General features: G+C 60.4%; 57 protein-coding genes, 2 tRNA genes and 1 pseudogene (1 of these 60 running past the window's edge). 23 read left to right on the top strand and 37 right to left on the bottom strand.

The window, feature by feature from the left end; genetic code table 11:
- Positions 1 to 175, bottom strand: the start of a protein-coding gene (gene modA / locus ACR0DO_RS17190) for a molybdate ABC transporter substrate-binding protein (RefSeq protein WP_480560613.1). It extends 605 nt beyond the left edge of the window; only the first 175 of its 780 coding nucleotides appear in the window; the start codon lies at positions 173 to 175; the stop codon falls past the left edge of the window.
- Between the two features lie 219 nt (positions 176 to 394).
- Between modA and ACR0DO_RS17185 the strand changes: the two genes are divergently transcribed.
- Together ACR0DO_RS17185 and ACR0DO_RS17180 are read left to right on the top strand one after the other, a co-directional pair.
- Positions 395 to 470: transfer RNA gene (locus tag ACR0DO_RS17185), tRNA-Val, on the top strand.
- A 146-nt stretch (positions 471 to 616) separates the two neighbouring features.
- Positions 617 to 1,615, top strand: a complete 999-nt coding sequence (locus ACR0DO_RS17180) for a LacI family DNA-binding transcriptional regulator (RefSeq protein WP_480560611.1) — start codon at positions 617 to 619, stop codon at positions 1,613 to 1,615.
- Here ACR0DO_RS17180 and ACR0DO_RS17175 read toward each other — a convergent pair whose 3' ends face one another.
- Together ACR0DO_RS17175 and ACR0DO_RS17170 are read right to left on the bottom strand one after the other, a co-directional pair.
- A complete protein-coding gene (locus ACR0DO_RS17175) occupies positions 1,616 to 2,749 on the bottom strand; it encodes a Gfo/Idh/MocA family protein (RefSeq protein ID WP_480560609.1) in 1,134 nt (377 codons plus the stop codon).
- A gap of 36 nt (positions 2,750 to 2,785) precedes the next feature.
- Entirely contained in the window at positions 2,786 to 3,889 is a 1,104-nt protein-coding gene (locus ACR0DO_RS17170; protein ID WP_480560607.1) for a Gfo/Idh/MocA family protein, read from the bottom strand.
- A gap of 112 nt (positions 3,890 to 4,001) precedes the next feature.
- On the opposite strand from ACR0DO_RS17170, the gene iolC reads away from it, so the two are divergent.
- From iolC to ACR0DO_RS17150, 4 genes are all read left to right on the top strand, one after another.
- Entirely contained in the window at positions 4,002 to 4,982 is a 981-nt protein-coding gene (gene iolC / locus ACR0DO_RS17165) for a 5-dehydro-2-deoxygluconokinase (RefSeq protein WP_480560605.1), read from the top strand.
- Between the two features lie 9 nt (positions 4,983 to 4,991).
- A complete protein-coding gene (locus ACR0DO_RS17160; RefSeq protein ID WP_480560603.1) occupies positions 4,992 to 5,828 on the top strand; it encodes a 5-deoxy-glucuronate isomerase in 837 nt (278 codons plus the stop codon).
- Positions 5,825 to 6,664, top strand: coding sequence for a class II fructose-bisphosphate aldolase (locus ACR0DO_RS17155; protein WP_480560601.1), 840 nt, complete (start codon positions 5,825 to 5,827; stop codon positions 6,662 to 6,664). The genes ACR0DO_RS17160 and ACR0DO_RS17155 overlap by 4 nt, the downstream gene beginning before the upstream one ends.
- Positions 6,665 to 6,738: 74 nt before the next feature.
- Positions 6,739 to 7,557 (top strand): M48 family metalloprotease, encoded by an 819-nt coding sequence (locus ACR0DO_RS17150; protein ID WP_480560599.1) that lies wholly within the window; start codon positions 6,739 to 6,741, stop codon positions 7,555 to 7,557.
- A 3-nt stretch (positions 7,558 to 7,560) separates the two neighbouring features.
- Here ACR0DO_RS17150 and ACR0DO_RS17145 read toward each other — a convergent pair whose 3' ends face one another.
- The 12 genes from ACR0DO_RS17145 to ACR0DO_RS17090 all read right to left on the bottom strand — a co-directional run bounded on the left by ACR0DO_RS17145 (position 7,561) and on the right by ACR0DO_RS17090 (position 18,258).
- Positions 7,561 to 8,319, bottom strand: coding sequence for an SDR family NAD(P)-dependent oxidoreductase (locus tag ACR0DO_RS17145; RefSeq protein ID WP_480560597.1), 759 nt, complete (start codon positions 8,317 to 8,319; stop codon positions 7,561 to 7,563).
- Positions 8,316 to 9,122, bottom strand: coding sequence for a 5-deoxy-glucuronate isomerase (gene iolB, locus ACR0DO_RS17140; protein WP_480560595.1), 807 nt, complete (start codon positions 9,120 to 9,122; stop codon positions 8,316 to 8,318). Before iolB ends, ACR0DO_RS17145 begins: the two co-directional genes overlap by 4 nt.
- A gap of 45 nt (positions 9,123 to 9,167) precedes the next feature.
- The gene (locus ACR0DO_RS17135; protein WP_480560593.1) at positions 9,168 to 10,349 is read right to left on the bottom strand and encodes a phytanoyl-CoA dioxygenase family protein; all 1,182 of its coding nucleotides are present in this window, start codon (positions 10,347 to 10,349) and stop codon (positions 9,168 to 9,170) included.
- A 27-nt stretch (positions 10,350 to 10,376) separates the two neighbouring features.
- Entirely contained in the window at positions 10,377 to 11,273 is an 897-nt protein-coding gene (gene iolE / locus ACR0DO_RS17130; RefSeq protein WP_480560591.1) for a myo-inosose-2 dehydratase, read from the bottom strand.
- Positions 11,270 to 13,102, bottom strand: coding sequence for a 3D-(3,5/4)-trihydroxycyclohexane-1,2-dione acylhydrolase (decyclizing) (iolD, locus tag ACR0DO_RS17125; protein ID WP_480560589.1), 1,833 nt, complete (start codon positions 13,100 to 13,102; stop codon positions 11,270 to 11,272). The genes iolE and iolD overlap by 4 nt, the downstream gene beginning before the upstream one ends.
- 88 nt (positions 13,103 to 13,190) lie before the next feature.
- On the bottom strand, positions 13,191 to 14,009 hold the full coding sequence (locus tag ACR0DO_RS17120) for an ATP-binding cassette domain-containing protein (protein ID WP_170673408.1): 819 nt from the start codon (positions 14,007 to 14,009) through the stop codon (positions 13,191 to 13,193).
- 1 nt (position 14,010) lies between these two features.
- On the bottom strand, positions 14,011 to 15,117 hold the full coding sequence (locus tag ACR0DO_RS17115) for an ABC transporter permease (RefSeq protein ID WP_480560587.1): 1,107 nt from the start codon (positions 15,115 to 15,117) through the stop codon (positions 14,011 to 14,013).
- Positions 15,118 to 15,182: 65 nt separating this feature from the next.
- A complete protein-coding gene (locus ACR0DO_RS17110) occupies positions 15,183 to 16,103 on the bottom strand; it encodes a sugar ABC transporter substrate-binding protein (RefSeq protein ID WP_480560585.1) in 921 nt (306 codons plus the stop codon).
- Positions 16,104 to 16,225: 122 nt separating this feature from the next.
- Positions 16,226 to 17,239 carry an inositol 2-dehydrogenase gene (iolG, locus tag ACR0DO_RS17105; protein ID WP_480560583.1) on the bottom strand — a complete coding sequence of 338 codons (1,014 nt, stop codon included), beginning with the start codon at positions 17,237 to 17,239 and terminating at the stop codon, positions 16,226 to 16,228.
- Between the two features lie 130 nt (positions 17,240 to 17,369).
- Positions 17,370 to 17,446 (bottom strand) — tRNA-Arg (locus ACR0DO_RS17100).
- 21 nt (positions 17,447 to 17,467) lie between these two features.
- Positions 17,468 to 17,944 (bottom strand): GNAT family N-acetyltransferase, encoded by a 477-nt coding sequence (locus ACR0DO_RS17095; RefSeq protein ID WP_480560581.1) that lies wholly within the window; start codon positions 17,942 to 17,944, stop codon positions 17,468 to 17,470.
- A 2-nt stretch (positions 17,945 to 17,946) separates the two neighbouring features.
- Complete coding sequence (locus ACR0DO_RS17090; RefSeq protein WP_480560579.1) at positions 17,947 to 18,258, bottom strand: ETC complex I subunit; 312 nt, start codon at positions 18,256 to 18,258, stop codon at positions 17,947 to 17,949.
- A gap of 153 nt (positions 18,259 to 18,411) precedes the next feature.
- On the opposite strand from ACR0DO_RS17090, the gene uvrB reads away from it, so the two are divergent.
- Entirely contained in the window at positions 18,412 to 20,604 is a 2,193-nt protein-coding gene (gene uvrB, locus ACR0DO_RS17085; RefSeq protein ID WP_480560577.1) for an excinuclease ABC subunit UvrB, read from the top strand.
- A 1-nt stretch (position 20,605) separates the two neighbouring features.
- Here the strand turns inward: uvrB and ACR0DO_RS17080 are convergent, their stop codons facing one another.
- Positions 20,606 to 21,163, bottom strand: coding sequence for a lysozyme (locus ACR0DO_RS17080; protein ID WP_480560575.1), 558 nt, complete (start codon positions 21,161 to 21,163; stop codon positions 20,606 to 20,608).
- Between the two features lie 279 nt (positions 21,164 to 21,442).
- Here ACR0DO_RS17080 and ACR0DO_RS17075 point away from each other — a divergent pair, with 279 nt between their 5' ends.
- A complete protein-coding gene (locus ACR0DO_RS17075) occupies positions 21,443 to 22,150 on the top strand; it encodes an ORF6N domain-containing protein (protein WP_480560573.1) in 708 nt (235 codons plus the stop codon).
- Here ACR0DO_RS17075 and ACR0DO_RS17070 read toward each other — a convergent pair.
- From ACR0DO_RS17070 to ACR0DO_RS17060, 3 genes are all read right to left on the bottom strand, one after another.
- A complete protein-coding gene (locus tag ACR0DO_RS17070) occupies positions 22,147 to 22,500 on the bottom strand; it encodes an MmcQ/YjbR family DNA-binding protein (protein ID WP_480560571.1) in 354 nt (117 codons plus the stop codon). The genes ACR0DO_RS17075 and ACR0DO_RS17070 overlap by 4 nt on opposite strands.
- Before the next feature lie 39 nt (positions 22,501 to 22,539).
- Positions 22,540 to 22,833, bottom strand: a complete 294-nt coding sequence (locus tag ACR0DO_RS17065; protein WP_170445934.1) for a hypothetical protein — start codon at positions 22,831 to 22,833, stop codon at positions 22,540 to 22,542.
- Between the two features lie 109 nt (positions 22,834 to 22,942).
- The gene (locus tag ACR0DO_RS17060) at positions 22,943 to 23,365 is read right to left on the bottom strand and encodes an excalibur calcium-binding domain-containing protein (protein WP_480560569.1); all 423 of its coding nucleotides are present in this window, start codon (positions 23,363 to 23,365) and stop codon (positions 22,943 to 22,945) included.
- Positions 23,366 to 23,490: 125 nt separating this feature from the next.
- Between ACR0DO_RS17060 and ACR0DO_RS17055 the strand changes: the two genes are divergently transcribed.
- Positions 23,491 to 23,994, top strand: coding sequence for a HugZ family pyridoxamine 5'-phosphate oxidase (locus ACR0DO_RS17055; RefSeq protein ID WP_480560567.1), 504 nt, complete (start codon positions 23,491 to 23,493; stop codon positions 23,992 to 23,994).
- Here ACR0DO_RS17055 and ACR0DO_RS17050 read toward each other — a convergent pair.
- Positions 23,979 to 24,386, bottom strand: coding sequence for a universal stress protein (locus ACR0DO_RS17050; protein ID WP_170445940.1), 408 nt, complete (start codon positions 24,384 to 24,386; stop codon positions 23,979 to 23,981). The two genes, ACR0DO_RS17055 and ACR0DO_RS17050, sit on opposite strands and share 16 nt — an antisense overlap.
- A gap of 65 nt (positions 24,387 to 24,451) precedes the next feature.
- The gene (locus tag ACR0DO_RS17045) at positions 24,452 to 24,778 is read right to left on the bottom strand and encodes an antibiotic biosynthesis monooxygenase family protein (RefSeq protein ID WP_170327094.1); all 327 of its coding nucleotides are present in this window, start codon (positions 24,776 to 24,778) and stop codon (positions 24,452 to 24,454) included.
- A 124-nt stretch (positions 24,779 to 24,902) separates the two neighbouring features.
- On the opposite strand from ACR0DO_RS17045, the gene ACR0DO_RS17040 reads away from it, so the two are divergent.
- Entirely contained in the window at positions 24,903 to 25,586 is a 684-nt protein-coding gene (locus tag ACR0DO_RS17040; protein WP_480560565.1) for a hypothetical protein, read from the top strand.
- Positions 25,587 to 25,631: 45 nt separating this feature from the next.
- Here ACR0DO_RS17040 and ACR0DO_RS17035 read toward each other — a convergent pair.
- The 5 genes and pseudogenes from ACR0DO_RS17035 to phhA form a co-directional block, all read right to left on the bottom strand.
- Positions 25,632 to 27,920 (bottom strand): annotated as a pseudogene (locus ACR0DO_RS17035) (glycosyl hydrolase family 28-related protein).
- 142 nt (positions 27,921 to 28,062) lie between these two features.
- Positions 28,063 to 28,464, bottom strand: coding sequence for a DUF4864 domain-containing protein (locus tag ACR0DO_RS17030; RefSeq protein ID WP_480560563.1), 402 nt, complete (start codon positions 28,462 to 28,464; stop codon positions 28,063 to 28,065).
- A gap of 48 nt (positions 28,465 to 28,512) precedes the next feature.
- Complete coding sequence (locus tag ACR0DO_RS17025) at positions 28,513 to 30,087, bottom strand: lysine--tRNA ligase (RefSeq protein WP_480560561.1); 1,575 nt, start codon at positions 30,085 to 30,087, stop codon at positions 28,513 to 28,515.
- 120 nt (positions 30,088 to 30,207) lie between these two features.
- On the bottom strand, positions 30,208 to 30,561 hold the full coding sequence (locus ACR0DO_RS17020; RefSeq protein ID WP_170445955.1) for a 4a-hydroxytetrahydrobiopterin dehydratase: 354 nt from the start codon (positions 30,559 to 30,561) through the stop codon (positions 30,208 to 30,210).
- Positions 30,562 to 30,568: 7 nt separating this feature from the next.
- A complete protein-coding gene (gene phhA / locus ACR0DO_RS17015; protein WP_480560559.1) occupies positions 30,569 to 31,369 on the bottom strand; it encodes a phenylalanine 4-monooxygenase in 801 nt (266 codons plus the stop codon).
- A gap of 117 nt (positions 31,370 to 31,486) precedes the next feature.
- Between phhA and ACR0DO_RS17010 the strand changes: the two genes are divergently transcribed.
- Positions 31,487 to 31,945 (top strand): Lrp/AsnC family transcriptional regulator, encoded by a 459-nt coding sequence (locus ACR0DO_RS17010; protein WP_170445959.1) that lies wholly within the window; start codon positions 31,487 to 31,489, stop codon positions 31,943 to 31,945.
- Between the two features lie 80 nt (positions 31,946 to 32,025).
- Complete coding sequence (locus tag ACR0DO_RS17005) at positions 32,026 to 32,448, top strand: tellurite resistance TerB family protein (protein ID WP_170327101.1); 423 nt, start codon at positions 32,026 to 32,028, stop codon at positions 32,446 to 32,448.
- Between the two features lie 2 nt (positions 32,449 to 32,450).
- On the opposite strand, the gene dacB is transcribed toward ACR0DO_RS17005, so the two are convergent.
- From dacB to ACR0DO_RS16990, 3 genes are all read right to left on the bottom strand, one after another.
- Positions 32,451 to 33,929 (bottom strand): D-alanyl-D-alanine carboxypeptidase/D-alanyl-D-alanine endopeptidase, encoded by a 1,479-nt coding sequence (dacB, locus tag ACR0DO_RS17000; protein ID WP_480560557.1) that lies wholly within the window; start codon positions 33,927 to 33,929, stop codon positions 32,451 to 32,453.
- Positions 33,930 to 33,995: 66 nt separating this feature from the next.
- Complete coding sequence (locus ACR0DO_RS16995) at positions 33,996 to 34,616, bottom strand: nicotinate-nucleotide adenylyltransferase (RefSeq protein WP_480560555.1); 621 nt, start codon at positions 34,614 to 34,616, stop codon at positions 33,996 to 33,998.
- A gap of 32 nt (positions 34,617 to 34,648) precedes the next feature.
- Positions 34,649 to 35,146, bottom strand: a complete 498-nt coding sequence (locus ACR0DO_RS16990) for an MOSC domain-containing protein (RefSeq protein WP_480560553.1) — start codon at positions 35,144 to 35,146, stop codon at positions 34,649 to 34,651.
- Positions 35,147 to 35,257: 111 nt separating this feature from the next.
- Between ACR0DO_RS16990 and ettA the strand changes: the two genes are divergently transcribed.
- From ettA to ACR0DO_RS16965, 5 genes are all read left to right on the top strand, one after another.
- Complete coding sequence (gene ettA, locus ACR0DO_RS16985; RefSeq protein WP_480560551.1) at positions 35,258 to 36,925, top strand: energy-dependent translational throttle protein EttA; 1,668 nt, start codon at positions 35,258 to 35,260, stop codon at positions 36,923 to 36,925.
- Positions 36,922 to 37,668 (top strand): hypothetical protein, encoded by a 747-nt coding sequence (locus ACR0DO_RS16980; protein WP_170445971.1) that lies wholly within the window; start codon positions 36,922 to 36,924, stop codon positions 37,666 to 37,668. The genes ettA and ACR0DO_RS16980 overlap by 4 nt, the downstream gene beginning before the upstream one ends.
- A 408-nt stretch (positions 37,669 to 38,076) precedes the next feature.
- On the top strand, positions 38,077 to 38,565 hold the full coding sequence (locus ACR0DO_RS16975; RefSeq protein ID WP_480560549.1) for a hypothetical protein: 489 nt from the start codon (positions 38,077 to 38,079) through the stop codon (positions 38,563 to 38,565).
- 276 nt (positions 38,566 to 38,841) lie between these two features.
- Positions 38,842 to 39,048, top strand: a complete 207-nt coding sequence (locus ACR0DO_RS16970; protein ID WP_170327110.1) for a cold-shock protein — start codon at positions 38,842 to 38,844, stop codon at positions 39,046 to 39,048.
- 190 nt (positions 39,049 to 39,238) lie between these two features.
- Positions 39,239 to 39,799 carry a L,D-transpeptidase gene (locus ACR0DO_RS16965; protein WP_480560547.1) on the top strand — a complete coding sequence of 187 codons (561 nt, stop codon included), beginning with the start codon at positions 39,239 to 39,241 and terminating at the stop codon, positions 39,797 to 39,799.
- Here ACR0DO_RS16965 and ACR0DO_RS16960 read toward each other — a convergent pair whose 3' ends face one another.
- Entirely contained in the window at positions 39,800 to 40,438 is a 639-nt protein-coding gene (locus ACR0DO_RS16960) for an arylesterase (protein ID WP_480560545.1), read from the bottom strand. It lies immediately after the preceding gene.
- Between the two features lie 47 nt (positions 40,439 to 40,485).
- Here ACR0DO_RS16960 and ACR0DO_RS16955 point away from each other — a divergent pair, with 47 nt between their 5' ends.
- Together ACR0DO_RS16955 and ACR0DO_RS16950 are read left to right on the top strand one after the other, a co-directional pair.
- A complete protein-coding gene (locus ACR0DO_RS16955) occupies positions 40,486 to 41,181 on the top strand; it encodes an ABC transporter ATP-binding protein (protein WP_480560543.1) in 696 nt (231 codons plus the stop codon).
- Positions 41,178 to 43,706, top strand: a complete 2,529-nt coding sequence (locus ACR0DO_RS16950; protein WP_480560541.1) for an ABC transporter permease — start codon at positions 41,178 to 41,180, stop codon at positions 43,704 to 43,706. The genes ACR0DO_RS16955 and ACR0DO_RS16950 overlap by 4 nt, the downstream gene beginning before the upstream one ends.
- Positions 43,707 to 43,708: 2 nt before the next feature.
- Here ACR0DO_RS16950 and ACR0DO_RS16945 read toward each other — a convergent pair whose 3' ends face one another.
- Positions 43,709 to 44,155: an Rrf2 family transcriptional regulator gene (locus ACR0DO_RS16945; RefSeq protein ID WP_170445989.1), complete on the bottom strand. Its 447-nt coding sequence runs from the start codon at positions 44,153 to 44,155 to the stop codon at positions 43,709 to 43,711.
- Positions 44,156 to 44,250: 95 nt separating this feature from the next.
- On the opposite strand from ACR0DO_RS16945, the gene ACR0DO_RS16940 reads away from it, so the two are divergent.
- The gene (locus ACR0DO_RS16940; protein WP_480560538.1) at positions 44,251 to 44,820 is read left to right on the top strand and encodes a gamma-glutamylcyclotransferase family protein; all 570 of its coding nucleotides are present in this window, start codon (positions 44,251 to 44,253) and stop codon (positions 44,818 to 44,820) included.
- Positions 44,821 to 44,871: 51 nt separating this feature from the next.
- Here ACR0DO_RS16940 and gltX read toward each other — a convergent pair whose 3' ends face one another.
- The gene (gene gltX, locus ACR0DO_RS16935; RefSeq protein ID WP_480560536.1) at positions 44,872 to 46,197 is read right to left on the bottom strand and encodes a glutamate--tRNA ligase; all 1,326 of its coding nucleotides are present in this window, start codon (positions 46,195 to 46,197) and stop codon (positions 44,872 to 44,874) included.
- 118 nt (positions 46,198 to 46,315) lie between these two features.
- Positions 46,316 to 46,750 (bottom strand): DUF1801 domain-containing protein, encoded by a 435-nt coding sequence (locus tag ACR0DO_RS16930; protein WP_480560534.1) that lies wholly within the window; start codon positions 46,748 to 46,750, stop codon positions 46,316 to 46,318.
- Positions 46,751 to 46,866: 116 nt separating this feature from the next.
- Between ACR0DO_RS16930 and ACR0DO_RS16925 the strand changes: the two genes are divergently transcribed.
- Positions 46,867 to 47,799, top strand: a complete 933-nt coding sequence (locus ACR0DO_RS16925; protein WP_480560532.1) for an MBL fold metallo-hydrolase — start codon at positions 46,867 to 46,869, stop codon at positions 47,797 to 47,799.
- Positions 47,800 to 47,803: 4 nt separating this feature from the next.
- Here ACR0DO_RS16925 and ACR0DO_RS16920 read toward each other — a convergent pair whose 3' ends face one another.
- From ACR0DO_RS16920 to ACR0DO_RS16910, 3 genes are all read right to left on the bottom strand, one after another.
- Positions 47,804 to 49,132 (bottom strand): NAD(P)/FAD-dependent oxidoreductase, encoded by a 1,329-nt coding sequence (locus ACR0DO_RS16920; protein ID WP_480560530.1) that lies wholly within the window; start codon positions 49,130 to 49,132, stop codon positions 47,804 to 47,806.
- A 160-nt stretch (positions 49,133 to 49,292) separates the two neighbouring features.
- On the bottom strand, positions 49,293 to 49,526 hold the full coding sequence (locus ACR0DO_RS16915) for a hypothetical protein (RefSeq protein WP_480560528.1): 234 nt from the start codon (positions 49,524 to 49,526) through the stop codon (positions 49,293 to 49,295).
- Positions 49,527 to 49,842: 316 nt separating this feature from the next.
- Positions 49,843 to 51,501, bottom strand: a complete 1,659-nt coding sequence (locus tag ACR0DO_RS16910) for an NAD+ synthase (protein WP_480560526.1) — start codon at positions 51,499 to 51,501, stop codon at positions 49,843 to 49,845.
- Between the two features lie 146 nt (positions 51,502 to 51,647).
- Here ACR0DO_RS16910 and ACR0DO_RS16905 point away from each other — a divergent pair, with 146 nt between their 5' ends.
- Positions 51,648 to 53,105, top strand: coding sequence for an MORN repeat-containing protein (locus tag ACR0DO_RS16905; RefSeq protein ID WP_480560524.1), 1,458 nt, complete (start codon positions 51,648 to 51,650; stop codon positions 53,103 to 53,105).
- Between the two features lie 11 nt (positions 53,106 to 53,116).
- Here ACR0DO_RS16905 and ACR0DO_RS16900 read toward each other — a convergent pair whose 3' ends face one another.
- The gene (locus ACR0DO_RS16900; protein WP_480560522.1) at positions 53,117 to 53,782 is read right to left on the bottom strand and encodes an SDR family NAD(P)-dependent oxidoreductase; all 666 of its coding nucleotides are present in this window, start codon (positions 53,780 to 53,782) and stop codon (positions 53,117 to 53,119) included.
- Between the two features lie 288 nt (positions 53,783 to 54,070).
- Between ACR0DO_RS16900 and ACR0DO_RS16895 the strand changes: the two genes are divergently transcribed.
- Entirely contained in the window at positions 54,071 to 55,645 is a 1,575-nt protein-coding gene (locus ACR0DO_RS16895; protein WP_480560520.1) for a 2-isopropylmalate synthase, read from the top strand.
- Positions 55,646 to 55,733 lie beyond the last annotated feature (88 nt).

The following is a 55,733-nucleotide window of genomic DNA, read 5'->3' as shown; positions in this document are numbered from 1 at the left end:
TCACCTCATGCCCCGTTTGCTGTTCGAAGATCGGCGCGATCTCATCCAGAGCGTTTTTCAGGCTGGCGGCGGCGAAAACCAAAACCTCTCCCGCTCCGGCCCGGATCGGAGCCAGCGTCAAAGTGCCCAACACCAAGGCCGCGATTGCACATCGGCGGGCAAGGGACAGGATCATGTGGTCTCCCGTCTGGAAGGTTACAGTCCCTTCGGGGATATCTGAGGGCGCATAGGACACGCAAGCGCCTTTCCCATGGCCGAGGGCGCAGCCTGCGGAAAAGGAACGCAATATACGAGGGGCAGGATCAACAAAATCCACCTGACCCGGCATTGCATCAAAGAATTTGTGCCAGACCCTCTTGCGCCCGCGCGCAGGCTTGGCTACATGCACCGTCACGGGTGATTAGCTCAGTTGGTAGAGCGCTTCGTTTACACCGAAGATGTCGGGAGTTCGAGTCTCTCATCACCCACCATCCCCCTTTCAGATCGCGCAAATGTCACGGGCTCGGCGAAATTTGAACCCGACGCTTGCAACCGATTGCAAGTTTTGACCGTTGACGCGTAGTATTTCCACCATGAATTCGCTTGTCAGCCTTTCCCCGATCTGCGGGCGCCAGTCATGAGTGTCACCCTGAAAGACGTCGCCGCCCTGGCGGGCGTGTCGCGCTCGGCCGTTTCGCGCACCTTCACCGAGGGTGCATCGGTATCAGCCAAGACCCGCAACAAGGTTGAAAAAGCCGCGAAAGAACTGGGGTATAGCCCCAATGCGCTGGCCTCGTCGCTGACCACCGGGCGGACCAAGCTGATCGGACTGATCTCGAACAACTTTCACAACCCGATTTTCCTTGAAGTATTCGACCAATTTACCCGCGCCCTGCAGGAACGCGGGCTGCGGCCGTTGATCGTCAACCTGACGGACGAAACCGAACCGGCCAATTCGGTGCGGATGTTGCGGCAGTATTCGGTGGACGCAGCCATCGTTGCCTCATCAACCCTGCCGCCCAGCTTTGCCAAGGCGTTTCACGATGCAGGCGTGCCGGTGGTACACACCTTCGGCCGGTCGGCCACCTCGCCCGAGGTGCATGTGGTGGGAATCGACAACGTGGAATGCGGACGCATGGCGGCGCGCGAACTTCTGGTGCGCGGCTATCGGCGGGTGGGGTATCTGGGCGGGCCGCAGGACGCGACCTCGGCCATGGACCGATATCGCGGCTTCATGGAAGAGGTTGATAAGCACCCCGATCTTGAGGTGTCGCATTCTTTCGCCGGGGCCTATTCCTTTGAGGCCGGGCGCGCTGAGATGCTGCGCCTGCTGGCGGGAACCCCGGCCGAAGGTTATTTCTGCGGGGACGATATTCTTTCCATCGGCGCACTATCGGCCCTGCGCGATCACGGGCTGAAACCGGGCACCGATGTCGGCATCATTGGTCTGAACGACATGGAGATGGCGCGGTGGGAAAACATCGACCTGACCACCATTCATCAGCCAATCAAGCAGATCATCACATCGTCCGTCGATCTGGTCGAGGAGATGCTGAAAGACCCCAAACGCTATCCCGAGGCGCGGATATTCCCCTGCCGGGTGATTGAGCGGGGCACGCTGCGAACCCGCCCCTGATCAACGGAACATCGGCGGACGCGCGTCTTTCCAAGCACCATCTTCCTTGCCCGACGCCACGGCCGCGTGCACAGCAGCAATCGAGCGAACTCCGTCGGGCGCGCCGGGCAGACCGTCACGGACCTCACCCCGGATCGCATCAGCCAGATCGCAATAAATGTTCGCAACGGCCAGCGGGAACCCTTCGGGATGCGCAATGGCCACGCGGGACAGGCGCTGCACCTCGTCATGCAGGCCGCCCTCGCCTTTTTCGATGATCTGAGTGCGGCCGCCAACGGGGGTGTAGATCAGTTGGTTGGGCTGTTCCGAAGCCCAACGCAGACCGCCGGTTTCGCCAAACACCTGAATGTCGAAACCATGCTGCCGCCCGATGGCCACCGATGAGGTCCACAGACGACCCACCGTGCCGCCCTCCATCCGGAAGTTGATCATGGCGTCGTCTTCCAACTCGCGGCTGGAAATGGTCGAGGCCATGTCGGCGGACAGGGTTTTGACCTCGTCATCACAGATAAAGCTGGCCATGTGCAGTGCGTGGATGCCGCAATCGGCGAACTGGCCCGAGACGCCCGCCATCGCCGGATCATAGCGCCAGCGCACGCGCGGGTTGTCGGCGTCGGTGGCGTCGCCGTGGTGGCCGTGGCTGAAATTGGTGACGACCAGACGCACCTTGCCAATATCGCCCGCCCGCACCATCGCGCGGGCCTGCCGCACCATCGGATAGGCGGAATAGCAGTAGTTCACCGCGCAGATTTTGCCCGAGGCCTCGGCCACGCGAACGATCTCTTCGCCCTCTTCCACAGTCATGGTCATCGGCTTTTCGCAGAGCACGTTGAACCCGGCCTCAAGGAACGCTTTGGCAATCTCGAAGTGGGTCGAGTTCGGCGTGGCAATCGTCACCAGATCAATCCGGTCGGCGCGGTCTTTTTCACCGGCCAGCATCTCTTGCCAGTCGCCATAGGCCCGGTCGGCGGCGACGCCCAGACGCTGCGCGTAGTCCCGGCCCGCATCGGGGCGGTGGTCCAGGGCTCCGGCTGCAAACTCGAACATGCCGTCCGCCTGCGCGCCCAGACGGTGTGCAGGCCCGATCTGGCTGCCTTCGCCACCACCAATCATGCCCCATTTCAGCTTTGCCATGGTATTTGTCTCTCTTGCGTGTTTTGCCGTTTGCGATCAGAAATCGCGGATATTTTGCCATTGCCGCTGCTGTGACGACATCAGCGCTGCAGCGACGACACGGTTGACCTCGTGCCCATCGTGGAAGGTGGGCCAGATGGGCTGCCCGGTATGGATCGCCTGCAGGAAATCCTTGGCCTCGATGATGATCTGGTCCTGATATCCGGTGCCGTGGCCCGGACCCTGACAGAAGGGTTCGTAGTCCGGATGCGCCGGGCCGGTCAGGATCTTGGTAAAGCCCCGCTGCGCCTCGGGGCCTTCGTGGCGATAGAACCACAGGGCGTTCTGGTCTTCCTGATCAAATCGCAGCGCACCTTTGGTGCCCGAAATCTCGTAGGCGTAGCCCATCTTGCGGCCCGTTGCGACGCGGCTGACATGGATATTGCCCATCGCTCCGTTTTCGAACCGGCACATGATCTGCGCTTGATCGTCATTGTCCACGGTGCCACCGGGGCGGGTGTGGTGGACGGTTTCAACCTCGGCCATGACCTCAGCAATCGGCCCCATCAGCGCCAGCGCACCGTTGATCATATGCGGCGCCAGATCGCCCATGGTGCCGTTGGCCATTCCGGTCGTGCGCCATGTGGCCGGGGCCTCGGGGTCGGCATAGAAATCTTCGGTGTGCTCGCCCCGGAACCAGGTGATATCGCCCAACTCACCCTCGGCGATCAGTTTGCGCGCATATTGTGTGGCGGGAGTACGGGCATAGTTGAATCCGACCATGTTGGTGACACCCGCCGCCTCGGCAGCTGCCACCATCGCCGCACCATCCGCCATCGACGCGCCCAGCGGTTTTTCGCACAGCACCGGCTTGCCCAGAGCACAGGCCGCTTCCGCAATCTGGCGGTGGGTGTTCTGGGGCGAGGCGATAACGATGGCCTCGACTGCCGGGTCGTTGATCAGCACCCGCCAGTCCTCGGTCGCGCGGCGGAACCCGTAGGCCGCCCGATACCGCTCGGCACTTTCGAGGCTTGAGGCGCAGATCATCTCAAGACGCGGGCGCAGCGCCGTGTTGAACACTGCCCCCACTGCCGACATGGCGACCGAATGGGCCTTGCCCATATAGCCGCCGCCTACGATTCCAATTCCGATTTCTGGCATCTGTCGCGGCTCCGAACATATTATTTGCAACCGGTTGCAAAATGAGTATCGTGTGAATCGATTCAACGCAAGGTCCAAACTTTGCCGACCCCAGCTTGCCGGAGGACATGACGTGAGCGCTTTGATAGAGGGTATCAAAGGAAACCGGTTCGCCGTGTTCGGGCGCGCTGGCATGGACATGTTCGCCGATCCCATAGGTGTCAAAAGCGAAGATGCCGATACGTTCCACGCCGATCTGGGCGGATCGTCGGCCAATATATGCGCGGGATTGGTCAAGCTGGGCAGCCAGGCGTCTCTGGTCACCTCGGTCTCGGATGATGCAATTGGTCGATTCTGCCTGAATCGCCTGCGCCACTATGGTGTCGACACGTCCAATATCCGCGTTGTGGGTGGCGAATACCGCATGTCGCTGGCCGTCTACGAAAGCCGGGTCGAGAATTTCCAGAATGTCATCTATCGCAACGGAGCCGTCGACTTTCAGGTCACCGAAGAGGACATGGACAAGGTCGATTACTCGGCTTTCTCCGCCGTGATCTCGGCGGGCACCGTCTTTGCTGCCGAACCCTCACGCAGCGCCACCTTCCGCGCGTTTGACAATGCCCGTGCAGTCGGTTTGCCCGTAATCTTCGACATCGATTACCGCCCCTATAGCTGGCCTTCGCCCGAAGTGGCCGCCGATGTCCTGTCGCGCGCCGGGGAAGCCAGTGACCTGATCGTCGGCAATGACGAAGAGTTCGGTTTCATGGCCGGTGGCATCGACAAGGGGTTCGCCAAGGCCAGGGAACTGGCCGAAAAGCCGGGCCGGATCGTCATCTACAAGAAAGGTGAGCAGGGTGCGGTGACGCTGGTGGACGGTCAGGAGATCCACACCGGCATCTATCCTGTCACCGCCGTTAAACCCAACGGTGCCGGAGACAGTTTCATGGCCGGTCTGCTGGCGTCAATCGCCGCGGGGCATTCGCTAAAAGACGCGGTCATGCGCGGCTCGGCCTGTGCCTCGATCGTAGTGTCGCAACCCGGCTGCGCCCAGGCGATGCCGACGACGCAGCAGTTGGACACGTTCCTTGCCGATCATCCCGGCCCGACCACATAGGAGGCTCTTATGCATATCGCGCCCTATGACAATCAGAACAAACCCATCGTCGATGCCGACGACCCCACGGTGCCGCTGAACTATTTCAACATCGTCAAACTGCGCCGCGGTGACGCGTTCGAATATCAGGTGCCGGGCTATGAAACTTGCATCGTTCCGGCCACCGGCAGCGTCGATATTGACGTCGAGGGTGTGCAATTCGTCAAGCTGGGCAACCGGAGCGAGGATGTCTGGGATGGCGAACCCGAAGGTGCTTACGTCCCGGTCGGTGCCAAGGCGCGGATGGTTTGTGTCTCGGACGGGGCCGAGGTGTTCATCGCGGGCGCCAAGTACGACAAGGTGCTGGAACCCTTTGACGTCCGCCAGCATGACCTTGTGCAATATGGCAGCGACGACACCAAAACCCATCGCAAAATCAAACACATCCTCGGCCAGAAACAGCACGACAAGGTCGGCCGCCTGCTGGTGAGTGAACTGTTCACCGTTGGTCAGGGCGGCTGGTCCGGCTTCCCCAGCCACAAGCACGACACCAACCGCCTGCCGGATGAGAGCCGCCACGACGAGACCTACAACTTCCGTTTCAAACCCAACTGGGGGTCGGGTCTGCAGATGCTGCAGCGCGAGGATAATGAGCCGGGCGATGCCTATCACATCGTCGATGGCTCAACGATCTGCATCGACAAAGGCTACCACCCCTGCTGCGTGTTGCCGGGATACGAGATGTACTATTTCACCATCCTCGGCGGTCTCAGCCAGCGCTCTCTGGTGCAGTATTTCCAACCGACCCATGCCTATCAGATCGAGACCATTCCGGGCATCAAAGACATGATCGCGAAATTCAAATGACCCTCGTCACGCTGAAAGACGTCCTGACCCCCGCTTATGAGCAAGGCTATGCCGTTGGCGGCCTTGTCACATTGGGCTGGGAGGACATGCGCGCCTATGTGGCCGCGGCCGAGGCCGAAAACGCACCCCTGATCCTGCAGGCCGGCCCCAGCTGCCGCGAACACACGCCGCTGCCCGTTCTGGGCAAGATGTTTCGCCATCTGGCCGAAAACGCTTCGGTCCCTGTGGTCGCCCATCTGGACCACGGCTATACGTTTGAGGAATGCAAGATTGCCCTCGACAGCGGGTTCACGTCGCTGATGTTCGACGGGTCACGCAAGCCGCTGCAGCAGAACATCGATGAGACCGCCGCAATTGCCGAGATGGCCCACGCGGCCGGGATTTCCTGCGAGGGTGAGATCGGTTTTGTCGGCTATTCCGGTGGCGAGGGTTCAAACGGCACCGATCCGGCCGAGGCCGCGCAATTCGCGCGGGACAGCGGCGTGGACGCGATGGCGATTTCGGTTGGCAACGTTCATCTGCAACAGAACAAGGAAGGGGGTCTGGACGAAGACCGCATCCGCCAGATCGACGCCATGACCGATGTGCCGCTGGTGATCCATGGCGGCTCAGGCGTGCCGGTCGAGCAGCGCAAGCGCCTCGCCCGCGAGACCTCGATCTGCAAGTTCAACATCGGGACCGAGCTGCGCATGGCCTTCGGCGCCGCACTGCGCGAGGCCGTGAACCGTGACCCTGACAGGTTCGACCGCGTCACCATCCTGAAAGAGACCCATGACCCGGTCGAAGCTGCTGCGCGCGCGGTTATTCGTGCCTTTGGCGCGCCACCACAGAGGTAGCGCGGTTACACCTAACGCTATACCTTCAAAAGGTTTTCCATAATTTCGGCGTATTCTCTGAATAACCGAAATCCATGGAAACAAACGCTGCGCGCGACATCAACAGGCTTTTGCGGGGCATCTCGACAGACCATGTCGAGACTGTGCGGAACGCGTGGCGCGCACTTTTGGCGGATTCGAAGGCGTCTGTTCCGGAAATTCAGCACAAGCTTGCCTCTTCGGCGTGGCAGGACAACCCTCGGGGTCCGTTGTCCAAGTATCTTGGCGTCCTGCTGGCACTGCTGAGCGAAGTGGATACCGACGCATTCCGACAGGAAGTTATCCGACTTGGGAAACTCAAACTGCACCCGGTGCATCGCAGAACACTGGACCTGATGGCAAAACGTCTGGGCGACACGCCGTCGACCTTATTGGCAGGGAACATACCGGTGTTTATTGCCGATGACGTCGCCGATCCGCTCCGCATCATTCGAAACCTTCAGCGCTGGAGCAAAACCAAAGGCCTGTCTCTTGAGGACGTCACCCGCATAGACGTAATCGCCGCGCGGCCCGAGCTTGACTACTTTGGCAAGTACAACCTGTTCTTCTCGGGCATAGTGCTGACGGCGCCTGCAACCCGCCCCAAGGGCCTGATCAAGTGGCTTGGAACTCTGAACGACGAGATCACCTTCTACCACGAAATCGGACACCACGTGCACAAACACAGCGAAGGTGGTCAGGTAGAAGAACAGGAACAAGAGGCGGACAACTACGCCCGCGCGATGATGCGCAATGCGCGGCCGATCTTAACCGGTATCGGTCGCTGTGTGGGTTGGTTTCTCAGGCCATTGCTAAAACGCCTGATCAAATGGTTAGAGGCCAAGGCCCGACAAGACCATATCAAAACCCCTTGATCCTTAGATCGACCCGCCTTCGACCATAAAATTTCCCGCACTGCACATGGCGGCATCATCCGAGGCCAGAAACACTACCATCCGCGCCACGTAGACCGGGTCAATCGGGTCGGGCAGGCATTGGCGGTTGACCTGTTTGGCCAGCGCCTCGGGCGTGACCCAGAGGTCCTTCTGACGCTCGGTCATGATCCAGCCGGGCACCACCGTGTTCACGCGGATGCGGTGATCGCCCAACTCACGCGCCATGGTGCGGGTCAGGCCATGCACAGCCGATTTTGCGGTGGCATAGGCCGGAAAGCCCGCGCCGGCCTCCCACCACGAGTTTGACCCGAGGTTGACGATGGCCCCACCGCCCCGCTCGATCATCGCAGGCGCGACGGACTGGATGGCAAAGAACATGTGGCGGATATTGGTCGCCATACGCTCGTCCCAATACTCGGGTGTCACCTCGCGCCAGTCGTGCCGGTCATCATGGGCCGCGTTGTTGACCAGAACATGCGGGGGGCCCAGTTCTTCCGATAGCTGGTACAGGGCCTCACGCAATGCCTCGATATCGCGCAGGTCGCATTGGGCAAAGGCGTGTTCACCATCCAGATCCGCCAACAGTGCGTGCCCGGCGTCGGCGTTGATATCCAGAAACCCGACCTTGGCCCCCTGCGCCGCAAAAGCGCGGACCGTTTCCGCACCGATACCCCCTGCCCCGCCGGTGACTATGACAGTCTTACCGTTGAGGCTGGGATAGGTGGCAAAGTCCTGGGTCATCCGTCACGCTCCATGATCCACGCGACCTCGGGGGCCGCAACAAAGCGCCATTTCCGCAGAGGCCCGGCCATGACGTTCAGATAATACATCTCAAATCCATAGGGCGCACCGCAAGGATGATGACCGCGCGGGACTGTCACAACATCGCCATCGGACACGGCCATCGTCTCGTCTAACTGGCCGTCATCGGTATAGACCCGCTGTATACCGAACCCGTTGGCCGGGTTGAGGCGATGATAATAGGTCTCCTCCAGATAGGTGATCCGGGGATAGTCGTCCTCGTCATGGCGGTGGCTGGGATAAGACGACCAGTGGCCGTTCGGGGTGAACACCTCGGTCACCAGCAGGCTATCTGCATAGTCCTCGGCCTCCATCGCGATGTTGTTGATGTAGCGCGTGTTCACGCCCTTGCCGCGCTCGGTGAGGGTGATGCCGTCGGGACCGATGCGCCGCGCCTGATGCCCGCCTTTGCCGGGGGCCGAGCACACCGCGATGACGCAATCGGTTTCGGCGACGGCTTCCCATTCAGTTCCGTTCGGCAGGTACAGGCAATGCGGCGGTGTCTTTTCGAACACATTCATCCGGTCGCCCAGAACACCCCAATCCTGCCCGGCCCCGCTGATCTGCGCCTTGCCTTCGACCATGACCAGAATGACTTCACGGTCACCAGTCGCCTCGGCGGCTTTGTCCCCCGCACGCAGGTGATAGAGGCCGAAACCGACATAGCGCCACCCTGCACTGGCTGGAGTGATGTCGTGGACCTTGCCGCGAGTTCCGAACGGTTTCCTGAGCAGGTCTGCCATTGTGTCGTCTCCTTGATGGGTGCATTTGGTGCACCCTTAATTGATTCAGGCAGCTTGCCTTGCCTGTAGCGCCGAGAGCGCCTCGGCCAGCTGCACCTCTGCCCAGCCGTCAGTGACCGCCCGGCGCAGGATGTCCGCCTGACTTTCCGGCGCATTGCCCGCGATCGGAGGGTCCGTATCCAGATTGGTCGGGAAGGGATAGCCTTCGGCGGTGGCCGCAATCGCCGCATCCAATTCTGACTGGGTCAGGTCGCCATGCTGTTTCAGCGCGATCAGTTGGGGGAACACCGCCTGCGACATGGCGCGACGATCCACCGCCTCCATCGCGCGCCCGAAGGCCGACGAGATTTGCAGCAGATTTGCCATACGGTCGATATCGGCGCTGCTGTTTTCACCAGCAGCATGGAATAGTGCGGGATTGAAGAATATGGCATCGCCTTTTGCCAGCGGCAGTTGGATGAAATTGTCCTCGAAATGGTCCCGATGCGCGGGATCGTGAAAGGCCAGATAGCCCGGCGGGTAGAGCTGCGAGAACGGCAGCAGCTTGGTCGGGCCGCTTTCCACCGGCATGTCGCAATGGGCAACTGCCCCCTGCAGGGTCAGCGCAGCGGTCAGGTGATGGGCATGAGCGGGATACCGGGCTGCGCTATCGGCGCTTTGGAAACCCAGATGGTAGTCCCTATGCGCCTGCTGCGCTTTACCCCCCGGACGCACCTGATTGACCTGCGCGGTCATCTGATAGTTCGGGCCCAGCCATGCCTCGCAGGCGGCCGCAATCGCGGTGTTCCCAAAATACAGCGCAAAGCCTTCCGGGTCGCGCAGGCATTGCTTTTGCAGCGCATTCCAAATCCGGTCATTCGCACCCGAGGCAGCGAAGTGATCGCCCTCGCCCGAATCGCTTTGACGTTCTTCGTCAATGATCTGACGGAACACTTCGGTGGCCCGGTCGATTATCGAACTCTCCGGATACGCCCCTCTCAGGACGATCACACCCGCCAATCGTCCAAGAACCAGCGCCCACTCGGACAACAGGTCAAGTCGTTTTTCCGGGTCCGCAAGAACCGGACCCAGCGCAGCCACATCATAGATCGGTACATGTTTTTCGATGCCCGCGGCGAAAGGCATGTGCTCGGTAGAAACAGTGGACTCGGTCAACCTCTTGAAAGTTTCGAGATTGACGGACTCGGGACCAAAGAACCCAAAGGATTGACGTACCCTGTCGCTCATGCTTCCACCTCTTCTGCGAACCCCGCCTTAGACGATTTCCAACCCCGCCTGCGCGCAAACATCCACGATGTGATCATATCCCATCTTTGAATACTCATAGGGTGGCGCCTTGGCCGGGTCCTGTTCGGCCTCGACCACGATCCAGCCCTCATAGCCCATCGCCTTGAGCGCATTGGCGACCGCCTGAAAATCGATGCAGCCATCGCTGGGCACGGTAAAGGCCCCGGCGATCACCGCATCCAGAAAGCTGCGATTGTTCTCGCGCGTGTCCTGCACGATGGACGGGCGGATATCCTTGAAATGCACGTGATGCACCCGGTCGCCCCAGCGGTTCAGGGTCGCCATGACATCGCCGCCACCAAACAGCAGGTGGCCGGTGTCGAAACACAGCTTCACCTCGGAGCCCGATCCTTCCATCAGCCAGTTCACGTCATCCTCGCTTTCGATGATCGTGCCCATGTGGTGGTGATAGGCCATCGACATACCCTGATCGGCCATCCATTTCGCCAGCTCGGTCAGCTTGGTCGCATAGGCCAGAACCTGATCCTTGGACAGTTTGGGGCGGTCATTGACCGGCGTTCCGATCTGACCCTGCACGGTGTTCGAGCACTCGGCATAGACGATGCAGGGGCTGTTCAACGCTGCGAACTGCTCGACCTGCGCGCGGACAGACTCACGCTCGGTCGCGAAGTCATTCACCAGCGTGTTGCCCGAACACCAGCCGCCGCAGAGCGCGATATCGTTGCCGTCCAGATAGGCGCGCAGACCTTCGGTGTCGCCAGGCATCCGCTGGCCGCGTTCAACGCCGATATAGCCAATCTGCCGCGCCTCTTTCAGCGCCTGCTCCATGGTATAGGCCGCCGTCAGATCCGGCAGATCGTCATTCTGCCATGCGATCGGAGAGATCCCGATTTTCACGCTCATTTGGTGTTTCTTTCCCTGAGTGCAACCTCATAGGCCGCGCGTTTTTCATTCACTTCGGGGCGGATGCTGACCTCGGGCACGGCCACTTCCCACCACGTGCCGCCGTATTCGGTGGACGGGTAGGGATCGGTGTCGATGACCACCACGTACGGCCCCTTGATGTCGCCGCGCTTAGCCAGAGCATCTTCAAGCTCGGCAATCGAGCTGACCTTGACCGATGTCGCGCCCATCGCCGCCGCATGGGCTGCGAAGTCGATGGCCGAGGGCGTTTCGTGAACTGCATGATCCAGCAGGTTGTTAAACTCGGCCCCGCCGGTTCCCATCTGCAGGCGATTGATACACCCAAAGCCCCGGTTGTCGGTGATCACCACGGTGAACGAAATCCCCATCATCGCCGCCGAGGCCATTTCCGAATTCGCCATCATGTAGGTGCCATCGCCGGTAAAGCAGATCACATCACGATCCGGCTGAGCCATCTTGATGCCCATGGCGCCCGCGATCTCATATCCCATGCAACTAAAGCCGTATTCCATGTGATAGGCATCAGGGCGCGGCGCTTTCCACAGTTTGTGCAGTTCACCGGGCATGGTGCCTGCCGCGCACATCACCACCGTATCGTCATGCGAGGCGCGCTGCACCGCGCCGATCACCTGCATATCGGTGGGCAGCGCATTGCCATCGCCCGGTGCATCGGTCAGCGTGTCGACCTTGCCGAACCAATCGGCCTTCAACGTATCGGCCACAGGGTCCGCACGATATCCCTGCAGGGCAGTCCCCAACTCCTCGAGCCCGACGCGGGCATCGGCTTGCAGCGGCATGGCACCGTGTTTCTCGGCATCATAGGCAGCGGTATTCAGGCTGATCATCTCACGCTCGGGGTTCGAAAACAGCCCCCATGAGCCGGTGGTGAAATCCTGAAAGCGCGTACCGACGCCCAGCACCAGATCGGCCTCGGCACAGACGTCGTTGGCCGGTTCACCGCCAGTGACGCCGATGGGACCAAGGTTCAACGGATGATCCCAGGCCAGCGCGGACTTGCCGGCCTGTGTCTCGGTAATCGGGATGTTGTGCGTTTCGACAAAGCTCTGCAGCGCATCGGTTGCGCCCGAATAGTGCACCCCACCCCCGGCGACGATGACCGGGCGCTTGGCCGCCTGGATCGCGGCCACCGCGCGGGCCAGCTCGCCCTCATCCGCGCGGATACGGCGCTGATACCAGACGCGCGGCTCAAAGAAGCTTTCTGGATAGTCATAGGCCTCGGCCTGCACGTCCTGACAGAAGGCCAGCGTCACCGGTCCGCAATCTGCCGGGTCGGTCATCGTGCGGAAGGCGCGCGGCAAAGCAGTCAGCAGGTGTTCGGGCCGGGAAATGCGGTCAAAGTAACGGCTGACCGGCTTGAAGCAATCGTTGGCGCTGATCGTGCCGTCACCAAAGCTTTCGATCTGCTGCAACACCGGGTCGGGACCGCGGGTCGCAAACACATCACCCGGCAGGAACAGAACCGGCAGGCGGTTCACATGCGCCAGCGCCGCCGCCGTGACCATGTTCGTGGCCCCCGGCCCGATCGAAGACGTTACAGCCATCGCCCGCGTGCGGCGCATCTGCTTGGCATAGGCAATCGCGCAATGCGCCATCGTTTGTTCGTTATGGCCACGATAGGTCGGCAGGCTGTCTTTGACAGCGTGCAATGCCTCACCCAGCCCTGCTACGTTGCCATGGCCAAAAATGGCCCAGACACCTGCGATGAACGGCTCTCCGGCCTCGTTCATCTGCGCGCCCAGATAGCGCACCAAAGCTTGCGCTGCGGTCAGTCGGACTGTCTTGCCCATTGTGATCCCTTTCAACACAAGGCCGTTTTGGCCAATTCCGCAATTTCGTTAGGTTGGGCCACCCGGACCCGAAAAAGGGGGAACGGTGTTAAACCGTTCCACCCAGCGAGCCCTCCAGCTCGGCCATTTCCTGACCGCCGGCCATGAGGTCCTGCAACTGTTCAGGCGTGATCTCGCCGCGTTTCGCAGTCCCCAATGTCTTGCCCCGGTTCAGTACTGTAAACCGGTCACCCACCGCCAGTGCATGGCGCACGTTGTGGCTGATGAAGACAACGCCCACGCCCTGACTGCGTACTCGGTCAATGGTCGCCAGAACATTCGACGTCTGGCGCACACCCAGAGCCGAGGTCGGTTCGTCCAGGATCAGGATTTTGGCACCAAAATAAACCGCGCGCGCAATCGCGACGGTCTGCCGCTCGCCACCGGAAAGCGTGCCGACGGCCTGATCCGGCCCGCGCAGGTTGATGCCCATCTTGCGCATCTCTTCCATGCAGACGTCGTTGGCGGTGTCCACGTCAAAGCGTTTCAGCAACCCCTTCCCCTTGGTCGGCTCGCGCCCCATGAAAAAGTTGCGCGTCACGCTCATCAGCGGGATCATCGCAAGGTCCTGGAAAACGGTCGCAATGCCCGCCTCCATCGCATCACGTGGGGTGTCGAAATGCAGTGGTTTGCCTTCGAAATAGATCTCGCCCTTTGTGGGTTTGTGCACCCCGGACATGGTCTTGATGAAGGTTGACTTGCCCGCACCGTTATCGCCCAGCAAGCAATGACACTCACCCGGTTTGACGTCAAAGCTGACACCGGCCAGAGCGATGATGTTGCCAAAGTGCTTTTCGATGTCTTTCATTTCAACGATAGGCGCCGCATCGGTCGCATCGCCGTGGTGGAACTTGGTATCTTCGGTCATATCAGCGCTCCCCGGTTACGCGTTTGCGGATCGCGTTGTTGAACAGAACGGCGATCAGCAGCATGGCGCCCAGAAAGACCTGGAACCAGTCCTGATCAAAGTCGGTATAGGTCAGGCCGATGACAACCATGCCAAAGATGATCGAGCCGAAGAACGCCCCGATGGCCGAGCCATAGCCGCCGGTCAGCAGACAGCCCCCGATCACGGCCGCGATGATCGCCTCGAATTCCTTCTGGAAGCCGCGGCGCGCATCGGTCGAACCCGCGTCCATCACGGTGATGATCGCCACCAAAGCGGCGCAGCAGGCCGTCAGCATGAACAGCGAAACCTTCACGCGGTTCACCGGCACACCCGAGTTGGACGCCGCAGTCTTGTCGCCACCCGACGCGAAAATCCAGTTCCCCGCCGGGGTGCGCAGCAGCACATAGGTCGCGGCCAGCGCCATCACGATGAACCACAGGATTTCAACCGGGATTCCCGGCACTTTTGGCGCACCGCTTTTGAATGTGTCAACAATGCCATTGGCGGCCATCCAGCTAAACAGGCTGCCAAATGCCTCGCCCGAGAAGAACGGCGCCAACCAATCATTTTCGGTCGCGTCACGCACACCGCGCAGCTGGGTCGACCCTCCGGTGGCCATTTTCAACCCGACCAGAGACAACCCCCGCAGGATGAACAGAAACGCCAGCGTCACGATAAAGGACGGCAGGCCCGAGCGGATCACGATATTGCCGTTGATCGCGCCGACCATGGCCGCAAAAACAAACGTCATCGGGATCGCGGCAATCAGCGGCAGCTGCCAGGTGACCACGCAGACACCGAAGAACAAGCCGGAAAAGGCCACCATCGAACCGATCGATAGGTCGAATTCCCCGCCAATCATCAGCAATGCCGCGCCGATGGCCAGGATACCCAACTGGGCCGCAGGCGTCATGAAGTTCATCACCCCAGCCAGGGTGAACATCGAGCTGTCGGCGGTGATCGCGAAGAAGATGAACACCAGAATGACACCGGCCATGGCGCCAAGTTCCGGGCGTTTCATTAACTTGGTCAGAAACGGTTCGTTCTTGACCCTTTCGTCGGCTGCGACGGGCGCTGACTGGCTCATGTTTTCCTCCCAATTCGATGGAAACGGCGCGATGGCGCCGCTTCTATTGTCAGAGTCCGGTAGGCTTAGCGGATGCCCTGCGACGACAGTTCGATCACTTGACCAGCCTTTTCGGCGGTCACCAGGTTCGGACCCGAGGGTACATCGCCGCCCGGCATCAGACCGTATTTGGCGTGCAGACCCATGAAGTTCACCGCCAAATAGCCCTGCAGGTATTGCTGCTGATCGATGGCAAAGGCAGCATCGCCATCAACAACCGACTGCAGGAAGTTGGCCGACAGGTCGAAAGAGGCAACGTTCACGTCCCGCCCCGAGGCCTTGGAAGCCGCAACGGCAGGCTCACCCGCCGAGCTGGCACCCAGCGCCATGACGGTGTCGACGCTTTCATCTGCGGCCAGCGCAGCGGCCACTTTCGATTCGATCTCGGATGGATCGTTCGAGGTCGGCAGAACGGTGACATTGCCGCCAAAGCCCTCGGCAAAGCCCTCGCAGCGCAGGTCCAGCGACACGTTGCCCACTTCGTGGTTCACACAGATCGCGTTGCTGCCGCCCATCGACGCCAGCGCTTCGCCTGCGGCCTTGCCAGCATCATACTCATCCTGACCGACATGCAGCAGGGCACCCAGGTCTTTTGCAACTTCGGCGCCCGAGTTGATCGAGATCACCGGGATACCGGCCGCAACCGCGCGTTCGATCGACGGGCCAAGCGCGTCCGCGTCGGGGATCGAAACGATCAACCCGTCAGGCTCCTGGTTGACGGCGGCGTCGATCAGCTGCGACATGGCCACCATGTCGAAAGTTTCGGGCGCGCGGTATTCCACGTTGACGCCGACATCCTTGCCCGCCTGTTCGACGCCGTTCTTGACGACGTTCCAGAACGCGTCATTCGCCTGACCGTGCGACACAACCACGATTTCCTGTGCAAATGCAGGTGCGGCCAAGGCCAGAGCACCGGCAGCCAGCGCGCCTTTAACGAACTTGTTCATTTGGTTTCCTCCCATAAAAACAGTCTGTCTTATGCCGGGGCGTCAGCCCCAATCATTCGGATTGACCGAATCTCTTCCGCTCCGGGCTTTGGCGGAGCTGCCTCCAGTTTCCGGATATCAGCTCATTTTGCAACCGGTTTCAAAACGTCAGCCATTGCGACCGGTTGCCCGGTCTGCGCCGAACGGGTCGCGGCCTCGGCCATTGCCAGCGCGGCAACGCCATCCTCCAGCGTCACCGGCATCGATGATCCGGTCAGCACGGCCTGAACAAACGCATCCCATTCCGCGCGATAGGCGGGCATGTAGCGTTCCAGGAAAAAATAAGTCGGCTTGGCGCCGGTGACACCATCGGCGGTCGATTTGACAACGGCGTTTTCCAGAACGTTATGGGCTTGCAGCAACCCGCCAGAGCCCAGCATCTCGATCCGCTGGTCGTAGCCGTATACGGCCCGCCGCGAATTCTTGATCACCACGATTTTGCCATCGGTATAAGTCATTGTGACCACAGCGGTATCCACATCCCCTGCACGCCCGATCTCGGGGTCGACGATCGAGGAGCCAACGGCGGTAATCCGTTCGGGCAACTGGCCCATCAGGTAATTCGCCATGTCGAAATCATGGATCATCATGTCCCGGAACAGACCGCCGGAAACCTTGACATAACTGATCGGCGGCGGGGCCGGGTCGAAAGAGGTGATCGACAGCATCTCGGTCGTACCGATCTCACCATTGTCGGCGGCCGACTTCAGGGTCGAGAAACTGGGGTCAAACCGGCGGTTGAAACCGACCATGACCGGCTGGCCGGTTTCCGCTGCAACCGCCTGACACGCCAGCGCGCGCTCAAGGCTGAGGTCAACGGGTTTTTCGCACAGAACCGCCTTGCCGGCCTGCGTGGCGGCCTCGATCAGGTCAGAATGGGTATCCGTCGGCGTCGCGATCAGCACCGCATCGATAGACAGGTCGGCGATGATGTCGTGGGACTCGCGGACCGTTGCCCCCTGCTCCGCAGCAAGGCTTTCAGCCGCATCGGAAATCGCGTCGGAAACCGCGCAAAGCTGACTTTGAGGATGCGCGGCAATGGCCTGTGCATGTACCCGGCCAATGCGCCCGGCGCCAAGCAATCCGATTCTCAGCATACGGTTCTCCCGAATCTCCAATTTGGCGATACAATGTTTCTTTTTGCAACCGGTTGCAATATTTTTTTGGACGCGACGATGCCACAGCGCAAAATTGCGCGGTGTCGTGGCGGGCTGTGAAAAAGGTAACTGGCGATCCCGGAAGGACTCGAACCCTCAACCTGCTGATTAGAAGTCAGCTGCTCTATCCAGTTGAGCTACGGGACCGCTGCGCCCTTCTTGCGGTTTTTACGGGCGGGGTTCAAGACCCAAGCGCATGAATGCGCTGTTTGGGTCGACCGCGTATCCGTAGATTGGCCCACAATAGGAATATCCCAGCGCCTCATAGAGTTTGCGGGCCGCGTCATATTCCGGCAGATGCGCCGCGCCGGTTTCCAGAACCAAGGCTGAAATCTCCTCGGATCGGGCCAGATCCGCCAGATGGATCATCATCTTGCGCGCCAGACCACGCCCGCGCGCCTGCTCCAGAATATGCACCGATTTCACCTCGGCCGTGCCATCCGGCAGCGCCTTGAGCGCACCACACCCGACAGGCTGACCCGCGTCATACATGGCCCAGAATCGAATCCCCGGCCCGGCCAGCGCCTTGGCATCCATTGTGTGGTTGCTTTCCGCGGGGCCAGCGGTTTCGCTATGGGCAAAATGCGCCTCGACCACCGGGCGCAGCGCGTCCGAGGTCGGATCAGCCTCGCGGATGTCGATCAAATTCAGTGGGTCCAGGGCGCGCGCCGGTCGGTGGCGAAGTTTTCGCCATAGCCACGGGCGCGCAAATTGGGTTTACGCTTGTGCGGCTCGCTGACCTGCGCGTCGATCCCGTTGTCCTTGGCGTAATCCAGCGCCTCTTCCTTGGTGTCGAACTTCAGCCGCACCTGGGTCTGCGTGTCGTTCGACGAGGTCCAGCCCATCAGCGGATCAACCTCGCGCGACGAGGCAGGGGCATATTCCAGAATCCACTTGCGGGTCTTGGCCATCCCCGAGGTCATCGCATTCCTTGCAGGCTGGTAAATCCGTGCGCGCATGTCGCCTCTCCGTACTCACTTGGCTGGGCATGTTTATGCGCCAGACGCGCGGCATGGACAAGTCCGCAATTGTCGCAATTCAAGGGTTTGGAAATGCCCCCTTGAACAAGAACAAAAACAGATCAAAATCAGGCGCGAAAGGAATCTCCCCTGATGGCTTACGCTCATTCCGACAAGACACAGCTGACCGCCGACGACGTCCGCGCCCGCCTGAAACTGGAAGGCGGCAAGCAATTCGTGATGCATACCGACTTCAACCCGGCAGGCGACCAGCCAACCGCGATCAAGGAACTGGCCGGAGGCGTGTCAGACGGCGAGCGCGATCAGGTTCTGCTGGGTGCGACCGGGACGGGCAAGACGTTCACCATGGCCAAGGTGATCGAGGAAACCCAGCGCCCCGCCATCATTCTGGCCCCCAACAAGACATTGGCGGCGCAGCTATACGGAGAATTCAAAGGCTTCTTTCCCGAAAACTCGGTCGAGTATTTCGTGTCCTACTACGACTATTACCAGCCCGAGGCCTATGTGCCGCGCAGCGACACCTATATCGAGAAAGAATCCCAGATCAACGAACAGATTGACCGGATGCGCCATTCAGCCACCCGCGCGCTGTTGGAGCGGGACGATGTGATTATCGTGGCCTCGGTTTCGTGCATCTACGGCATCGGCTCGGTCGAGACCTATGGCGCGATGACGCAGGACCTCAAGGTTGGCAGCGAATACGACCAGCGGCAGGTGATGGCCGATCTGGTCGCCCAGCAATACCGCCGCAACGATCAGGCGTTTCAGCGCGGGTCCTTCCGGGTGCGGGGTGACAGCCTCGAAATCTGGCCCGCCCACCTTGAGGACCGCGCGTGGAAGCTGTCCTTCTTCGGCGAAGAGCTAGAACAGATCACCGAATTCGACCCGTTGACCGGTGAGAAAACCGATACGATGGAGCAGATTCGGGTCTATGCGAACTCGCACTATGTGACGCCGAAGCCAACGATGCAGCAGGCGATCATCGGAATTAAGAAAGAACTGCGCATCCGGCTGGACCAACTGGTCGGTGAGGGCAAACTGCTGGAGGCGCAGCGCCTTGAACAGCGCACCAATTTCGATCTGGAAATGCTTGAGGCCACCGGCGTCTGCAACGGGATCGAGAACTATTCGCGCTACCTCACAGGCCGCGCGCCGGGCGAACCGCCTCCGACCTTGTTCGAGTTTATCCCCGACAACGCGATCGTCTTCGCCGACGAATCCCACGTCTCTGTCCCGCAGATCGGCGGCATGTACCGGGGCGACTACCGCCGCAAATTCACACTGGCCGAACACGGGTTCCGCCTGCCGTCCTGCATGGACAACCGCCCCCTCAAGTTCGAGGAGTGGGACGCCATGCGCCCGCAATCCGTCTTTGTCTCGGCCACGCCTGCGAAGTGGGAGATCGAACAGACCGGCGGCGTTTTCACCGAACAGGTGATCCGCCCCACGGGCCTCTTGGACCCCGAGGTCGAAATCCGCCCTGTCTCGATGCAGGTGGACGACCTGCTGGACGAGGTGCGCAAGGTCGCCGCCAACGGTTTCCGCACGCTGGTCACGACACTAACCAAACGCATGGCCGAGGACCTGACCGAATACCTGCACGAACAGGGCATCAAGGTCCGCTACATGCACTCGGATATCGACACGCTGGAACGGATCGAAATCCTGCGCGATCTGCGACTAGGCGCGTTCGACGTGCTGGTCGGCATCAACCTTCTGCGCGAAGGGCTCGACATCCCCGAATGCGGGCTGGTCGCTATTCTGGACGCGGACAAGGAAGGTTTCCTGCGCTCGGAAACCTCGCTGATCCAGACCATCGGCCGCGCCGCGCGGAACGCGGATGGCCGCGTGATCATGTATGCCGACAAGATCACCGGCAGCATGGAACGCGCGCTGGAGGAAACCAACCGCCGCCGCGCCAAGCAGCTCGCCTATAACGAGGAACACGGCATCACCCCCGAGACGGTGAAGAAGAATGTCGAGGACGTTCTGGCCGGTCTTTACGAAGGCGATGTCGACATGAACCGCGTCACCGCCACCATCGACAAACCGATGCACGGCGCCAACCTCGAGGCCCATCTGGACGGGTTGCGCGAGCAGATGCGCAAGGCCGCCGAAAACCTGGAATTCGAAGAGGCCGCCAATATCCGGGATGAAATCAAACGTCTGGAAGCGGTCGATCTGGCGGTGGCCGACGACCCCATGGCGCGGCAATGGGCGGTCGAGAAAGCCTCGGAAGACGCGGTGAAATCGCGCGGGCGGTCAACGGCCGGCAGGCCGGGGCAGCGCGGCGGGAATGTGAAGCGGCGAAAGAAAGGTCACTGAATTAACCAAAGAGATCATCGAGTATGGCTTTCGTCGAAACGCTGGTGGCGCTGGACCAGTCTGGCAAATACGATGGCTTTCGAACTTTATACTCGGTTCCCGTGCCGTTGTTGGACCAGACACCATCGAAAAACAGTGCCTGCTCCTTCTTGCGCCGAGGGATTATTTCCTCTGGTTTCTTCCAGTTCATGATCGCTTTTTTTGCACCGGAGACATCTCCGGCTTTCCATTTCTTGACCCAGGTCGCCTTTTTTATGCCGCCTGTATTGTAGTGAAAAGACAAAGCCGCCCCCAGCTGCGCTTCGGTCAGTGAGTGCCCGGCGAATGCTTGCTGCACGGCAGGTAAGTAATTGTTTCGAACCACCCACTCAAACACCTCAAAACACCTTTTGAGTGATTGCGGGTTATCAACGTATCGCGGCCAAACTTTGTGACCCGAAGAGGAGGTAATACCAATACTCCAGGTCCAGACCCCGACAGAGTCCCGGTAGGCTTCTCTGACTATACCTTCGTGTGAAATGAGTTCTGCGGCGACATTTGGGGTAATCAAATTGGTCATAACAATCTCCCAAAGAAGAGGAGGCATTATAATATCATAGAATGAGCGTTTAAAAAAAATGAGGGCGCATATTCGGGTATTGCATCAAAGTTTGAGCTTTTCGGAAGCGCGCGCACCGGATGAATGCTTGCACTCGTCTGCACCGATTTAGTGACAGAAGATGCCATCATTCCTGCTCGGTTGCGGTCGATGATGCCTGGCCACCCGCACTTCAACCTTGCAGCCCGGCGCGTCCTCCTTCACCTTTGAAATCACAAATTGTGATTCCAAACGGTTGCCATGACGAACCCCAAGAAACTGCCCAGCGCACATGAGGTCCAAAGCGCCATTCACCGGGTGCGGGGCGCCCGCGTGGTGCTGGCCGAGGATCTGGCGCAGTTCTATGGAAAATCCGTCAGCGCGTTCAATCAGGCCGTGTCACGCAACAAGGACCTGTTCGAAGGCTACCGCTTTCAGCTAACCGATGCCGAGGTCGCCGATTTGCAATCACAGAATGTGATCTCAAAACCCAAAGGCCGCGGCGGGCGGCGGGTCAATCCTTGGGTCTATACCGATTACGGCGTGGCCATCGCCTCGGCCCTGTTCAAGGACCCGCGCGCGATCAGGATCACCCGAATGATCACCGAGGCCTTTGTCGATGGCGCAAACGCGCTGGCCGAGACCCCGCGCAGCGTGCCGGAAATCCTGCCACCCGAGGACGCCCCCACCCCGCTGCTGCCCAATGGTGAGCAGTTGCGTGATCTGGCCGAGAACATTCTGGACTCGGGCCAGCAGAGCCTTGTCGACTACATCGCCAACCCCACCACCAAACGGCAACAGGCGGTGGCGGTGATCATGAAGACCCTGGCGGAAACCGCAGGCGAAGAGGTCCGCACTCAGCACGAACGCCTGCGCCTGAACATCGCCCAGCGTCTGGCGAGCGGAGATTATGCCGATGATGACGACCGCAAAGGCCTGCTGGAGCTGCTGCAGGCGATGAAGGGTTAAACACCCAACTCGGCCCGCATCTTCTTTGTCAGCTTGGCCAAAACCAGATCATAAGACGTCATGATATGTTCGCGTAGTGAGGCGTCGGACATGCCGCGTTCTTCATAGACCTGCAGCCATTTCATCCCGCGCGACGCCAGATAGGGCGCTGGGCGGATGCCGGGTTCATCGCCCAGCACCTCAAACGCCAGATCGGTGGCCTTGAAGGTGAAGGCGTCCTTGCCATCGTTCCAGCCGCAGATCGCAAAGACCTTGCCGCCCACTTTCCACACATCCGCATTGCCCCATTGCACCACATGACTGGTGGCTTTGAGGCTGGCGCAGAAGGTGTTGAATTCGTCGCGGGTCATCGCCCGAACCTCGGCGATCACCCGGAAATATGCAAGCGTTTAAAGGGCTTTATCCCAGTGAACGACCACGTCAAACCCGGCAGGGGATGGCGGGCCTTCGAGGAATTCCGCGAAATTCCCCCACAACTCGGCCACTTTGGGCGCGTTCGCGTTCGATGTCTCCTCACTTTCGACAACCGCAACAACGTAACCGGTGCCGTCCTCGTTCATGGCATTGGTAAAGCTGTGCATCCCGTTCATGCCCATAATCTGATCTTTAAGCTCATTCATTTTCGCCTCGGCGGCATCCCGCATGCCGGGCTTCATTTTGAACTGAGTAATACGTGCAAACATTTCTTTCCTCCCTTTCAGGGCGAAATCCCCCAAAGACGGCCCTAAGCGGCACGTCCGGCGCAGTGTAACACAGCATCGGTGAATCGCGCAGAACCCGCGCAAGGGCCAATCAGGGCCGCACGAACTTGGCGGTTCCGACCGTCCGGGATGGGCGCATGCCGGTCTGCTGCGGGACCGCGCCGGAAACCGGGGTGGGCGCGATGGTTTCGCAGGCAACGCCATCGCCATCGGGATCGTTACGCGGGTGGTATCCCGGCCCTCCAGCCAAGAACGGCCCCGGCACGACCGTTTCAACCGCGTCACACCCCGCCAGGGCAATCAAATGGATCAGGGCCTGTTCGCGCTCAAAGTCGGATGTGCGCAGGTAAACAGCCACGACAATACTCAGGATCGTCAATGGCAGCATGAGAACCATGATCAATATCCGAACCGGAGACAGGGCGCGTTTGCGCAAGGCGTCCGCGCGTTTCTGGCGCCTCGATACCTTAGGCGTTTTCAGTTCCGTTTCGGGCTTGAGCATGTTGTCTGGCATATCCTTCCCCTAACCCGGATTTGTGGCGAAACCGAGGCCCAGGCACAACCGGCATCAAGGCCTCGCGCCGGGCCGGTGAAGCAGCTATGTTTGGCCCGTTGCAGACACTCTGGGACATATAAGCCATGGCTGAAGCCAACCCTTTTCGCCCGGTCGATGACACGGCCCGCGGTTTGGCCCGCGACCTGATCGAGGGTGCAACCTTTGGCGCCCTCGCCACTTTGCAGCCAGGTAAGGCGGTGCCTTCGGTGTCGCGTATCTCACTGGCAACGGATGAGGCTGGCGGTCTGGTGACCCTGATCTCGACCTTGGCGGATCATACGCGGGCTTTGCACGCCAATCCGGCCTGCGCGCTGTTGATCGGAGAGCCGGGCGAGACCGGTGATCCGCTGACCCACCCGCGTTTGACCCTGCACGCCGAGGCCCGGTTCGTCGCGCGTGACAGCGCAGAGCACGGCCACCTGCGCGCGCGGTACTTGGCCTTGCGCCCAAAAGCGAAGCTTTATGTCGATTTCACCGATTTCGGCTTTGTCCGGTTCGAGACTTCAGATGCTTTGCTGAACGGTGGCTTTGGCAAGGCGTGGCGCCTTGCCCCGGCCGATCTTACACCCGGTCAGCGCACCACGTGAACCGCGCAGGCGGCGTGGCGAACCACATGGTTCGCAGTTGAGCCCAGCAGAAGATCCTGCATCCCCGGCCGATGCGATGCCATGATGATCAGGTCCGGTTTATGGGATTCCGCCCAGTCCAGAATGGTGCGCCCGGAATGCCCTTCGATCACCACGCCCACCGCGTTGGGCAGTTTCGCTGCCAACTCGTCCAGTTCGGTCTGGATCGCCCTGCGGGCTTCGGTCAGGTATTCGGGCGGCATGTACGAAATTGCATAGTTCGGGATGTGCTCGACCACATGCAGCAAGGTCACCTGGGCGTCCGGTGCCGACAAAATCCCGGCCAATTTCAACGGGCCGGAAATATCCCGTTCGGCATCGAAAGAAATGGGAACAAGAATGTTGCGATACATGGCGCGCACCTCCGCTTTCCTACACCCACCTTGAGCGAATTTGGGTGTTAAGGCTTTGATCCAAATCAGGAGCTGCCAAAAGTTTCGGCCACGTCATACATCACCGGCTCAAAGCTCTTGCACAGCTCGTTGATCTTGCGGTTGCGGTCGCGCATTTCCGGAGTGCGCAGCATGGCCAGAAAATCCTCGCGGCGTTCCCATTGTGAATAATTGGCAATCCGGGTCTGGGCATCGTTCACATGCAGCCCTGCCGACACGAAACCCGGCTGTTTCGAGATGAACTCGGCATAGGCGTCGGTCAGCGCCTCCAACAGATCGTGGCAGGTGCCCGGCGTCATTTCAAAGGTGGTGATAACTGTCTGGACGCTCGCGCTCTTGGAAATCTTCGGCATCTGGATTCTCCTTATCGTTTCACAAGCTTAACACAGGAATTGCAAAGGTCTCTTGTTTCCTTTGCGGGTGAGACCTCTTTGTCGGTTTTCAAAAAATGAACAAATTACTAACCATCCGTTAACCATGCTGACGGATTCTGCGCGCATGTGCCGGATCGTCCTTCTTTTGTCTCTGTTGCTTGCTGCGGTACCGGCGTGGTCGGGGGCATGGCTGCGGGAAAAGGGCTCGGCCTTCACCGCGGCCTCAGTAACCGCGTTCAAGGACCCCGGCGGTTCTTATGACTATAAAACCGGGCTTTATGCGGAATTCGGATACCGACCGAACCTGACAATCGGGCTGGATTTCGAGGAGAACCGAGACCTTTACGGCCACGCACTAATGTTTGCGCGGCTTCCGGTTGCCGATTTCGACAAATGGGGACGTTTTGCGGCCGAGATCGGGGCGGGCGCCCATCATCGGCACCGGGACGCCTGGGCCATGTATAAGCTGACCCTCTCTTATGGCAATGGGTTCCAGACCGGCTGGGGGAATGGCTGGGTGGCTATCGATACCGCTTTGGAATTGCGCACGCATGATGCCCTATACCGCAAACTGGATATCACCGCAGGCCTGTCCGGGGACCGCTTGCTGAACCCGCTGATACAGATTGAGACAGCCTATACCCCGGATCATTCATTGTATTGGAGAGCCCGCCCCTCGGTCATGATCCGGACTAGGAACAGTTCGGCCACGTGGGTGCTGGGCCTTGAACGCGATGACGCGCGCAGCGATACGGGGTTGAAATTGGCGATTTGGAATGAGTTTTGAAGGCCGCGAACTGGCCGCCCCGCAACGGGACGGCCAGCCGAAATATCAGCGCTCCATTCGCACGGTCGCGGAAACCTCACCGCTCAGAGCCTCGGGCCAACGCAGGTTGATCGCGTCATTCGATACGCCCTGCTCCAGCTCGACATAAGGGTTGGCAAAGGTCAGCGATCCGAAAGTTGTTCTCAAAGGTCCCAAAACCGTGACCGCATCACAGCTGCGGGCAAGACCGCCAAACGGCAGCCGACCCGAAGTCTGGACGGTCCAGGCTTGCGATGCGGAACCTTGTGCATACCTGACCCGCAGAGGGTTCGACACTTTCTGGTCCACCCCGTGAACGGTATTGTTCTCGAACGTCACACCCCGGTGCGCGTATTTGTTCAGATCGGCATAGGTGGTGTCCACCCGTTCCACCCGGGTGATATTGCCACTTGATGAACGGAACTTGTTCCCGGTCACGATGACACCATTCAGGAAATGCCCCGCACCATAGGGCCGAATGACAAGATAGGTGAACCAGGACGCAACTTCGCTGGAGTAGAAGATATTGTCGGTGATGGCCATCGAACTGAACGAATACCCGGCGGCGTAAACGGGATTTGCATCCCGTTCGTTGGTCCACTGGATCGAGCAGTTGTCAACATAGTTCCCTGAGATGGTCGAGCTGTTATAGGTGCCGATCATGACCAGACCGGCGCTGCGGACACCTTGCGGAATGCTGTCGCCCTGGAAGAAGTGATTGCCCAGGATCATGTTGTTGGTGCCGCCCAAAACGGCAAAGTGCCGGAACCGCACCGCCCGGTTGTGGCGCAGTTTGACGTCATTGGCGGTAGAGTTCAGAGCGATCGATTTTCGATCCTGCACATTGAAGGATTCTTCGGTGGACAGGAACTGGCAATTGTCGATCAGCATCCCTTGACACCCCGTTCCGATCGAGGTGATACCTCGATCCTTGGGACGGCTGATGAAACTGTTCGCCACCGCGAAAGTGCTGCCCGAGGGGGCCAGACGGATCGCGCTGCTGCGGCCATTGCACTGGAACTCGACCTCTTCCATGCCGAATTTGCGCAGCGTGCTGAAGCCGCTGAAATCCAGCAGGTACTTGAAAGATTGAAAGGTGAAGGTCTGCGTGCCGGCCGCATCAAACAACGGTGCGTTCAGCGTGATCTCACCCGCACCCTCGTTCTTGGAACGGACTTAGATTTCACGCCCGACCCCGCTGCCCTGTACCAGTGCGCCAACCGGAATATTGGCTACGTTGGCCACGTTGATCAGGCGGGTGGGATCGTTCGGGTTGTAGGTCGCGACCGAGGTGAAGGTTTCGGTATCCCAGGCAGAGCTGTTCTGGACGTCGAACTGGCCATTGCGGATTACACAGCGCGTCGAGAAACCGCTTTGCCGGTTCGGCACCGCGGCGGCCATGTCGATGGGTTCACTGACCGAAATCTTACGCCCCCCCAGATCAAGCGATTCATGATCCGAGTTGTTCAGCAATGCCTGAAACGCCTTTTTGAAAGCCAGCGTTTCATTGCCAAAGGCGTTGATATAGGTCGGCAGGTCGAAATTTTTGGTCAGTAGCAGCATCTTGTCGTCGGGCATCGTGACCGTGCCCTCAAAGTCGATCTCGGATGCCATCGACGTGTTCTGTGCCAACAGATAGGTGCCTTCGGGCACGAACACCGTGCGCCCATTCGCAGCCTGATCTGCCGCCTCGAAGGCCACCGAGTCGTCCGCGACGCCGTCGCCGATAGCTCCGAAATCGCGTACGTCGACAAGGCTGATCAGGTTGCGCAGGAACACCCCGGTGATATCCGTGATCTCGATATCGTCGACCCGGATGACGGCCCCGTTTGCACCATCGATATCCAGCCCGAAATGCCCGTAAAGCGCCTGAACACCCCAGGGCATATCCACGCCGGGGCGCTGGCCGGTGCCGACAATGGCGGTGATCTCATGCACCGTGCCATAGCCCGACAGCTGCGTCGCCGGGCCCTGTTCAGCCACGCCGGTGACCTGCACGTCCCCGGCACCACCAGCCCAACCGGCGATGCGCACTTCGGGCAGCGGGCCGCTGATCGCTTTGACCCGCGCCTTGATCTGCAGGTAGCACCCCGGCAATAGCGGCGTTTGGCCCATATAGCGCAGACGTTGGGTGGCGCTGACCTTCAGGATTTCAAGGCAGCCGCCGAAATCCGCATCGGCCGGGACAAACGCACCGGTGCCCGACCCGTCATAGGTGGGCGAGCCAGGTGTGCCGTCGCCGCTGGACCACACATTCAGACCGTTTGCGAATGCAGGCGGCATGAACACGATGCCGTCGGTGATTGCCTTATTCATAGAAATCCCTTTCCCAATCGCGCTGGCGGCGACCCGCCACGCGCATAAACCCAGTGCCCGGGATCGCGCGCCCCGAACGCAAAAGCCTGAGTACCGAAAAGGAATTAACTACCGCTCATGTCACCGTAACGGTGGTGTTGCGTCAGGCGGCCGGATCAGCGTCGCCCAGCAGCTGCACGCCGTTGATCTTCCAGCCGTTTTCAAGCGGCACCATCTGATAGTCGAGGATATGCACCCGGCCCGCGCCATCGGTGATCATGACTTTCTGCCACAGTGAACCGGCGACTTCGCGCAGTTCCAGAAACCGCACATCCGCAGGCCGCCAGACCATCGGATAGCCGCGTTTGACCATCACCCCAAAGTTCTCGGGCGTCTGGAAAAGACGTTGGATGTTGGGGCTGGCAAAGGTGAAAGCGGTGGCGAAATCATCCGCCTTGAAGGCCTGTATCTGCGCCGCGATATTGGCCTCGATCTCGTCACTCTGGGCAAGCGCACCCGAGGTCAAACCGGCGCTTAAAAATACAGCAAGCAATAGACGACGCATGGAGCCACCTCCTGATCAGAGGATAGCCCCACGCGGTATCAGGTCAAATCAGACCAGCTCGCCGGCCAGTGCCTTGTCGATCAGCGCGATGGTTTCCGGCACACCGTAGAGTGCAATGAAACCGCCGAAACGCGGACCTTGCGAGGCGCCCAGAAGCACCTCGTAAAGCGCGGTGAACCAGCCGCGCATAGGGTCGAACCGCTCGCGTCCGATGGAGTAGACAACCGATTGCAGCGCTTCGTCTTCAGCGGGGCCATCATAAGCCTCGAGCGCGGCTTTCAACGCCTCCAGCGCCTCGCGTTCCTGATCGGTTGGCGCGCGGTGCTGGCGGGTCGGTTTCACGAAATCGTTGAAGTAACGCACCGCAAAGCCCGCCGCCTGATCCAGGTCGGGATGCGTTTCGGCTGTGGCGTCGGGCGCGTAACGGCGGATGAAGCCCCACAATGCCTCTTTGTCCTCGGCCCCCGAAACCGAGGCCAGGTTCAGCAGCATCGCAAACGGCACCATCAGCGTGGACTCGGGGACACTGCCTCCGTGGATGTGCCAGACAGGATTGTTCAACTGCGCCTTCAGGTCCTGCCCCGGATAGGCCCGCAACTGCTGGTGATACTCATCATACGCCTTGGGGATGACGTCGAAATGCATCCGCTTGGCGGTTTTGGGCTTCTGATACATGAAATAGGCCAGCGACTCGGTCGGCGCATAGGTCAGCCACTCGTCAATCGACACGCCATTGCCGGACGATTTCGAAATTTTCTGACCATTCTCATCCAGGAACAGCTCGTACGAGAAGTGTTCCGGCGCTCGGCCACCCAGCGCACGGCAGATCGCGTCATAGATTTTCTCGTTGGTCGCGTGTTCCTTGCCATACATCTCGAAGTCAACGCCCAGCGCGGCCCAGCGCGCGCCGAAATCCGGCTTCCACTGCAGCTTGACGTTGCCGCCGGTGACGGGCAACGTCCATTCTTTGCCGTCCTCATCATCGAAGGTGACCGTATAGGTTTCTGCACACACCTTTTTCATCGGCACATACAGAACCCGACCGGTCTCGGGATGGATCGGCAGGAAGATCGAATAGGTTTGCTGACGCTCTTCGCGCAGGCTTTTCAGCATGATCGCCATGATGTCGCCATAGCGTTCAACCGCACGCTTCAGGATCTCGTCAAATTGGCCCGAGCGATAGAAGTCACGCGCCGAATAGAATTCGTACTCGAACCCGAAGGTGTCGAGGAAGCGGCGCAGCATGGCGTTGTTATACTCGCCAAAGCTGGGGTACTCGCCGAACGGGTCGGGTACCGAGGTCAGTGGGCACTGCAGATAACCCTGCAGCTTTTCCGGGTTCGGCACATTGCTTGGCACCTTGCGCATCCCGTCCAGGTCGTCCGAGAAACAGATCAGCTTGGTCGGGATGTCCGACAATGCCTCGAACGCGCGCTTGACCATCGTGGTCCGCGCGACCTCGCCAAAGGTGCCGATATGCGGCAGGCCCGAGGGGCCATAGCCGGTTTCGAACAGCACGTACCCCTTTTCCGGAGCGCCTTTCTGATAGCGTTTGAGTAACCGGCGCGCCTCTTCAAAAGGCCAGGCCTTGGACGACATCGCGGTTTCACGCAGTTCAGACATCAGATTTGCTCCATCGGGAAAACAGCGTCGGTCGCCCTGTGCAACCGACCGGCCCCTCCTATTGTGCCGGTGCAGCATGAGTCAATAAACTGCGGTTTTTTTCCTGATGAGATTGCTGATTTACGCAGTCAGCTGGTCCAGTTTGGCAGCCCAGATGAAGTCATTCTCGCTGAGGCCTCCGATTTCATGGGTGGTCAGTTTGACGTCCACATAGCCCCAGCCAAAGCTGACATCCGGGTGATGCCCCTGTTGATCGGCCAGCCAAGCGCAGAGATTGGCTAGGTAAGTCGCCTTGGCAAATCCCTTGAACGTGTAGTGGCGGCTGAGTTGTTTGGCATCAGCATCCAGCTTCCAGTCCGAGGACAGCTCGGCCATATGCGTGTTTGCCTCATCCCGCGTCAAAGCCGGGACACCTCCGGAACAGGGTACGCAGGTTCGGTCCGAAAGGCTGCAGGTTTGTCCTGATGTGGTCATGATCCGTTCACTCCGCTGCGGTTGCTTTTTCCGGGAACTTGTTCGGCAGCAACCCAAGGGACTGCGCCTGACGCACATCTGCAAGCAGATCACGATCCGCAGCTGCGAACAGGTCCTCAGGCGAGTTTAACACGAAATAGCCCATCTGGTGCATGTCGATCCGATAGGGCGTGCGCAGGATCGTCAGGACATCGAACGGATCGCGATCAGGAATGTCGCTTTCTACGGAATAGAGCAGCTCGGTCGGAGACGACGCAAGCCCGGACCCGAGCGCCTTGATCTCTCCGTCCTGCCGACGCAGGCCGAACTCGATGGAGAACCAGTAGAGCCGGATCAGCCAGGAATAATCCTTGTCGCGCGCCTTCGCCCCGGCTTTGCCGATAGCATGACTGAAGGCAGCAAAGCGCGGATCGCTCAGCAAAGGGGTATGGCCGAAGATCTCATGAAAGATGTCGGGTTCTTCGATGTAATCGAAATCCTCGCGCGAGCGGATAAAGGATGCGGCGGGAAAGACCCGGTCTGCCAACATACCAAAGAAGGTTTTGAACCCGATCAGCGCAGGCACCGGCTGCACCCGCCACCCGGTCATGTCCATCAGGCGCTCCGAGATATCGGCGCAGGACGGCACGCTGGTTTTCGGCAGCTCAAGACGCTCCAGCCCCGCAAGGTAATCGCGGGCCATGTAGCGCTGTACGTTCTCTTCTTGTGCGGCATAGAGATCGGCCCAAACCGCGTCTTCCTCGGACGTATAGGCAATATGGCCGCGCGCATCGGCCACCTTGGCGACGTATTTGGTCGATTTTGGCATCACTTTTCCTCCTTGAGAAAAGTATAGCCGCGCTTCCTGGTGATTTTGGTTTGGTAAACAGTGGTTTTATCGGTATTTTGGCAAATACATATCGCCAAGGCATCAATTGTGAAACAAATGCTTCAACCTGCTGATATTGCCATTCTGCAAGAGCTGCAGACCGATGGCCGCCTGTCGATGCAGGACCTTGCCGACCGCACCGGCCTTTCGGCCTCGCAATGCTGGCGGCGCGTGCGCGAGTTGGAGGCGTCCGGCGTGATCTCCGGCTATATCGCACAGGTGCGGGCCAAGTCCGTGGGGCTGGATGCCATCGCCTATGTCCACATCGCCCTGCGCGACCACCAAGAGGATAGCATCACCGCATTCCTGCGGCTGGTCGAAACCGAACCGCAGATCGTCGAATGCGCCTCGATCACCGGGGATCATGACTTTATCCTGAAGGTCTATGCCAAAACACCCGAAGACCTTGAGCATTTCATCATGCAGCGGCTGCTGAAGTCCGGTTTGGTGCGTGACACCCGCAGCAATTTCGTGCTGCGGCAGACTAAAACGCGAGGGCCGCTGCCCATTCTGTGACCCAATCCGGCAAAATCCGTTGAACCTGCGCGCCAGCCCTCCTATCGTGCGGGCGCAGAAAGCCCAATCAGGACGACACCATGACCGAACAAGTACCCCACCCGATGTCCCCACAGGATTGCCTTGTCGCGATCATGGTTGCGGTCTCTGCCTCGGATGAGACCATCCGCACCGCCGAGCTGGTCAAGATCGAAGGCGCGGTCAACATGCTGCCGGTTTTCGCGGAATATGACATCGACCGCACCCGCCGTGTGTCCCAGACCGTGTTCGACCTGTTCGAACAGGAAGACGGGCTGGACGCCCTGTTCGGCCTGATCCGCGACAACCTGCCCGAGCGGTTGCACGAAACCGCCTACGCGCTGGCCTGCGATGTGGCCGCAGCAGACGGGTCGCTTGCCGAAACCGAGCTGCGCCTGCTGGAAGAAATCCGGTACGAGCTGAATATCGACCGGCTGCACGCCGCCGCGATCGAGCGTGGCGCGCGGGCGCGTCACACCACCTGACCTCAGCTGCCCGCCAGCATCCCCCAGCGTTCGATCAGAGCACGTTGCAGCTTGCGCGACCTGTTGTTCCAGCTGCGCGCACCGTCGGGGCGTTCACGCAACGCGCGGGGGATGGTCGCGCGATGGTCGACATCTGCGGTGAAGATGGCAAAGGCCAGCTCTGATCCATCCGGCGCCGTGATGAACCCGCCCAGCCCCGACACGAAATTCAGCGTTCCTGTCTTGGCATCCACTCTGATCGGATGATCCTTGACCGGCCGCCCCTGACTGTCCAAAAGCTTGAATTTCTTGAGCAGCGGCTGAAGTGCCCCGTCTTTATGAGCCTTGACCAACGCTGTCACCAGATCTGCGGGCGCGACGCGTGACGCATCGCCCAGCCCCGAGTGATCCACCATCGCGATGCCACGCACACCGTAGGACTCATAGGCCCAGCGGTTCATTTCCTCAGCGGAATCAGCCAGACTCTGCAATTCGGCGCCCCGTGCTTTCGAAGCCGCCATTCCAACCATTTCAGCTGTGATATTGGTCGAGTATTTCAGCATACCCCGCAGGATACTCTCCAATGGATCGCTTTGATGCACCACCAGAACTGAGCCCTGCGGAGCCTCGCGCGTGATCTGCACGCGGCCCAGAACTATTCCATTCACCCGCGCCAATGTGCGGAACACATCGCCCGTATAAAGCGCAGGCTTGCGCACCGGCAACCAACGCGCGCCGCCATTGCCCAGCGCGCCTTTGGCCACTGTCCAACGATCCTGCCGGGCGCTTGGCTGATAGGTGTAGATCGGCAAACTGCGCTTTTCGACCTGCATCGACGCCATATCCACGGACGGCCTGTAGCGGGCCGTGCGGGCGTCCATGGTCACATCGTAACCAGTGCCGTCGCGCTTCCATTCGAAATGAACGCGGTTGAAGTTGAGAGAGATGCCACTGATGGCCGGGCTGTATCCCAGATGATCGGGCTGCCCGGGGTCAATGCTGAACACGTACGGCAGCGCCCCGTCATAGACCTTGAACGCGCCCTGCACCTCGGTGATCCCGGCCTCGCGCAGATTGGCGGCCATTGCAGCCAGATCGTCAGTATCCAGCAGAGGGTCTCCGCCGCCCACAAGGATCAGGTCGCCCTTGAGCACGCCATTCTCGATCAGGCCATCGGCGATCAATGCGGTTTCAAACCGGTAATCCGCCCCCAGCACGTCCAGCGCATATAGCGCTGTCAACGCCTTGGCGACACTGGCAGGGGGCAAGCCCTGATCGCCGCCAAACGCCTCAAGCTGAGTACCCGTTTCCACATCCGAGACAGCAAAGACCACCTCGCCCCGCAACCCCGCAGCCCGGACAAGCCGCTCGGCCCCGCCGGACAGGTCCTTCCGAAGCAGAGGCCGCAAGGATCGGACAGGGGCATCGGCCAGAGCCGGACCGGAAACGACCGAAGCCCCCAGCCCGGCAAGAAACAAACGACGTGAAAAACGATCAACCATGGGTCAATTAAAATCCCAGAGATCAAAGGCAAACAACCACTGAATGGGATTATGCGCCCATCGTGGCTATTCAGGCAACACCCCGCCGTCCCATTCGCCACGCGTGCGCAGCTCGGTCGAGCTGACATCGACCATCGGCACATTGACGAAACACCACGCCGGAGCCTGCGCGCGGCCCAGCAGATGCCGCGCCTGACCGTCGATGCGATAGCGCGCATACAGTCGGGCCGCAGGCGACATGCGGGCCGAGATCCGGTCCCCCGGTCGCGCCACCACGCCGACCGGCACGCTATCCATGATCTGGCGCCAGTCCTTCCAGCGGTGGAACTGCGCGAGGTTGTCGGCGCCCATCAGCCAGACAAACTTCACCTGCGGATAAAGCCGCTGCAACGCCACCAAGGTGTCTGCCGTCGCCCGCGTTCCGGTCAGCGCCTCGATATCCGTTACTTCAACGCGCGGATGCTGCATCACAGCCTGCGCCGCCCGAACCCGCCGCTGCAACGGCGCAGGTCCGCGTTCTTTTAAAGGGTTGCCCGGCGATACCAGCCACCACACCCGATCCAGCCCGAAGGCCTTCATCGCCTCAAGTGTGACGTGCACGTGCCCCCGATGCGGCGGATCGAAGGACCCGCCGAACAGACCGATAACCTGCCCCGGACGTGCATATGGAAGGACGCTGCGCAACATTCCTTGCTGATGTTCAGAACTCAAGCGGCTTGTCAATCAACAGGTTGCACAGGGTCACCCAGCCGGACCCGCCCGGACTGCACCACTTCGGCACACCAACCCCCATGGCCGCGCACGGCGGAATAGCCACCTTTGCCCAACGCCTCCTCCATCCGGCTGCAAGGCGCGCAAATGAGTGTGAAACGAAAAATAGCCTCGCCCACCCGCACCTCGCGCCCCTTGAGCGCGGCCAGATTGATCCCCGAAACCACCAGATTGCGCCGCAAGATGTCCGGTGCGACCGGCCCCTGCCCCAGATATGACCCAATCGCCGCAAGATGCTCTTGCTGGATCAGAGTCACCGCCCGCTTGCCCGCGCGACCTCGGTCACCTGAAAGCCCATCGGCCGTCACCATAGCCGCGTCCACGGCAACCAATGGCGCCCGACGCTCGGGCCGAAGGCCAATCCAGTCCACCCGACCGGGCCGTGTCCAGCCCGCTATCAACTCTGCCAGTTTCGACAAACCGTCCCCCGCGTTCAGCCGCGCCAATCTAACCGAGGCCGCATCGATACGAAATTCACAAAACCACCAGCTTGCCCCGCCCGCCCGGCTTGGATATCTAGCGGTTTAACCTGATTTCCCCGACCCAAAGGACGCGACATGGCCGCCTATCAATATGTCTACCACATGCAGGGTGTCTCAAAGACCTATCCCGGTGGCAAGAAGTGCTTTGAAAACATCCACCTGAGCTTTCTGCCCGGTGTGAAAATCGGTGTCGTCGGCGTCAACGGCGCGGGTAAATCGACGCTGATGAAGATCATGGCAGGCCTCGATACCGATTTCACCGGTGAGGCATGGGCCGCCGAAGGCGCCAAGGTCGGCTATCTGCCGCAGGAACCGAAGCTGGATGAATCCCTGACCGTGCGCGAAAACGTCATGCTGGGCGTCGCCGCGAAAAAGGCCAAGGTCGACCGGTTCAACGAGATTGCCATGGAAATCGCCGAGAACTACTCGGACGAGCTGATGGAAGAGATGACCACCCTGCAGGACGCGATCGACGCGGAAAACCTGTGGGATCTGGACAGCCAGATCGACGTCTCGATGGAGGCGCTGCGCTGCCCGCCGGACGATGCCAACATCGCCAACCTCTCAGGCGGTGAGAAACGCCGTGTGGCGCTGTGCAAGCTGCTGCTGGAAGCGCCCGACATGCTGCTGCTTGATGAGCCGACCAACCACCTGGACGCTGAAACGATTGCCTGGCTGCAACAGCACCTGATCGACTACAAGGGCACCATCCTGATCGTCACTCACGACCGCTATTTTCTGGATGACATCACAGGCTGGATTCTGGAGCTCGACCGTGGCCGCGGCATTCCTTACGAGGGCAACTACTCTGCATGGCTGGAACAAAAGGCCAAACGGCTGGAGCAGGAAGCCCGCGAGGACAAATCCAAGCAGAAAACCCTGCAGCGCGAATTGGAATGGATGCGTCAGGGTCAGAAGGCCCGTCAGGCCAAATCCAAGGCCCGGATCAACGCCTATAACGAACTGGCCGAACAGTCCGAGCGCGAAAAGCTGACCCGCGCCCAGATCGTCATCCCCAACGGCCAGCGCCTCGGCGGCAAGGTGATCGAGGTCGAAGGGTTGGCCAAGCACATGGGCGACAAGCAGTTGATTGAAAAGCTGGATTTCGCTCTGCCCCCCGGCGGCATCGTCGGCGTCATCGGCCCCAACGGCGCCGGTAAATCGACCCTGTTCAAAATGCTGACCGGTCAGGAACAACCCGACGCAGGCACCATCACGCTGGGCGACACGGTCGAACTGTCCTATGTCGACCAGTCCCGCGATGACCTGAAAGACAACGACACCGTTTGGGAGGCGATCACCGGCGGCGCCGAGATCATCCAGCTGGGCGACGCACAGGTCAATTCGCGCGCCTATTGCTCGTCCTTCAACTTCAAGGGCGGCGATCAGCAGAAAAAGGTTTCGCTGCTATCTGGTGGTGAGCGCAACCGCGTCCACATGGCCCGCCTGTTGAAAGAGGGCGGCAACGTCCTGCTGCTCGACGAACCGACCAACGACCTTGACGTCGAAACCCTGCGCGCACTGGAAGACGCGCTGGTTGATTTCGCCGGCTGCGCTGTGGTCATCTCGCACGACCGTTTCTTCCTCGACCGGATTTGCACCCATATTCTGGCCTTCGAGGGCGATGCCCACGTGGAATGGTTCGAAGGCAACTTCGAAGATTACGAAGAGGACAAAAAGCGTCGTCTGGGACCGGACGCGCTGGAGCCCAAGCGCCTAAAGCACAAAAAGTTTGCACGATGATCGGCTTTATCGAGAAACGCATCGACAAATGGAAGCGCAGCGTCCGCAAGCGGGTTGCTATTCGGCGTTTGCAGCGGATTCCGCAAAACGCACCCAAAAACTGTGTCATTGTGGCAAGCAATGGCCGGTCCGGCAGCACGCTGACCTTTCTGGCCCTTGCTGATACGTTGAAAGAGATCGATCCGCTATCGGCAAAGCGGGTGGATTTTGTAGCCCGGCTGAGTGATACCGAGTTTTACACTCCGTGCGTGTATAAGACTCACGACTTTCCTCAGCCGCTGTCCACATGGCCCGAAAATACCCGCGTCGTTTTTTGCTTCGGTCCGACCAAGGATTCAGCGTTTTCCGTGTATTCCGCAATGGAAAGATACGGCGCAGACTGGATCGACCAGCACTTCTATCACCTGCACGCCACCGGCACGTTTGATGAGTTGTTCGAACGCGACGTGCTGCAGCAGGCACGGCAGATCAGGGAGTGGGTCACGTTTGAAGATGTCCCCGTTCTGTGCGTTCGCTATGATGCGCTTTGGGACCATCAGGATACGATTTCGCGGTTTACCGGGTTGGATTTCACCCCGCCCAAACGGCGCGAGCGGACCCCGAAAGACATCCCTGAAGAGTTCAAGGCCAGCGCCGATCAGCTGTATGACCCGATTGATGAGGTGATCGATCAATTGCCGGAATGCTTCATAGCCTCGGCCCAATACAGCAGCGTCGTGAATAAACTGCCCGCCACCGACTGAGCCACGCCCTTGGGTGAATCGCGACGGAATCCTTCGAAACCTGCGTACGCGGCGCCCTGTCAGGCCGTCCGCATCCAGCGTCCACATGCGCAAATATCACCCGGTCAACTTGGCAACCGGTCGAACCTGGTTCAATCTGGCACCGGACCGCCTTATGCGGGCGTCAAGTGACAAAGGATCAATTTAGTGAGAGTGCTTTTCTCAAAGGGGCTTGTATTCATATCCAAGCCACGCTGTGGCTCTACATCGGTCCGCAAGTATCTGACGCGGCACCTGTCGAAAAAATCCGGAGATTTTGCTGTCGACTACGCGCATGAGTCCGAGCATTTTCACCCCCACGATACCGCCCCATACGTCAAGGCAAAGCTGGCGGAGCTTTATCCCGAACACGCTGGGCTTTCGTACTTCATGACGACAAGAAACCCGGTTAATTTACTTTGGTCCTGCTACCGGTATTTCAAACCCGATGCCGAGTGCCGCTACAACTTTGAACCCGGTTGGGACGAAACTACGACGATGGAGTTCGAAGACTGGGTCCAGCATGGCAAACTGGGCATGAAGGATGGGTGGAAGGAACTGGCCCCCAGTTGGATCTCCACGCAAAACCTGTCGCCCCTCAGCCTTGAGGCCTATTCCATTGACCGCGCGGGCGTTAACCACGTCGATCACCTGTTTCGGCTCGAAAACATAAACGAGCTGAATGACTGGCTTTCCGGCAGGCTGCCGAAACCCTGGTTTTCGGCTTTTTCACAGCGCGGAAACATTATTCCACATATCAATCAGGCAGAGGCGGGCGATCACGCCAAAGGTGGGGACAAGCCCATTGCCCTGTCTGACAAAAGCCTGAAAGCGATCCGGATGATGTTTCCCGCTGAAAGCGAAATGTACAAAATCTGAACCGGATTTTCCGGTTCCCCGGACCGGTTATCGTAACGTGCCGGGCGACCATGAGCAGGCCGGAGTGGCCACCCACTTTGGACTTCTAGGGGGTTTTGTTTCTTGCAGAACAGGACTCCTCCCTTGCCCCGCGCCGTTGCCGATGCCATATCTAAAGGGCTAACGTTTTTCTATTTCGACCTACTGTCTCCTTCTACGGCGCTCAGTCTATCGATCCAGACAACGACGCCAGGCTGCCGCAACTCCGTGGGCAGCACTAAACAGGAGACAACGGATATGCCTGCAGGCACCGTAAAATGGTTCAACACCACCAAAGGCTACGGCTTTATCGCACCCGAAGATGGCGGCAAAGACATCTTCGTTCACATCTCGGCCGTGGAACGCTCGGGCCTGACCGGTCTGGCCGACAACCAGAAGGTCACGTACGAGCTGCGCGCCGGCCGTGACGGCCGCGAAAGCGCCGACAATATCGTACTTGCATAAGGTATTGGAAGGGCAGAATATTCTCTGCCCTTTCTCTTTTCCGGGTGTACGCTTGCGCTCGTGTTGCTGCCTGATTGTGTGTCCCCACTACGACATCACAATAGGGTTACTTCTCTCCAACGATTGACCAGATCGGTTATCCTTCCGAGATTAGGGTCAAGATTTGTCTGTTGTTTTATAGAGAGCTGCCATGTTCACGCGCCGTACCTTTCTGACTGCGACCGCAGCCGCCAGCCTTGTGCCCGGCGTTGCGGCGGCCAAGAAGAAAGCTGTCGAATACGATCCCACACCGCAATTTGTGCGCATCAAAAAGCAATTCCAGCCGGGTCAATTGCTGGTCGCGCCGCGGTCCTTCTACCTGTATTACGTGACCGAGCCGCGTAAGGCGGTCCGCTATGGCTGCGGGGTCGGCAAGGCCGGGCTGGAATTCACCGGCACCGCCACCATCGACGTCAAGAAAGAATGGCCGACCTGGCGCCCGACCGACGAGATGATCGAGCGCGAACCCGTCACCTATGCCCGGTTCAAGGACAATGACTATGTCCAGCCCGGCGGCGGCGACAATCCTTTGGGCGCGCGGGCGCTTTACCTGTTCCAGAATGGCGTCGACACCTATTTCCGCATTCACGGCACCACGCAACCGCAAACCATCGGTCATGCGGTCTCAAATGGCTGTATCCGAATGATGAACGAACACGTGATCGACCTCTATGAGCGTGTGCCGATCGGGACCGTCGTGACCGTCGTTTGATCACTGCCGGGCCGCGGCGGCAAGTTCCAGCACATAGGGGCCAAGGTTTTCAACGATCAAGGCGACCCCTTCGGCATTTGGATGAATGCCGTCCGGCTGCATATAGCGGCGGGCGGCGTCCGGATCACCCTCGGCGGTCAACCCGGTGAAAAAGCTAGGGGCGTAGCCGGTTTCGTACTGATCTGCCAGATCAGGATAGATGGCATCAAATGCCTGTTTGTAATCGGCCCCGTAATTGCCGGGCACCTGCATCCCAACCAGCAGGATTTCAACATCCGCTGCGCTTGCCGTTTTGACAATCGCCTCAAGATTGCTGCGCGACACTGCCGGGTCGATCCCCCGCAACATGTCGTTGCCACCCAGCGTCACGATCATCCCGTCCACCTCTGGCGTCAGGGTCCAGTCCACTCGTGCCGCACCACCTGCCGTGGTGTCGCCGGATACACCGGCATTGATCAGGCGCACATCCACACCCTGCGCCTTTAGCCACCGATCCAGCTGAGGCACAAAGCCGTCCTGTTCGGGCAACCCATAGCCCTGGGTCAGCGAATCCCCTAAAGCAGCGATCACAACCTGCTCGGCTGTGACCGCAAAGCCGCAGCACACAAACAGCGTCGACATCAAAGCCTTGCGCAACATCTGAACCGCTCCATATCCCAATTGACCGTCCCAATCCGGAAAGGCCCATGACGACACCCGTTCTTTCGCTCCAAAATGCCGCTTTGTCGCTGGATGGCAATGCCGGTCGGGTGAATATCCTGCATGATATCTCGCTGACCGTCGCCCAAGGCGAAACGCTGGGGCTGGTGGGGCCGTCGGGGTCCGGCAAATCTTCGCTGCTGATGCTGATGGGCGGGCTGGAGCAAGCCACAGGGGGCATGATCACTGCCCTTGGCCACGATCTGACCGGAATGGATGAGGACGCCTTGGCCCGGTTCAGGCGCGGTGCGATGGGGGTGGTGTTTCAGAACTTTCACCTGATCCCGACCATGACGGCGCTTGAGAATGTGGCCACACCGCTGGAGCTGGCCGGGCACAAGGATGCGTTTGCCCGTGCCGAGGCGGAACTGGACGCGGTGGGTCTGTCGCATCGCCGCGACCACTACCCGGCGCAATTATCGGGGGGTGAGCAGCAACGGGTTGCCTTGGCGCGCGCCTCCGCCCCGCGCCCTCAAATCCTGCTGGCGGACGAGCCGACCGGCAATCTGGACGAAACCACGGGCGCTGCAATTGTCGACCTGTTGTTCGGATTACGGGACAGGCATGGTGCCACGCTGGTTCTGGTCACCCATAGCCACAGCCTGGCGCGCAAATGCGACCGGGTCGTCCGGTTGCGGGATGGCACCATCGCAGAAGACACGCAACAAGAGGCTGCGGAATGAGCCTGCGCCTTGCCGGTCGCCTGGCGCGCCGGGAGTTGCGCGGCGGTGTACGCGGTTTTCGCGTGTTTCTGGCCTGTCTGGCGCTAGGAGTTGCTGCCATTGCCGCCATCGGCTCTGTCCGGTCCGCGATCCAGGCCGGACTGACGCAGGAAGGCGCGGCACTGCTGGGTGGGAACGCGCAGCTGGAATTCACCTACCGCTTCGCCAGCGACGACGAGCGCGCGTGGATGCGACAGGCCGCGACCGAAGTGTCCGAGGTTGTGGATTTCCGCTCGATGGCCGTTGTGCGGCAGGGGGGCGAAACCCAGCGCGCCCTGACACAGGTAAAGGCCGTGGATGCGGCCTATCCGTTGATTGGAACGCCAAAGCTGGAACCCGACCAACCGCTCTCGGTCGCGCTGGACGGCCAGCAGGACCTGCCCGGAGCGGTGATGGATTCGGTGCTGATGGACCGGCTCGGCCTGTCCGTCGGAGATCGTTTTGCGCTTGGAACGCAGGATTTCGTGCTGACGGCCGCGTTGATCCACGAACCGGACGGCGCCGCGGACGGCTTCGGGCTGGGGCCGCGGACTCTGGTCCGGACCGAGGATCTGCAGGCATCCGGCCTGTTGGCACCGGGAACGCTGTTTTCCACCAAATACCGGCTGAGCCTGCCACCCGAGACCAATCTCGAAACCCTGTCTGCCGAAGCCAGGCAAAGCTTCGGCGGCACCGGAATGCGCTGGACCGATGCCCGTAACGGGGCACCCGGGATTGCCGAGTTTGTCGCGCGCCTGAGTGCGTTTCTGGTTCTGGTCGGCCTGTCCGGTCTGGCTGTCGGAGGCGTCGGCGTGTCAGCCGCTGTTCGCGCCTATCTGGCGCAAAAGACCAAAACCATCGCCACGCTGCGGACGCTGGGCGCGGATCGCGCGACGATCTTTCAAACCTACTTGATCCAGATCGGGGTCCTGACAGGGATCGGTATTGCGTTGGGGGTTACTCTGGGCGCGGTTTTGCCCCTGTTGCTGGCCCCACTGATCGAGGCCCGCCTGCCCGTCCCTGCTGTTTTCACGCTTTACCCCCGCCCTCTGGCCGAGGCTGCGCTGTACGGCGCCCTGACCGCGTACCTGTTTACCCTCTGGCCCCTCGCCCGAACCGACGAGGTTCGCGCCGCAACGCTGTTCCGCGACGCGCTGTCTTCGGCGCGCGCCGTGCCGCGTGCAGTTTTCGTTGTGGCAACCGTCATCGGGCTGGCCCTGCTGATCCTGTCGGCCGCGTGGTTCAGCGGTTCGGTACGCCTGACGCTCTGGACCGCCGCCGGGCTGGTCGGCGCGCTGGCGCTGCTGTCCCTTTCGGCCCTTGCGATCCGCAAACTGGCTCGCATCAGCACCACAGCCGTCCGTGGCCGCCCCGCCCTGCGGTGGGCCTTGTCGGCGGTCTCGGACCCGCGCGAGGGGGCCGCCTCGGTTGTGCTGTCTCTGGGGCTGGGTCTTTCAGTCCTTGCCGCCGTTGGCCAGATCGACGGGACTCTGCGCAATGCAATCTCGAGCAACCTGCCCGATGTGGCCCCGTCATACTTCTTTGTCGATATTCAAAAAGACCAAATGCCCGGCTTTACCGAACGGCTGGAAACCGACCCCGCCGTCAGCCGCATCGAAAGCGCTCCGATGCTGCGCGGGATCATCACCCGGATCAACGGGAAACCAGCGCGTGATGTAGCAGGCGATCACTGGGTTCTGGACGGGGATCGGGGCGTGACCTATTCCGCCACCCCGCCCCAAAACACCCGCGTCACCGCAGGGACCTGGTGGCCCGAAGACTACGCAGGCACGCCGCAAGTCAGTTTCGCCGCTGAAGAGGCCGAGGAGATGGGGCTGTCCCTGGGCGACAAACTGACCGTAAACATTCTGGGCCGCGACATCACCGCCGAAATCACCTCTCTGCGCGAGGTTGATTTTTCGACCGCAGGCATTGGCTTCATCATGTCGATGAACCCTTCGGCCCTTGCCGGAGCACCGCACAGCTTCATCGCCACCGTCTATGCCGAGGAACAGGCCGAAGCCGCCATCCTGCGCGATCTGGCGGGCCAGTTTCCCAATATTACCGCGATAAGGGTACGCGATGCGATTGACCGCGTCTCGGGCCTGCTGGCCGGGCTGGCGGCGGCGACTTCGTACGGGGCAGGAATATCCTTGCTGACCGGCTTTCTGGTTCTGATCGGAGCAGCCGCCGCCGGTGAAACCGCGCGGCGCTATGAATCAGCGATACTCAAGACACTGGGCGCGGACCGTCGGCGGATATTACTCAGCTTTGCCCTGCGCTCGGTCCTTCTGGGCGCGGCAGCCGGGAGTGTTGCCCTGCTGACCGGTATTTTGGGCGGCTGGGCCGTCGCCACTTACATCTTCAACACCGGATTCTCGGTCATCTGGACCCCAGCGCTGAGCATCGTTCTGGCTGGCATCCTGGTGACGTTGGGCGCGGGCCTTGCCTTTGCCCTGCGCCCTCTGGCCGTACGTCCGGCCCGCATCCTGCGGGCCACTGACTGATCTCAGCGCACGCAGGCGACCGGTTGCAGGATTTGCAGCAACTGGTCGTTGTCACACACAAGCGCATCCAACGTGATTTCGTCCAGCGAGGCATAAAACACCTCGGCGGCGTCTTGCAGGGCCAGCCGCAGCCGGCAGGCATCCGTCAGGGGGCAGGTATTGTCGGCATCGGCGAAACATTCGGCAATCGGCAGGCTGCCTTCGACATGGCGGAATACCGAGCCGATACGAATCTGATCCGCCGGGCGCGCCAGTGCCATGCCGCCATTGCGGCCGCGTTGCGTGCTCAGGTAGTTCAGCTGGCTCAGCTGGTTGATCACCTGCGCCAGATGGTTTTCCGAGATGTTGCATACATCGGCGATCTCGGCCTTAGTCACCAGCCGATCCTGGTGCGCCGCGCAATACATCAGCAAGCGCACTGCGATATTTGTCCGTTTGGTAATCCTCATCGAGACCTCCCAAATTTCAAGATGCGATCTTATTGCATGTCCGGCAAAAAAGCGGTTTGACATACATCAATCGTTCAAAAAGGACCTGACGGCGCATGGCGGACCCTTATTTCTTTGGCTATGGCAGCTTGGTGAACCTTGCGACCCACGATTTTCCCGACCCCCATCCGGCGCAGCTGCAGGGGTGGCGACGCGCCTGGCGGCATACCGATCTGCGCCCTGTGGCTTTTCTGACCGCAATCCCGGACCCCGGGTCCCAGATCGAGGGGATGATCGCCCATGTCCCGAAAAACGACTGGGCGGCACTGGACGAACGGGAATGGGCCTATGACCGGGTTCCGACGACCCGCGCCGTCACACACCCCCTGACCCATGATGTTGAAATCGCCGTTTACGCAGTGCCGCAAGGACGCCACACCCAGCCCAGCAATCGCCATCCGCTGTTGCTCAGCTATATCGACGTGGTTGTGCAGGGGTATCTGCGCACCTTCGGCGAGGACGGTGCGGATCGGTTTTTTGCCACGACCGACGGGTGGGACGCGCCGATTCTGAACGACCGGGCGGAACCCCGCTATCCCCGGCACCAGCAGTTGAAACCGGCCGAGACGGAATTCGTCGATGACCGCCTAAATCGTTTGTCGGCTTCGATCGTACAGACCGCATAGAAAAAGGCGGGGCCAATGGACCCCGCCTTTCGGAAATCTGTTCTGTTTCGGTTAGCCGCGGGCGCGGATTACCTGCAGCAGCGGCAGCAGGGCTGCCATTTCAGGCCCGCGCTCCATACCTGTCAGCGCTTTGCGCAGCGGCATGAACAGACCTTTGCCCTTGCGGCCGGTGGCCTCTTTCACGGCTTTGGTCCAAGCGCCCCAGGTTTCACCATCGAACGGTCCTTCGGGCAGCAAAGCGACGGCCTCAGCGATGAAGTCGCGGTCTTCGTCTGCGATCAGAGGTTCGGCCCCGTCACGGCAAAGGTCCCACCAGCCTTTTAGATCACCCAGAGTCGTGATGTTCTCGCGCGCCATCGCCCAGAAATCCTCTGCCAGCGCCCCGGGAACACCAACCGCTGAAACCGCATCCGCCACGTCAGCTAGCGGCAGCGATTGCAGGTGCTTGGCGGTCAGCGGGAACAGGTCCTGCACGTCGAACTTGGTCGGCGCCGCGCCAAAACGGTTGACGTCGAACCCTTCGATCAGCTCCGCCATATCCGAGCGCAGTTCGACTGGATCGGACGAGCCCAGGCGCGCCATCAGGCTCAGCAGGGCCATCGGCTGCACGCCTTGCTCGCGCAGATCGCGCAGCGCCAGAGTACCCAGACGTTTCGACAGCGCCTCACCCTGCGGGCCGGTCAGCAATGAATGGTGCGCGAAACGCGGGCAGGTGCCGCCCAGCGCCTCGATGATCTGAATCTGCGTCGCGGTGTTGGTGACGTGGTCCGAGCCGCGCACCACATCGGTCACGCCCATCTCGGTGTCATCCACCACCGATGCAATCGTATAGAGAACCTGACCGTCGCCGCGGATCAGCACCGGATCAGACACCGAGGCCGCATCGATGGAGATGTCGCCCAGAATACCGTCATTCCACTCGATCCGCTCGTGATCCAGCTTAAAGCGCCAGACGCCATTTCCACGCTCGGCGCGCAGGGCTTCTTTCTCGGCGTTACTGAGATTCAGCGCCGCGCGGTCATAGACCGGCGGCTTGCCCATGTTCAGCTGTTTCTTGCGCTTCAGGTCCAACTCGGTGGGCGTCTCGAACGCCTCATAGAACCGGTCCATCGCGCGCAGCTTGTCGGCGGCCTCGGCATAGCGGTCCAGACGCTCGGACTGGCGCTCGACCCGGTCCCAATGCAGACCCAGCCATTCCATATCCTGCTTGATGGCGTCGACATATTCTTCTTTCGACCGCTCGGGATCGGTGTCGTCGATGCGCAGAATGAACGTACCGCCAGCCTTGCGGGCTATCAGATAGTTCATCAGGGCGGTACGCAGGTTGCCCACATGGATGTAACCGGTGGGCGACGGGGCAAAACGGGTGGTGGTCATGGAGTTCTCCTGTTGGCGCGGCTCATGTCACAGGATGGGCGTTTTGTCCAGCGGATGCGGGAAACGCGCCTGGCGGCGCGTGCCTTCGGCGCTAGTATTTGAGAAAAGATGAAGCGGATCAGGCTGGGTGAACCGGCCAATGCCGCTCAAGGTCCGCAAGCCCGGCGCGGATCAGTTCGGACAGGATGTCCGGATCAATATCGGCCAGCTTGTTCACATAGAGGCAGGACTTGCCCAGCTTGTGCTTGCCCAGCCGGGACAGAATATCCCCGAAATCCGCATAACCGGGCATGATATAGATCGACAGCGCCGCCTTGCGCGGGGAAAAACCGGTGGCCAGAAAATCGCCCTCACGCCCGGATTTGTAGCGATAGTGATAGCGGCCATAGCCAATGATCGACGGGCCCCACATGACCGGTTCGAACCCGGTTGTTTCGCGAAAGAGCGCATCCAGGACCTTCGCGTCCCCGGCCTTTGACGCCGGTTGAACGGCCGACAAAAAGCGGGCGACGCTTGCTTTGGTCGGGACGGTTTTGTTTTCTGATCGGGGCATGAACAAGAATTAACACGACATGTTCATCCATGCAGCCCACTTCATGGGGGTATAGTCTGGCAAGAGACTCGTGCCGACCTACCTCATCCACAGGTGTTCTGACAGGGAGAACCACAATGACCATCAAACTCACACGCCGCGCCGCATTGGGTTCTGCGGCTGCTTTGCCATTTGCTGCCGCCGCGACCCCGCTATTGGCTGCCGGAGCCGACGCCAAGGCAAACACGACCATCGCCAAGTCGTTCACGCTGGGTGATTTCACCGTCACCACGCTGCTGGATGGCAGCCTGCCCCGCGATGGCGCCAAAGAAATTTTCGGTGGCGGTGCCTCGGATGAGGATTTCGCCAAGGTGTCGGCCGAAAACTTCATCTCGCCGGACGTGGCGCAGTTCTTCTTTACCCCGACGCTGGTCAATACCGGGTCAGAGCTGGTGCTGTTCGACACTGGCCTTGGGAAAGGTGGCATTCAGGCTGCCTTGGCGGATGCGGGTGTCACGCCGGATCAGATCAACGTTGTTGTTATCACCCACATGCACCCCGACCATATCGGTGGTATGACCACGAATGACGCGCCGACCTTCCCAAATGCACGTTATGTCACCGCATCACCCGAGTATGATTTCTGGGCGGCGCAGGAGGCCGGAAACCGGGTCGGTGATCTGGTGGCCGCCAAGGTGACACCGCTGGCCGAGAAGATGACCTTTATCGAAGACGGCGGCGCGGTGGCTTCGGGCATCACCGCTGTCGCCGCCTATGGGCACACGCCCGGCCACACGGTCTACCATCTGGAGAGCAACGGTCAGCGGCTGGTTCTAACCGCCGATCTGGCCAATCACTATGTCTGGTCCTTTGCCCACCCGGAATGGGAGGTGCGCTTTGACATGGACAAGGCGGCCGCCACCGCCTCACGCCGCGACGTGCTGGGGATGCTGGCCGCCGACAAGGTGCCGATGATCGGCTATCACATGCCTTTCCCTGCCGCTGGCTTTGTCGAAACCCGCGGTGACGGGTTCCGCTTTGTGCCAGTCAGCTATCAGATGATGGGTTAGGCCCTCAGTATCCGGGGTCCGGCCGCACCTTTGAGCCATCCGTGAACCGGGACAGGCGGAAGGCGGTCGGATCAACGCAGGGCGTGGTTCCGGCGACGAGATCGGCCATAAGGCGACCCGCCGCCGGACCGATGCCAAATCCATGACCCGAAAACCCGGTTGCTATGAACATGCCCGGCAGGTGATCGACCCCCGAGATTACCGGCACAGCGTCCGGCGTGACGTCAATCATGCCCGCCCAACTTTGGACAAGCTCGGACTGTTCCAACACCGGGAAAGCGCGGCGCGCCGCAGCCCAGGCCTGTCGCAGCGCTTTGGGAGACGGTTCGGGGTCCAGCACGCGGCAATGTTCGAACGGGGTGACATCGGTGGGCAGCCAGGTCCGGTCCTGTTGCGCCTCAATTCTCCAACGCTTTGACAAACGAAACCGCAGCGATCGCCATTCCTGTGTAAATGCCGGCAGGAACTGCCGCGCCAGCCGGAAACTGTCAGGCACGATATCCACCGTGTTTTCATGCCCCGACGCGATGGAATAGCCCCCATCCATTCGTTTGCGCATGGCAAAACCATCGGACCAGAGCGCCGCTTCCGGCCCCTCGGCTGGTGAGGTCCTCAGGACCGTGTTCAGAACCTTGAGCTGCGGCAGCTCGATCCCCGCGTTCCCGGCAAACAGGCGCGACCAGGCGCCACCTGCCAGAACAACATAGTCGCAGGCCACGCGACCACGTTCGGTGAATACCCCTGTGATCCGACCATCCCCGGTATCGACGCTGCGCACGGCGCAATTGGTCATCAGAACAGCGCCGCGGTCGCGCGCTGCCTCGGCAATTGCAGGCGCGGCCAGTTGCGGTTCGGCCCGACCGTCCTGCGGCATGAAAAGGGCGCAGTCATAGGAGGTCTGACTGCCCGGCAGCAGAGCCTTCAACTCGGCCCCGGCTACGATCCTTGCACCAGTCTGCAGCCCGTCCACATGCCGCAGCCACCGTTCCAGATTGCCACTGCCACGCTTGCCCGACGCGCCGAACAGAATGCCCGCGCGCATATATCCGGTTTCCCTACCGATGCGCTGATCCAACCCTTGCCAAAGATGCAGCGACTCGACCATCAGCGGAATTTCCCGCGGATCGCGCATCCCCAGACGGACCCACCCCCAGTTGCGAGAGCTTTGCTCGCCCGCGATCTGACCCTTTTCGCACAGCAGCACCGAGGCACCGCGTTCGGCCAGTTCCAACGCGGTCGAGGCACCGATAATGCCGCCGCCAATGACAACGACATCCACGGTTTTGGGTAAGTGCAGATCGGGTTCAACGGGGGTTGGTTTGGGGCCGGGCATCAACCGCTCTTACTTCATGGCTCTGGCCGCTATGAAGGCGTGGGGCGGGCACTCAGGCAACACGTCTTCTGCCGCAGGGTCGATGTTTTTTGACAGCTGTGGCGAACGCGCCAACAGGCGCGGGAAAACCCGCGCCGCCCCGACTGAAATCACCTGAAGTCTAGGCTGCGCCGCTCAGTTCGGCCCATTTCTGACGCAGGGTCGCGGCAAGGCCTGAATCGCGGGGCTGAACCTCTTCGTCCATTTCCGCCTGTTGAGGCAGGATCGGAAAGATCGCCTGGGGTTTTGCCAGCTCTGCAGCGGGCTCGGGGTCTTCGATTTCTTCTTCACGAAGAAGATCAGCAATTGCCGAATCCAGCTTGGCCTCGTCCAGAACCCGGGCTTCGGATTCCATCGACTTGTACCTTAAAGGCGGGTGAAGCGGCTTGTCATATCCCTCATACATAATAGCACCAACTCGTTAACTCAGACATCCAACATAAGGTGCGCCACAGTTCCACACATCGAATTGAGGTCACACCGCCCCATGTGGGGCTTTAATTAAGCTAAAATGTGGCAAAAAAATGTCTCGATTTCAAGCAGTCAGTTCCCTGAGAGCCTGGAAAATTAAGATGTTATCCGCCATTTGGAAACAATATACGGATCGCTGAGCACAATGGGCCTAATTTCGAAACCCCGTTATTGACCCACTTGCACGATTCCCGTTCGGTTCAGCCGCGATCCCGCCAGCGGTTCACAATCGGATAACGGCGATCCAGCCAGAATGCCCGGCTGGTCAGACGTGTTCCCGGGGCGGACTGAAAGCGTTTGTATTCGCTGATGTAAATCAGATGCTCGACCCGCCGCGCCTCGGTCTCGTCGAAACCGGCGGCAACGCAATCGGCGATCGAGCCCTCCTGATCGACCAGAATATCCAGAATCGCGTCCAGAACCGGGTAATCGGGCAGGCTGTCGCTGTCCTTTTGGTCTTCGCGCAATTCGGCGCTGGGGGGTTTGTCGATGACCGAGGGGCGGATCACCTCGCCCGCCGGGCCCATCATCCAGTCGCGGTGATTGGCGTTGCGCCAGCGGCAGGTCTCGAACACGCGGGTCTTGTACAGGTCCTTGATCGGGTTGTAGCCGCCGTTCATATCGCCGTAGATCGTGGCATACCCCACCGCGACTTCGGATTTGTTCCCGGTGGTCAGCAACATCTCGCCGAACTTGTTCGAGATCGCCATCAGCAGCAAACCGCGCAGGCGGGACTGGATGTTTTCTTCGGTCAGATCCTCATCGCGACCGGCAAAGAGCGGGGCCAGAGTCTCGGTCACCGCTGCCCGGCTGTCCGAAATCGGCACATAGTCGTAGTGCACGCCCAGCGCCTTGGCCACGGCCTCGGCATCGTCCAGTGAGGCCTGACTGGTGTATTCCGAAGGCAGCATCACGCAACGCACATTCCCGGCCCCGACAGCATCCACGGCGATTGTAGCCACCAAGGCCGAATCGACGCCGCCCGACAGACCCAGCAGAACCTTTTTGAACCCGGTCTTGCCGATATAGTCGCGCAAGGACTGCACCATCGCGCGATAGTCCTGTTCCCATTCATCCGGTTGCGGCACGATCTCGCCCGGCACGATGCGCCAGCCGTCATCGCCGCGCTCAAGGTCGACATGGGTAACAAGCTCATCAAAAACCGGCATCCGGAACGCAAGCTCTCCGCCCGGGTTCAGGCCGAAAGTGGCCCCGTCGAACACCTGGTCGTCCTGCCCGCCCACCATGTTCAGGTATATCAGCGGCAGGCCGGTTTCGACCACGCGGGCAACCATGTGGTTCAGGCGAATGTCATATTTGTTGCGGAAATAGGGCGAGCCGTTGGGAATCAGCAGGAACTCGGCCCCGGTTTCCTCGAGCGTTTCCGCCACGTCCCCGTGCCAGCCATCTTCGCAGATCGGGCTGCCGATGCGTGTGTTGCCAACCGCATAAGGCCCGCCCAGCGGGCCGGCATCGTACAGGCGCACTTCGTCGAACACAGTCTCATTGGGCAGGTGATGTTTCAGCACCTTGCTACCGATCCGCCCCCCCTTGAGGATCAGGTAGGCGTTATACAGGTTGCCGCCTTCGACCCACGGACCGCCAATCGCCACCGCCGGACCTTCGGCGCATTGCACGGCCAGCTCTTCGACCGCAGCCATCGCTGCCCGGTGAAAGGCGGGCTTCATCACCAGGTCCTGCGTATTGTAGCCGGTGATGAACATCTCGGGGAACGCCACCAGATCGGCCCCAGCCTCGCGCGCCTGTTCCCACGCGGTTAACGCCTTGGCGGCATTGCCTTCGATATCCCCCACGGTGGGGTTGAGTTGCGCCAGAGTGATGCGGAAACGGTCGGCCATGCTGCCCTCTTGCCCTCGTCGGTCTTACTGCCATTTAGCAGATCATTGCGCGAGTGAAAGGCAAATGCGGCAAAACCCGTTGCCCTGCCCCCGCGCGTGCCGTAGTTTTGCGAAAAAGGACTAAAACCGGACAGGCAGGACCGATCATGAACGCTTTCCGCATTTCCATTGCCGCATCCGCGCTGGCCCTGATCGCTGTGGGCGCTACCGCGCAGGACGGTCAGGTGATCACCAAGGATGACGAGGTCGGGGGCGTCTACGAAGGCACCTTTGAAAAAGGCCTGCGACACGGCACCGGCACCTACCGCTTGCCCAACGGGTTCGAATACAGCGGCGAATGGGTCGAGGGCGAGATCCAGGGCACGGGCGTCGCCCGCTATGTCAATGGCTCGGTCTATGAAGGGATGTTCGCCAAGGGTCAGCCCGAGGGACGCGGCAAGATCGTTTATGCCGATGGCGGCAGTTACGATGGCGAATGGTCCAACGGGTCGATCAACGGCACCGGCGTTGCGATCTATGCCAATGGCGCGCGCTATGAAGGAGGCTTCCAGAACGCGCGGTATCACGGCACGGGCGTGATGACCGACCCCAGCGGCTATAGCTTTGATGGCGAGTGGGTGGACGGCGTCAAACAGGGCAAGGGCAAGATCACCTATGCCGAAGGCGGTGTCTATGAAGGCGACGTCAAGGACGGCCAGCGCCACGGTCAGGGCAGCCTGACCCTGCCCGACGGGATGACCTATACCGGAGATTGGGCCGAGGATCGCATCACCGGAACCGGGCGGCTGTCTTATGTCAACGGGGACGTCTACGAGGGCGAGGTGGTTGACGGGCGGCGTCTGGGCAAGGGCAAGGTGGTCTATGCCAATGGCGATGTCTACGAAGGCGACTATGCCGACGATCTGCGTCATGGCCAGGGGATCTATACCGGAACCGACGGGTATGTTTACACCGGCCAATGGACTACCGGGTTGATCGAGGGGCTGGGCGAAGTGACCTATCCCGACGGCTCGATTTATGTCGGCGATTTCAAGGCCGATCTGGCCGAAGGCAAAGGCCGCATCACCTATACGGACGGTTCGACCTATGATGGTGACTGGATCGCCGGCGTGATCGAGGGCCAGGGCGTTTCGACCTATCCCAATGGCACGGTCTACAAGGGCCAGTTCAAGAATGCCAAGCCGCATGGCAAAGGCATTCTGACCTCTGCCGACGGGTCCAGCTATGACGGAGATTGGGTGGACGGTCTGCGTCAGGGCAACGGGCTGTCCACCTACCCCGACGGCACCACCTATTCCGGCGATTTCGACGCGGGCAGACGCCACGGTCAGGGTGAGATCGTGATGGCCAACGGCTTCAGCTATTCCGGCGCGTGGACCGAAGGCAAGATCACCGGCGACGGCGTCGCGACCTATCCAAGCGGCGATGTCTACGAAGGTAGTTTTGTAGACGCCAAGCGCCATGGTCAGGGCACCGTGCGCTATGCCAATGGTGAAACGGCAACCGGCGTTTGGGACAACGGTGAGCTGGCAACGGCGACCGATGCTGCCCCCGAAGCGGCGCCTGAAACACCCCCGTCAGATTCGGACAGCACGGACGGCTGAAGCCAAATCAGCTACCACGGCACCGGCTTTCCCGCCCAGTCAAAGAACCCGCCGGTATCGGTCGGGGTCAGATGCGCCATAACGCCCAGCAGATTCGCGGCAGCCTCATCCGCGGTAACGGCAGGATGCCGCCCGAGGTATTTCCGGGTGAATTCGGTTTTCACCGTCCCGGGATGCAGGGCGACACAGATCGCCTGTTTGTGGGTGCGGGTCAGTTCGATGGCTGCCGTGTGCACGATCTGATTCACCGCCGCTTTTGCCGCCCGATAGCTGATCCACCCACCCAGGCGATTGTCCCCGATCGAACCCACACGCGCCGACAGCACAGCGAATACTGCGCGCCGCTCGCGGGGCAACAGACGCGCCGCGTGACCCAGAATCAGCGCCGGCCCCACGGCGTTCAGTGCGAACTGATCCATCATCGCCTGCGCAGATGCGGCCCGGACGGTCTTTTCCGGCGCCGCGCCGTTGATCTCTAACGCGCCAGACGCAACAAGGATCAAGTCGAACGACCCGCCGATAGCATCCAGCGCGCGGTGCACGCCGTCAGGGTCCGTCAGGTCAAACCCGTCGGCTGAACGTGACAGACCAGTCACCGCCACCCCCTGCCCGCGCAGGCACTGACACACCGCCTGTCCGATGCCCCCCGAAGCGCCAATGATCAGTGCTTTTTTCATGGCAAACCACCTAGCCGCACGCCGCGCCGGATCAATACAGCGCGGAAAAGAAACCGCTCATCTGAAGCCACGCCGCAAATTGGTCTTTTCATTCCGGGGCGGCTCTGTATAACCTCAATCCCATGATCAACCGCGCAGATATCCTTGTTGCTGACACCGCCCTTAGCGGTGCGTCTCTGCGTGGCCTACTGATCCTAATCCGCCTCTGAGCGTGCCATCCGGCGCGCCCGCTCAGAGGAGGACGCCCGCGCGCCATAGGCTTTAGGACAGAAGAAGAAAGAGAATCCCATGACCAACGTGACCGACCAAGACCGCGTCTTGATCTTCGATACCACTTTGCGCGACGGCGAGCAGAGCCCCGGCGCAACCATGACCCATGACGAAAAGCTCGAAATCGCCGAGCTGCTGGACGATATGGGCGTCGACATCATCGAAGCCGGTTTCCCCATCGCATCCGAAGGTGACTTCAAGGCGGTTTCCGAAATCGCGCAGCGGTCGAAAAATAGCCGCATCTGCGGTCTGGCCCGCGCCAACTTTGCCGATATCGACCGGTGTTGGGAGGCGGTGAAGCACGCCGGAAAGAACCGTATCCATACCTTCATCGGCACCTCTCCGCTGCACCGCGCCATTCCGAACCTGACCCAGGACGAGATGGCCGAGAAGATCCACGAAACGGTCAGCCACGCCCGCAACCTTTGTGAAAACGTGCAGTGGTCGCCGATGGATGCGACCCGGACGGAATGGGATTACCTTTGCCGCGTGATCGAGATTGCAATCAAGGCCGGGGCGACCACGATCAACATTCCAGATACCGTCGGCTATACAGCGCCGCTGGAATCGGCGGATTTGATCAAGCGTCTGATCGAGACGGTACCCGGCGCGGATGAAGTTGTCTTTGCCACCCATTGTCACAACGACCTTGGCATGGCGACCGCGAACTCGCTGGCTGCTGTGGCGGGCGGTGCACGCCAGATCGAATGCACCATCAACGGTTTGGGCGAACGTGCGGGCAACACCGCCTTGGAAGAGGTCGTCATGGCGCTGCGCACCCGCAACGACATCATGCCCTGGAAAACGGGCATCGACACCACCAAGATCATGCATATCTCGCGCCGGGTGGCGACGGTGTCGGGCTTCAACGTGCAATTCAACAAGGCCATCGTCGGCAAGAACGCCTTTGCCCATGAAAGCGGTATCCACCAGGACGGGATGCTGAAGAACCGAGAGAACTTCGAGATCATGCGCCCCGAAGATATCGGGCTGTCGGGGACATCCTTGCCGTTGGGCAAACACTCGGGCCGCGCGGCGTTGCGCGATAAGCTCGAGACGTTGGGCTATGAGGTCGGGGACAACCAGCTCAAGGATATCTTCGTTCGCTTCAAGGATCTGGCCGACCGCAAGAAAGAGGTGTTCGACGACGACCTCATCGCGTTGATGACGTTGGATGATGATGAGGGCAATGACCACCTGCAACTGGTGTCGATGAAGGTCACCTGCGGCACCGGCGGTCAGGCGGAATCGACAGTCGAACTGGAAGTGGACGGCCAGGACAGGATCGCAACGGAACATGGCGACGGCCCGGTGGATGCCACCTTCAAGGCGATCCGCGCGATCCATCCGAACACCGCCCGCCTGCAGCTTTATCAGGTGCACGCAGTGACCGAAGGCACCGATGCACAGGCCACAGTTTCGGTGCGGTTGGAAGAGGATGGCATGATCGCCACCGGCCAATCCGCCAATACAGATACGGTAGTTGCTTCGGCCAAGGCTTATATCCACGCCTTGAACCGCCTGATCGTCCGCCGCGAGAAAACCGGCCCCGGCGCGGATGCACGCGAGATCAGCTACAAAGACCTGACGTAGACGACAGGCAGGGGCTCCCGCACCCGCGGCGGTCTGGCTTCGCCGACCCTTCTTGGGTTTTGGGCCCGGCAGCGCGCCACAGGCGCGC

This window comes from Ruegeria sp. AM9, from assembly GCF_056540565.1.
The sequence above is the reverse complement of the archived record's forward strand: the minus strand, read 5'-3'. Positions and strand labels throughout refer to the sequence as shown.

Coding starts and splice junctions, on each gene's coding strand:
- ACR0DO_RS17180 (WP_480560611.1), top strand. CDS start 617: ATGAGTGTCACCCTGAAAGACGTCGCCGCCCTGGCGGGCGTGTCGCGC.
- ACR0DO_RS17175 (WP_480560609.1), bottom strand. CDS start 2,749: ATGGCAAAGCTGAAATGGGGCATGATTGGTGGTGGCGAAGGCAGCCAG.
- ACR0DO_RS17170 (WP_480560607.1), bottom strand. CDS start 3,889: ATGCCAGAAATCGGAATTGGAATCGTAGGCGGCGGCTATATGGGCAAG.
- ACR0DO_RS17160 (WP_480560603.1), top strand. CDS start 4,992: ATGCATATCGCGCCCTATGACAATCAGAACAAACCCATCGTCGATGCC.
- ACR0DO_RS17155 (WP_480560601.1), top strand. CDS start 5,825: ATGACCCTCGTCACGCTGAAAGACGTCCTGACCCCCGCTTATGAGCAA.
- ACR0DO_RS17150 (WP_480560599.1), top strand. CDS start 6,739: ATGGAAACAAACGCTGCGCGCGACATCAACAGGCTTTTGCGGGGCATC.
- ACR0DO_RS17145 (WP_480560597.1), bottom strand. CDS start 8,319: ATGACCCAGGACTTTGCCACCTATCCCAGCCTCAACGGTAAGACTGTC.
- iolB (WP_480560595.1), bottom strand. CDS start 9,122: ATGGCAGACCTGCTCAGGAAACCGTTCGGAACTCGCGGCAAGGTCCAC.
- ACR0DO_RS17135 (WP_480560593.1), bottom strand. CDS start 10,349: ATGAGCGACAGGGTACGTCAATCCTTTGGGTTCTTTGGTCCCGAGTCC.
- iolE (WP_480560591.1), bottom strand. CDS start 11,273: ATGAGCGTGAAAATCGGGATCTCTCCGATCGCATGGCAGAATGACGAT.
- iolD (WP_480560589.1), bottom strand. CDS start 13,102: ATGGGCAAGACAGTCCGACTGACCGCAGCGCAAGCTTTGGTGCGCTAT.
- ACR0DO_RS17120 (WP_170673408.1), bottom strand. CDS start 14,009: ATGACCGAAGATACCAAGTTCCACCACGGCGATGCGACCGATGCGGCG.
- ACR0DO_RS17115 (WP_480560587.1), bottom strand. CDS start 15,117: ATGAGCCAGTCAGCGCCCGTCGCAGCCGACGAAAGGGTCAAGAACGAA.
- ACR0DO_RS17110 (WP_480560585.1), bottom strand. CDS start 16,103: ATGAACAAGTTCGTTAAAGGCGCGCTGGCTGCCGGTGCTCTGGCCTTG.
- iolG (WP_480560583.1), bottom strand. CDS start 17,239: ATGCTGAGAATCGGATTGCTTGGCGCCGGGCGCATTGGCCGGGTACAT.
- ACR0DO_RS17090 (WP_480560579.1), bottom strand. CDS start 18,258: ATGCGCGCACGGATTTACCAGCCTGCAAGGAATGCGATGACCTCGGGG.
- uvrB (WP_480560577.1), top strand. CDS start 18,412: ATGGCTTACGCTCATTCCGACAAGACACAGCTGACCGCCGACGACGTC.
- ACR0DO_RS17080 (WP_480560575.1), bottom strand. CDS start 21,163: ATGACCAATTTGATTACCCCAAATGTCGCCGCAGAACTCATTTCACAC.
- ACR0DO_RS17075 (WP_480560573.1), top strand. CDS start 21,443: ATGACGAACCCCAAGAAACTGCCCAGCGCACATGAGGTCCAAAGCGCC.
- ACR0DO_RS17070 (WP_480560571.1), bottom strand. CDS start 22,500: ATGACCCGCGACGAATTCAACACCTTCTGCGCCAGCCTCAAAGCCACC.
- ACR0DO_RS17065 (WP_170445934.1), bottom strand. CDS start 22,833: ATGTTTGCACGTATTACTCAGTTCAAAATGAAGCCCGGCATGCGGGAT.
- ACR0DO_RS17060 (WP_480560569.1), bottom strand. CDS start 23,365: ATGCCAGACAACATGCTCAAGCCCGAAACGGAACTGAAAACGCCTAAG.
- ACR0DO_RS17055 (WP_480560567.1), top strand. CDS start 23,491: ATGGCTGAAGCCAACCCTTTTCGCCCGGTCGATGACACGGCCCGCGGT.
- ACR0DO_RS17050 (WP_170445940.1), bottom strand. CDS start 24,386: ATGTATCGCAACATTCTTGTTCCCATTTCTTTCGATGCCGAACGGGAT.
- ACR0DO_RS17045 (WP_170327094.1), bottom strand. CDS start 24,778: ATGCCGAAGATTTCCAAGAGCGCGAGCGTCCAGACAGTTATCACCACC.
- ACR0DO_RS17040 (WP_480560565.1), top strand. CDS start 24,903: ATGCTGACGGATTCTGCGCGCATGTGCCGGATCGTCCTTCTTTTGTCT.
- ACR0DO_RS17030 (WP_480560563.1), bottom strand. CDS start 28,464: ATGCGTCGTCTATTGCTTGCTGTATTTTTAAGCGCCGGTTTGACCTCG.
- ACR0DO_RS17025 (WP_480560561.1), bottom strand. CDS start 30,087: ATGTCTGAACTGCGTGAAACCGCGATGTCGTCCAAGGCCTGGCCTTTT.
- ACR0DO_RS17020 (WP_170445955.1), bottom strand. CDS start 30,561: ATGACCACATCAGGACAAACCTGCAGCCTTTCGGACCGAACCTGCGTA.
- phhA (WP_480560559.1), bottom strand. CDS start 31,369: ATGCCAAAATCGACCAAATACGTCGCCAAGGTGGCCGATGCGCGCGGC.
- ACR0DO_RS17010 (WP_170445959.1), top strand. CDS start 31,487: ATGCTTCAACCTGCTGATATTGCCATTCTGCAAGAGCTGCAGACCGAT.
- ACR0DO_RS17005 (WP_170327101.1), top strand. CDS start 32,026: ATGACCGAACAAGTACCCCACCCGATGTCCCCACAGGATTGCCTTGTC.
- dacB (WP_480560557.1), bottom strand. CDS start 33,929: ATGGTTGATCGTTTTTCACGTCGTTTGTTTCTTGCCGGGCTGGGGGCT.
- ACR0DO_RS16995 (WP_480560555.1), bottom strand. CDS start 34,616: ATGTTGCGCAGCGTCCTTCCATATGCACGTCCGGGGCAGGTTATCGGT.
- ettA (WP_480560551.1), top strand. CDS start 35,258: ATGGCCGCCTATCAATATGTCTACCACATGCAGGGTGTCTCAAAGACC.
- ACR0DO_RS16980 (WP_170445971.1), top strand. CDS start 36,922: ATGATCGGCTTTATCGAGAAACGCATCGACAAATGGAAGCGCAGCGTC.
- ACR0DO_RS16975 (WP_480560549.1), top strand. CDS start 38,077: ATGACGACAAGAAACCCGGTTAATTTACTTTGGTCCTGCTACCGGTAT.
- ACR0DO_RS16970 (WP_170327110.1), top strand. CDS start 38,842: ATGCCTGCAGGCACCGTAAAATGGTTCAACACCACCAAAGGCTACGGC.
- ACR0DO_RS16965 (WP_480560547.1), top strand. CDS start 39,239: ATGTTCACGCGCCGTACCTTTCTGACTGCGACCGCAGCCGCCAGCCTT.
- ACR0DO_RS16960 (WP_480560545.1), bottom strand. CDS start 40,438: ATGTTGCGCAAGGCTTTGATGTCGACGCTGTTTGTGTGCTGCGGCTTT.
- ACR0DO_RS16955 (WP_480560543.1), top strand. CDS start 40,486: ATGACGACACCCGTTCTTTCGCTCCAAAATGCCGCTTTGTCGCTGGAT.
- ACR0DO_RS16950 (WP_480560541.1), top strand. CDS start 41,178: ATGAGCCTGCGCCTTGCCGGTCGCCTGGCGCGCCGGGAGTTGCGCGGC.
- ACR0DO_RS16945 (WP_170445989.1), bottom strand. CDS start 44,155: ATGAGGATTACCAAACGGACAAATATCGCAGTGCGCTTGCTGATGTAT.
- ACR0DO_RS16940 (WP_480560538.1), top strand. CDS start 44,251: ATGGCGGACCCTTATTTCTTTGGCTATGGCAGCTTGGTGAACCTTGCG.
- gltX (WP_480560536.1), bottom strand. CDS start 46,197: ATGACCACCACCCGTTTTGCCCCGTCGCCCACCGGTTACATCCATGTG.
- ACR0DO_RS16930 (WP_480560534.1), bottom strand. CDS start 46,750: ATGCCCCGATCAGAAAACAAAACCGTCCCGACCAAAGCAAGCGTCGCC.
- ACR0DO_RS16925 (WP_480560532.1), top strand. CDS start 46,867: ATGACCATCAAACTCACACGCCGCGCCGCATTGGGTTCTGCGGCTGCT.
- ACR0DO_RS16920 (WP_480560530.1), bottom strand. CDS start 49,132: ATGCCCGGCCCCAAACCAACCCCCGTTGAACCCGATCTGCACTTACCC.
- ACR0DO_RS16915 (WP_480560528.1), bottom strand. CDS start 49,526: ATGGAATCCGAAGCCCGGGTTCTGGACGAGGCCAAGCTGGATTCGGCA.
- ACR0DO_RS16910 (WP_480560526.1), bottom strand. CDS start 51,501: ATGGCCGACCGTTTCCGCATCACTCTGGCGCAACTCAACCCCACCGTG.
- ACR0DO_RS16905 (WP_480560524.1), top strand. CDS start 51,648: ATGAACGCTTTCCGCATTTCCATTGCCGCATCCGCGCTGGCCCTGATC.
- ACR0DO_RS16900 (WP_480560522.1), bottom strand. CDS start 53,782: ATGAAAAAAGCACTGATCATTGGCGCTTCGGGGGGCATCGGACAGGCG.
- ACR0DO_RS16895 (WP_480560520.1), top strand. CDS start 54,071: ATGACCAACGTGACCGACCAAGACCGCGTCTTGATCTTCGATACCACT.